Consider the following 54353-nt stretch of genomic DNA (forward strand, 5'->3'; position numbering starts at 1 on the left):
ACGCTCGGGGCGCCACCGGCGTCCGTCGAGGCGGTGATGGTAGCCGACTGACCGGTAGCGGCCAGCTGCTGGACGACGGCCGGAGCCGAAGCCACTTGCTGAGCCATTTCAGGCGCCACCGCGGCGGCGACTTGGATGGCCACACCGGCGCTGATCGAACCGGCCTGGACAGCTTGGACCAGAGCCGCGGCGATCACCGTCGGCGAAGCGCCGCTGGCGGCCAGGGCGTTCGACACGGCCGCCTGGATGGCGGCCAGCTTGGCCGAGGCCGACAGCTTGGCGAAGCCAGGCTGAGCGGCGGCCGATTGAGCGGCGGCCTGGATGGTGGCCTGCAGCGACACGGCGGTCGGAGCGGGCGGCGTTTGGGCCCAGACGTGGCCAGCGCCGATAGGCGCGAGCGCAACGGCCAAGCTAATGGCGATAGCGCGGAAGCGATTAGAAGCCATGACTGCTCCCTCCAATTGAACGGCGTCCCTTTAGGACAACGTAAACGAATGCTCTAGCCCGGAATGCGCCTTTTCGTCGATTTCTCGGCGACACCGTTCCCAGAAGATCACACATTCGTGCAACTCTTGCGGGAGGGAGAACGTAAACCGGTGTTTAGACTAGGAATGTGACGCGTTTGCCCCGCCATGGCAGATACACAGAGATTTATCGACGGTTTGGTTAGGCCTAAAAAACCATGTACGGCCACGTAAGGCAACGCCGCTCGCGCAGAATTCTTGGTAAATGCCGCGAATCTGGTCGATTTCGCCTTCTAGGCGACCAAATAGTTCGAATAATCCGCACTAGGCTTGGTTAAGACTAGGCCGCCGCGGAAGTCCTCGCCGGAACTTGCTGGCGCTGAACCAGACATCCATACCAGCCAAGGCCGGTGTAGGTCTCGTAGCCGGGGGTCAAGGCATAACCCACGGTGATCTCGCCGTCGGCGTAACTTCCCATCGGCCCAGCAGAGACATCCAGCGGAAAGACTTCACTAAGAACACCCTGATTGTCCGAAGAGGCCAGGACGCGCCCCTTCTGATCCAGGAGCATCACGCGCGAACGTTCGCGCTCCTCGTTGGTGAGGCGTACGCCGTCGACCACCGCCTGGGCCTGCGGTCGCCAGTCGAAATGCACACCCAAAACCCCCAGCGCCTCGCCCTTGGCCTGGCCGCCGGCGCGGATGGCCGTCGCGTAGGTGGCGACCGGAGCGTCGCCCAAGGCGTGGCACCGCTCGATATCGCAGGCCACGAAATCGTCGCCGGTGGCCGTGCGCAGCCCGTCCTGAAACCAGCGCGCCTGGCCGACCGACTGGCCGACGACATTCGGATAGCGGCCTGGCCGACCATTGGCGATCACCCGCCCCTTGGCGTCGCAGATCCAGAGATCGAGATAGACCGTATAGGCGTCGAGGATCACGCCCAGGCGCTCGCTGGCGTATCGCCGGGCGGCCGTATCGGCGTCGGCGAGACAGGCCACCACGGCGGAGTCGGTTGCCCACCAGCGAACGTCGCAGGTGCGTTCGTAGAGATTGCGGTCGACGATCTCGATGGCGTTCAGGGCCAGGTCGGCCAGGCGCTGCCCGCGCATATGGCCGAGGATCGCCCCGCCGATCGCGGACAGCTCGTCCAGATCGGCCCGCACCTGGCTGTCCAGGGCGGCGGCGACCGCGTCGATCTCGGTAGAGATCTTCTTGAATTCTTCGGCGACGATGGCGAAGCCCTTGCCGGCCTCGCCCGCCCGGGCCGCCACGATCAATGCGTTGATGGCCAGCATCTTGGCCGCGCGGTTGACCCTGGCGATTTCGCCTATCTTCTCCCCCGCGACGCTGGAGAGCCGTTCCGACAGGTCGAGAATTCGTTCCGGGCGAAGACTTGTGTCCTGCTCCATCGCTGACGCGCCCCCACGCAAGACATTCGAGCGAATCGGCTCTAACCCCACAAGATGACGCCCGTGTCATCACCGCGCGACGACACGCGATGTCACACCCCAAGGCGCGAGGGCCTTCCACGACGAAAAAGCGCCGGAACGCCCCCGAAAAGGGCGCCCGGCGCTTAAGAAACAGGCGTTTCGAACGTGTTGCTAGACGTCGACTTCGGCGTCGAGCGCGTTTTCCTGGATGAATTCGCGGCGCGGTTCGACCAGATCGCCCATCAGACGACTGAACATCTCGTCGGCGTCGTCGGCGTGATTCACCCGCACCTGCAGCAGGGTGCGAGCCTCGACGTCCAGCGTGGTCTCCCACAGCTGGTCGGGATTCATCTCGCCCAGGCCCTTGTAGCGCTGGATCGTCAGGCCCTTGCGCCCCGCGTCCATCACCGCGGCGACCAGATCCATCGGGCCCCGAACCGTGGTCGACTTGTCCTTGCGGCGGAACACGGCCCGGCCCGAGAAGATTTCGGCGAGCGCCCCGGCCCGCTCGGCCAGGCGACGGGCGTCTGCGGCGTGCAGCAGGCCATCGTCCAGCACCACGCTTTCGGTGACCCCGCGCCGGACGCGCTTGAACACATAGGCCGTGTCGCCGCGCTCGCCGGTCCACGGGCCGTCGCCTTCCTCGGCATAGAGGTCCAGTCGGGCGGCCGCGGCGGCGATGTCGGGCGCGTCGCCCAGCAGACCGGCCAGAGCCGATTGCTCGACGGCGAAGGACGGGGCGCGGGCGGCCAGGCGGTCGATATTGCCCTTGGCCTGGCGGCACAGCTGCACCAGGGCCAACAGATCGTGGCCGGTGCGACGCTCGCCCGAGGGCAGGTCCAGTTCGGCCCCCTCGACGCCCTCGTCGATCAGGAAGGCGTCCATCTCGCTGTCGTCCTTCAGGTAGCGCGAGGACTTGCCCTTGGCGGCTTTGTAGAGCGGCGGCTGGGCGATGTAGATGTAGCCGCGCTCGATCAGCTCGGGCATCTGCCGGTAGAAGAAGGTCAGCAGCAGGGTGCGGATGTGGGCGCCGTCGACGTCGGCGTCGGTCATCAGCACGATCTTGTGGTAGCGAACCTTGTCCGGGTTGAAGTCGTCGCGGCCGATGCCCGCCCCCAGGGCCGTGATCAGCGTGCCGATCTGGTCGGACGACAGCATCTTGTCGAACCTAGCCCGCTCGACGTTCAGGATTTTGCCGCGCAGCGGCAGAACGGCCTGGTTGTCACGGTTGCGGGCCTGTTTGGCCGAGCCGCCGGCGCTGTCGCCCTCGACGATGAAGATCTCGGACTTGGCCGGGTCGCGCTCGGAACAGTCGGCCAGCTTGCCGGGCAGGCTGGTGATGTCGAGCGCGCTCTTGCGGCGGGTCAGTTCACGCGCCTTGCGCGCGGCTTCGCGGGCCGCGGCGGCCTCGGCGATCTTGCTGACGATCTGCCGCGCCTCGTTCGGATGCTCCTCGAACCAGGTCGCCAACCCTTCCTGCACAAGGCCTTCGACGGCCGGGCGCACTTCCGACGAGACCAGCTTGTCCTTGGTCTGCGAGCTGAACTTGGGATCCGGAACCTTGACCGACAACACGCAGGTCAGGCCTTCGCGGGCGTCTTCGCCGCCGACGCTGACCTTTTCCTTTTTCGTGATGCCCGAGCTCTCGGCGTAGCCCGTGATGATGCGCGTCAGAGCGCCCCGGAACGCCGACAAGTGCGTGCCCCCATCCCGCTGCGGGATGTTGTTGGTGAAGCACAGCATCTGCTCGTGGTAGCTGTCGTTCCACCACATGGCGAGGTCGACCTCGACCTTGTCCTTGACGCCGCGCACCACGATTGGGGTCTTCAGAAGCGGGGTCTTGACCTTGTCCAGGTGGCGGACGAAGGCCTCGATGCCGCCGTCGTAATGCAGCTTTTCTTCCCACGGCTCGGCGTCGCGAAGATCCCTGAACCAGATCGTCACGCCCGAGTTCAGGAACGCCAGCTCGCGCAGGCGGTGCTCCAGGGTCTTCCGGTCGAATTCGATGAACGCGAAGGTGTCGCGCGACGGGAAGAAGGTCACTTCCGTGCCCGACAGCGTCTCGCCGGCCTTGGGGCCGTCCTCACGCACCGGCGAGTCGCCCGTGACCTTCAGCGAGGTCACCGCGTCGCCGCGCTCGAAGCGCATCTGGTGAGCCTTGCCGCCGCGGTGGATCTTGAGCTCCAGCCAGTCCGACAAGGCGTTGACGACCGAGACGCCCACACCGTGCAGGCCGCCCGAAACCTTGTAGCTGTTCTGGTCGAACTTACCGCCCGCGTGCAGCTGGGTCATGATGACCTCGGCCGCCGAGACGCCTTCGCCCTCGTGGATATCGGTCGGGATACCGCGGCCGTCGTCGGTGACCGTCACCGAGCCGTCGGCGTTCAAGATCACCTGGACCTTGGTGGCGTGGCCGGCCAGGGCCTCGTCGATGGCGTTGTCGACCACCTCGTAGACCATGTGGTGCAGGCCCGAACCGTCGTCGGTGTCGCCGATGTACATGCCGGGACGCTTGCGGACGGCGTCCAAGCCCTTCAGCACCTTGATCGAGTCCGCGCCGTACTGGGCGGCGGCTTCCTCGGTGGTCATTTCGGGCGACACTTCGGGAACTTGGTCTTCGGTGTTCTCGGTCATTCGTCTTCCAGGGCGGTCAGGCCAACGGGGCCAGGCCTATTGAGGGGTGAGGCCGGCGTCGCACACGCGAACGCCGAGCGCCCGACCCTTGAGATGGTCGAACAGCGACTCGTCCGTGCCGGTGAGGAAGGCCTGGAGCTTGAGCGCCGTGAGTTCGTCGGCCAATGCGGCTCGTCTCGTAAGATCGAGATGCGCGGCGACTTCGTCGAGCAATATTACAGGATTCGGCGCGGATTCCGCACGCGAAAGTCGCGCCGCCTGGGCCAGAACGAGGTTCAAAATCAGGGCTTTCTGCTCCCCGGTCGAGCATTCCGCCGCCGGACGGTCCTTCTCGACGTGAAAGATGGCCAGATCGCCGCGATGCGGACCGGTCAAGGCCCGCCCGGCGGCCCCGTCGCGGCCGCGCGCGGCGGCCAGGCCTTGGGCCAATTTCAGCTCGATTTCGGCGAACGGCGCGCCGTCCAGGGCCATTTTCTCCCACTCGCCGGTCAAGGTCAGGCGCGCCTGGGGAAAAGGCCGGTCGCCACGGCTGTTTATTTCGGCCTGGAGGGCCGAAAGGGTGCGGGCGCGGGCCTGGGCCAGCAGCGCTCCGAATTCGGCCAGGCGAGCCTCCAGCGCCGTCAGCCATACGGGATCGGCCGGCGCGCCGGTCTCGGCCGCGTCGGTCAGCAGGCGCATCCGCTCGCGTTGGGCCTTGTCATAGGCGTTGGCGTTGGCTGCGTGGGCCGGTTCACCGGCGAAAACCAGGCGATCGAAGAACCGCCGGCGCTCCGAGGCCGCTTCCAGGAACAGGCGGTCCTGAGCGGGAGTCAGCCAGATGGGGCGGACGTGGTCGGCCAGGCGCCCCGGCGGCACGGTCTCGCCGTCCAGCCGCACGGCGCGGCGGGCGGCCCCGCCCTGCTCGACGCCCGTGCCGATCCGCACCGGCGCGTCCGATCCGGATTCGACCTCGGCGGCCACCGCCCAGGCGCGGCCGGCCGCCTCGCCGGGCAGGCGGCGACCGACCTCGGCCAGGCTGGCCCCACGCAAGCCCTTTCCGGGGCTGAGCAGGCTTATGGCCTCGAGAAGATTGGTCTTTCCGGCGCCGTTGGCTCCGAACAGATAGACGCTGCGCCCCTCGGTCTCGAGGCGGGCGCGCTCGTAGGAGCGGAAGTCCGTCAGGGTCAGGGAAAGCAGTGCGGCCGACGCCATGGGGCGTTCATAAGGGGTGTCGCCGCCCAGGGCTACTAGGGCGAATCCAGGGGGCGCCGAGACGCCCGCTCCAAGAGGACGCTGGAGCGGGCCCCGCCTCGGAATGGCCCTCCGGAGACTTGCGCCGCATATAGGCTACGCCGGGCGTCATGCTGATGCGCGTTGTGTGGCAAGAGCATGGCGAAGCTTGGAAGCGGAGATCAGCCCAGCTTGTAGCCGCAGAGCTTGTTGCCATCGAGGTCGCGGAAATAGGCGAAATAGGCCTTGGGCATCCGGGCGCCGGGCTGACCCTCGTCCGTCCCACCCAGTTCGAGGGCCTTGGCGTGGAAGGCGTCGACCTCTTCGACGGTTTCGAAGGCGAAACCGCCCATCATGCCATTGCCGATGCAGGCCGGGTTGCCGTCATAGGGGCCCAGCACCCCGAACATACAGCCGTCGCCACGGTACAGCCGACCACCCGAGGGATGCTCGAACAGCGGCCTCATCCCGATCGAGCCCAGCAGCCCGTCGTAGAACACCTTGGCCTTCTCCAGATCGTTCGATCCGACCGTCACGTAGTTCACCCTGGCCATAGCCGCCTCCCGTCTTTTTATGAAACGGACCTTAGCGCGCTTATGAGCATCCGCAATATGACGCGACGTCAGGCCTCCCAGAGCCCCCGATAGCCGTAGAGCCAGGCCCCCACCTCGGCGAAGCGCTGCGTCTGGATCGCACACGTCCGCACCCGGCCCTGTTTGGAGGTCGTGATCCAGCCGCCGCGCTCCAGGATCTTCAAGTGCTTCATCAGCGAGGTCAGCGCCATGTCGAACGGCGCGGCCAGTTCGCCGACGCTCGCCGGCCCCGCGCCCAGTCGACTCAGGATCGCCCGCCGGGTCGGATCGGCCAGGGCCTGGAAGACGTCATCGAGGGGCGCGGATTGCTGATCCATGTGGCTAAGCATGGGTCACGGCCATGCTTAGCGCAACAGCTCAGCTAATATTCAACCTTTCCGCGCGTTTCACGGCCGGCAGGCGATGTTCCACGAGGTCGTCGATGCGACGCGGACGGTAAGCGCAAAGGCTAAGCTTGGCGCGAGGCGCTATTTCGCGCCGTCCAGGCCCAGCACCTTGCGCAGGAACTGGGTCTCGACCTCGCGGCGGCGATCGTTGTTGGCCTTCTTCAGGAAGCCGTGCCCCTCGTCCTTGAACTGCACGTACCAGGTCTCGACGCCTTGGCCGCGCAGCTTGGCGACGACCTGGTCGGACTCGGACTTGGGGACACGCGGATCGTTCCAGCCCTGCATGACCAGCATCGGCTTGGTGATCTTGCTCACATTGTTCATCGGCGAGATCGTTTCGAAGGCCTTCAGCATCTTCGGGTCCCGCTCGTCGCCATACTCGGCCCGGCGCAGGTCGCGGCGATAAGCTTCGGTGTTCTGCAGGAACGAGACGAAGTTGCTGATGCCGTACCGCTCGATCCCGCCAGCCAGCCGGTCGGAATAGCGGGTCATCACCGCCAGCGACATGTAGCCGCCGTACGACTGGCCGTAGACCACCACCCGGTTCGAATCGAGGTCGGGCTGAGTTTTGATCCAGTCCAGCAGCGCGCCGATGTCCTTGACCGAGTCTTCGCGCTTCTCGGCGTTGTCGAGGTTCAGGTAGGTCTTGCCGTAGCCGGTCGAGCCTCGGACATTGGTGACGATCACCGCGGCGCCCAGCTCGGCGACCGTATGCTGGTGGAAGGCGTTGAAGGTCGGCCGCGACTGACCTTCCGGCCCGCCGTGAATGTCGATGATCACCGGCGCTCTCGCGCCTGCCGCTCGCTTGGGCTTGTAGACGAAGGCCGGGATCGAGCGCTTGTCGAACGACGGGAAGCGGACCAGTTCGGGCGCCGTCAGCGCCTTGGCGTCGAGGCCGCCCAGCTCCGAGGCCGTCCAGCGCTCCAGCTTGGCGTCGGTCACGCCCCAGCTCCAGGCGTCGCTCGCGGCCGTCGGCGTCGCCAGGCTGAAGCCCAGCTTGGAGCCGTCAGGCGAAAAGGCGATGTCGGACACCACGCCCGCCGGCAGTTCCGGCTGCGGCAGGGCCCGGCGTGTCCGGAAGTCCTGGACCACCAGTTTCGAATAGCCGTCCTCGTTGACGACATAGGCCAGGATCCGGCCATCGTCGGACAAGGCGAAGTCCTCGACATCCCACGGACGCTCACCCGAAAGGCTAAGCTTAGCGCCAGTGGCCAGGTCGATCTGGACCAGGCGCGCGAAGTCCGAACCCTCGTCGGAAAGCGTCAGGATGCTCTTGCCGTCCGGTGTGAAGATCCCGCCCGAATAGGCGACCTTCTTGCCCGGACTGAGTTCGGTCAGCTTGCCGGTGGCGACGTCGAGCAGCCAGTATCGGGACTCGTTGATCGAGAGGTAGCGGCCCAGCAGCACCGCCTTGCCGTCGGGCGACACCGCGATCGGCGAGACCTGACCCTGACCTTTGTAGATCACCTTGGTCCCATCCGGCGCGGCCGGATCGCGCATCAGCACGTCGTAGTCGGCGGAGCCCTTCACCGCCCGCGACCAGACCAGGACCGAACCGTCCTTGGACCAGGCCGGCGACTGGTTGCGCGTACCGGGCTGCGTCAGCTGGACGACCTTGCCGTCGGCGTCGCGGACGAACAGCTGGAACCACTCGTCGCCGCCGGTGTCCTTGGAGAACAGGATCTTGCCGTCGGGCAGGGTGTGGGCGCTGGAGACGGGCTCGTCGTAGAAGGTGATCTGACTGCGGTCCGCGCCGGGCGCGGCGACCACATGCAGCTGGTTGGTGTTGCCGAACCGCGTGGCGATGATCATGCCGCCGCCAGCTGCCCAGTCGTCGAAGGCGGCCGAGCGGGCGTTCTGGTAGCGGGCCAGGCTCTCGCGGATCGCGGGCGGCGCGACCGGCACGTTCTCCAGGATCTGATTGCCGATCTCGCGACGCTCCACCGACTGGGCGAGCACGGGAACGGCGGCGGCCAGAACCAGGACAGCGGCCGAGGCAGCGAGCAGCTTCTTCATCGACGTGGCCCCCAAAGCAAAACGGGCGCGTAGAGCCTGTCTGGTTTAGATGCAGCCATCTAAACCAGATAAGCAGGCTCTATCTTCACGCACTTGGAGCGCGATCGCGCTCCAGGGCGCCCGTCTCTTTATACTTAGGCCGCGGATCAGACCCGCAGCGGCATCAGCACGTACTTCACGCCCGGATCGACCGGATCGACCACCAGGGTCGGGCTGGCCGGGTCGGCGAAGCGGAACTCGGCCTGCGGACCGGCGATCTGGCCGCAGACGTCCAGCAGGTAGCGGGCGTTGAAACCGATCTCGAAGGGCTCGCCGTCGTAATCGACCTCGACCTCTTCGACGGCCTGGCCGGCTTCCATGTTGCGGACGGTCAGGGTGACGCGGCCGGGCTCGATGGCCAGCTTCACCGAACGGCTCTTCTCGGCCGAGATGGTCGCCACCCGATCGACGGCCTTGGCGAACAGGTCGTTGTCCAGGGTCAGGATCTTGGCGTTGTCGCGCGGGATCACCCGCAGATAGTCGGGGAAGGCGCCGTCGATGACCTTGGAGGTCAGGGCGGCCGCGCCGAACTCGAAGCGGACCTTCTGCGGCGACAGCTGGACGTCGACGTGCTCGCCGGCCGATTCCATCAGGCGGCGGGCTTCTGCGATGGTCTTGCGCGGCACGATGACGCCCGGCAGGCCGGCCGCGCCCTCGGGGGCCGGCATCTCGGCCAGGGCCAGGCGGTGGCCGTCGGTGGCCACGGCGCGCAGCTTGGTATCGCCGCCCTCGTTGACCGTGTGCAGATAGAGGCCGTTCAGATAGTAGCGCGTCTCTTCGGTCGAGATCGCGAAGCGGGTCTTGTCGATCAGGCGGATCAGCTCGTTGGTGTCGACCGCGATGCGGTTCGACAGGCCATCGCTGCTCATCACCGGGAAGTCGCCCGCCGGCAGCACCGGCAGGTTGAAGCGCGAGCGACCGGCCTGGATCACCAGGCGCGGATCGTCGCCGCTGAAGCTCAGCGAGACGTCGGCGCCGTCGGGCAGCTTCCGGACGATTTCATAGAGCGTGTGGGCCGGGGCGGTGATCTGGCCGGGCACGTCGATCTGGGCCAGGCCCTCGTCGATGATCTCCATGTCCAGGTCGGTGGCCGAGAACGACAGCGTGCTGCCCTCCGCCGACAGCAGGATATTCGACAGGATCGGGATGGTGTTACGGCGCTCGACGACGCTCTGCACATGCCCCAGCGCCTTCAGGAGCGCCGCCCGTTCGATCGTAAGCTTCATAATTCGGTCCAGATCGCGCGGGCGGCCAGTGAGAATCGCCCGCTACCCCCGTTGAGAATGGACCGCCGACATTATCGCAAAGCGCGGAGGGGGAAAGGGGGCGCGCCCGTCATTTACGCCCCCTCGCAAAGCAAAAACGCCGGCTTCAGGCCTTCTGGTCGAACGCCCCGCCCGAGTTGTCGCCGTCGGCGGTCGCTCCGGCATAGGGATTCGCGGCGCCAGCCGGTTGCTCGCCGGTCGCCGAACCCGTGGACGGACCGGTCGAACCCTTGGCCGCCACGGCGACCATGGCCGGACGCACCAGGCGTCCCATCAGCTCGTAGCCGGCCTGCAGCACGGCGACTACGCCGCCGGCGGCGACCTCGGTCGAGGGCTGCTCGGTCACGGCCTGGTGCAGGTGCGGATCGAACTTGTCGCCCTTGGCCGGATCGATCTTCTTCAGGCCGTTGCGTTCGAAGGCGCCTTGCAGCTCCTTCTCGGTCATCTCGACGCCGATGATGAAGTTCTTCACCGCCGCGTCGGTCGAATCCTTCGGGCTGTGGGCCGTGGCGCGGGCCAGGTTGTCGGCCGCGCCCAGCAGGTCGCGGGCGAATTTCTGGATCGCGTAGGCGCGCGCGTCGTTCATCTCGCGCTCGGCGCGGCGCTTGGTGTTCTCGGCTTCGGCGGCGTAGCGCAGGGCCTGCTCTTTCAGAGCGGCCACTTCCAGCTTCAGCGCCTCGATCTCCTGCGACGCGTCGTCGACTTCGAACGGCATCTCTTCCGCCGGCGTTTGCTCGTCGGTCATCTCGTAAAGTCCTTATCCATCCATCATCCGACCGAGCACCCGGGCGGTGTAGTCCACCAACGGAATGACTCGGGCGTAGTTCAATCGCGCCGGACCGATCACGCCGATCGCGCCCAGCACCTTCTGACGCCCCGTCATATAGGGCGCCGCGATCACCGAGGAACCCGAAAGCGAAAACAGGCGCGTTTCGGCCCCGATATAGATGCGAACGCCCTCGGCGTCGCGCACATCGTCGAGCAAGCCGATCAGCTGGCCCTTCTGCTCAAGATCGTCGAACAGCTGGCGGACCCGGTCGATGTCCTCGTGGGCCCGGGCGTCGGCCAGCAGGTTGGCCTGTCCGCGCACGATCAGCGAGCGAGCGTCGCCCTCCCCGCCGCTCCAGGCGGCCAGACCGTCCTCCACGAGGCGCGCGGCGGTCTCGTCCAGCTGGCGGCGCGCGATGTCGAGCTCGGCGCCCATCTCGGTCCGCGCCTCGGACAGCGTGCGGCCGCGCAGGCGGGCGTTGAGGAAGTTGCTGGCCTCCTGCAGGGCAGAGGGCGTCACCCCGGGGGCCTGGCGCATCAGCCGATTCTCGACTTGGCCGTCCTCGAACACCATGACCGCCAGCACCTGGCCGCCGCCGAGCGGCACGAACTCCACGTGCTTGACGCCGCCCTCGCGGACGGGCGTGACCACGATGCCGGCCCCGCCGGCCAGGCCCGACAGCACGGACGAGGCCTCAGACAGGGCCTCTTCGAACGAGCGGCCCTTGACTGCCAGCCGCGCCTCGATGGCCCGCTTGTCCTGTTCGGCGATGTCGCCGACCTCCAGCAGGCCGTCGACGAACATGCGCAGGCCCGCGTGGGTCGGCATCCGTCCGGCGCTGGTGTGGGGGGCGTCCAGCAGCCCCAGATGCGCCAGGTCCTGCATGGTGTTGCGGATCGAGGCCGGCGACAGCGCCAACCCGCCGCGCGAGATGGTGCGCGAACCGACCGGCTCGCCGGTCTCGAGATACGACTCGACGACGCGGCGGAAGATGTCGCGTGCGCGGGCGTCCAGCTCGCCGAGCGCCGGCGCGGGAACGATCGGCCCTGGAAACGGTGGCGTCATTTCAAAACCACTTGGTCAGGACCATGCGCGGCGTGCTGTCTCGAGGCGTGTCGTTTGGGACCCGGTGGTCGAACAAAAGGAGTCGGCCTCTTTCAACTGCGGCTCGCAATAGGATAAGCGGCCCGTCACGCACATTCAAATATCCCCCTTCTTCCTGAGACCCCCTTCTCCCTGAAACCAGGAGTTTCCCATGCGTCCGTCCGAACGCGCCCCCGACCAACTGCGCGCCGTCACGCTGGAAACCGGCGTCAACCGCTACGCCGAGGGATCCTGCCTTATCAGCTTCGGCCACACCAAGGTGCTGGTCACCGCCACGGTCGAGGAGAATGTCCCGGGCTGGATGCGCAACAAGGGCGCCGGCTGGGTCACCGCCGAGTATGGCATGCTGCCCCGCGCCACCCACACCCGCGGCCGCCGCGAGGCCGCCGCCGGCAAGCAGACCGGCCGCACCCAGGAGATCCAGCGCCTGATCGGCCGCAGCCTGCGGGCCGTCGTCGATCTGAAGGCCCTGGGCGAGCGCCAGATCACCTTGGACTGCGACGTCGTCCAGGCGGACGGCGGCACCCGCACCGCCGCCATCACCGGCGCTTGGGTCGCCCTGCGCCTGGCCACCAAGTACCTGCTGGACGAAGGCGTGCTGAAGACCGACCCGATCGTCGGCCAGGTCGCCGCCGTCTCGTGCGGCGTCTTCAACGACGTTCCGGTCCTCGACCTGGACTATGAAGAAGACTCCACCGCCGAGGCCGACAGCAACTTCGTGCTGACCGGCGTGGGCGACATCGTCGAGATCCAGGCCACCGGCGAAAAGCGCGGCTTCACCCGCGCAGAGTTCGAAGCGCTGTTCGGCCTTGCTGAAAAAGGCATCAACGAACTGTTCGCCCTGCAGCGCGCGGCGATCGGCGGGTAGGCGCCCACTTGTCCGAACGGGGTATCGGTCCCAGATTCCAATCCTGAAGATTAGGAGTCTCGCGTGACCACCCCGTTCGAAGGCCATGAAGTCGAAGCCCGCCTGCGCCCGTCGGCCGAGGCCTATCGCTTCGACCTCGACCATGTGCTCGCCTCGATGGTCGCCCTGGAAGCCACCGTGCCGGGCGACGCCTATACGGCCGCGATCCTGGGGACCGAGCGCATCGGCAACGGCGTCGTCGTCGGTCCCGGCGGCCTCGTCCTGACCATGGCCTATTTGATCACCGAGGCCGAAGAGGTCGTGCTGACCCGCAACGACGGCCGCCGCCTGCCGGCCCATGTGCTGGGCCTGGACGTCCGCTCGGGCCTGGGCCTGGTGCAGGCGCTGGAGCCGCTGGACCTGCCGGTGATCACCATCGGCAGCGCCAAGGACCTCGAAACCGGCTCGCCGATCATCGCCGCCGGGGCCGGCGGCCGGGCGCACGCCGTGGCCGGACAGGTTCTGGCCCGCATGCCGTTCGCCGGCTACTGGGAATACCTGCTGGACGACGCCATCATCACCGGCCCGGCTCATCCGCACTGGAGTGGCGCGGCTCTGATCGGCCCTAAGGGCGACCTGGTCGGCCTGGGCTCCCTGACCCTGGAAGGGCGCGACAAGGAGGGCCAAGCCAAGCCGATCAACATGTTCGTGCCGGCCGAGCTGCTGCCGCCGATCCTGGACGAGCTGGCCCGCGGCCAGGCCCCGCACCCGCCGCGTCCGTGGCTGGGGATCTTCGCCCAGGAGATGGAGAACCATGTCGTGATCGTCGGCATCTCGCCCAAGGGCCCGGCCGCCCGCGCCGAGCTGAGGGCGGGCGACCTGATCCTGGCGGTCGACGACCAGCCGGTCTCCGACCTCGCCGAGTTCTACGAGACGCTGTGGAATCTGGGCGACGCCGGCGTCACCGTGCCGTTGAAGATCTTGCGCGAGGGCGACGCCTTCGAGGTCGAGATCCGCTCGATGGATCGCGCCACCCTGCTGAAGAAGCGGCGGTTCAACTAGGCGGCGGCCCAACACCATCTGTGGTAGGCCATGGTCGACGAAAGCTCTAAGAAGTTGACCCGACCGCAGCCGAGAGCCTGAACCATGACGACGCCCCGCGGCCCCTGGGACCAGCCGGAACGGTCCGCGCCATCGCCCGGCCCCGTCATCAATCACCGCCTTTGGCTGTGGCTGGGTTTGTTGGCGGCCGTGGCGGTGCTGGCCTTGGCCCTGGCCCGCGCCTTTCCCGAGGCTGTCCGAACCAGCGATGATAAGGCCGAGATCTTCTACCAGCTGGGCCTGGTGGTCCTGATCTCGTCGGCCTTGCTACGGGGCCTGCGCGGCTCCATTGGCCAGCACCTGAAATACGCCGTCCTATGGGCCGCGATCATCGCTGTCCTGGCCCTCGGCTATGCCTATCGCGCGGAGATCGCCGGCGTGCCGGAGCGGCTGAAGCTGGCCTTCAACGTCGGAACCCCGGTCCAGGTCGGCGAGCGCACCCTGGTCGTGCCGCAGGGCGAGGACGGCGCCTATGTCGTCGACGGCCTGGTCAATGGCCAGCGCGTCCGGTTCATGGTCGATACGGGCGCGACCCAGACGGTGCTCAGCCCCGACGACGCCCGCCGCCTGGGCATCCCGGTCGACACGCTGGACTATGGCTATGAGGCCGAGACCGCCAACGGCAAGGGCTACAGCGCCGCCTACGACGCCAGCAGCCTGGCGGTCGGGCCGATCAAGCTCGAGGGCTTCCGGGTGATGGTCAACAAGGCCCCGATGAGCGGCTCGCTGCTGGGGATGAGCTTCCTCCAGCGCCTGGACGCGTTCGAGTTCCGCGACCGCCGGCTGATCCTGAAATGGCGTGAGGACGAGAAGGGGCGGGCGTACTAGCCTTCGACGTCGTCTTCCTCGTGGGCGTCGGCCGGACCGTATTCGAAGGTCAGCAGGTCGCCCGGCTGGCATTGCAGCTCGCGGCACAGGGCGTCGAGGGTCGAGAAGCGCACCGCCCTGGCCTTGCCGGTCTTGAGGATCGAGAGGTTGGCGATCGTCACCCCCACCCGGTCAGAGAGCTCGGTCAGCGACATGCGGCGTTCCAGCAGCACGCGGTCGAGGTTCACGCGGACGGACATGCGGGGATCGCTCCGGATCAGATCGTGAGTTCGGCTTCGCGGCGAAGGCGGGCGCCCTCGCGGAAGACCTCGGCCAGGACGAAGACGACCAGCACCGAGAACCAGGCGGTCAGCGTGAAGCTGTCGTCGATGACCTTGGCCTTGGGGGCGAGCCAGCGAGCCATGCCCGAGAAGACGTAGCGGCCGACCTCCAGCCCCGCCAGCACAAGGCCGATCAGGCGCAGGCGCACGACGTTGTCGGGATGGAAGGGGTCGCCGGCGGTCAGGGTGGCGAAGATCTTGCGCAGCCGCTCGACGATGACCATCCAGCCGCCCAGCAGCAGCGCCCAGGCGGCCAGGGCGCCGGCGAACAGCGGCCCGTTGCGGCTGACAGCCTCGACGGCGTCGCTGATCGGCAACATCGAGGCCAGAAGTTCGGGATTGAAGCTGAACAGCAGGGCGACCAGCGTGAACAGCGACAGAAGGCTCACGAAGATCCACAGCCCGACGTAGATCACGTCGAGGATGATCTTCAGGAAACTCGATACGGAGCCGGGCCCCAAGGCGCGCATGGCTGCTCCCCAACAGCGACGCTCGAACATGCCCCGCGTCGCGAGGAGACGTCAAAGCCCTTGGGTTTCGAGTATCTCGAAAACCCCTTGTATCTCTCGGCTGGCCCTAGAGCGTCTGCACCACGAACGCCACGGCCGACACCGGCACGGCCACGATCAGGGCGGCGGTGATGACGGTCATGACGACCTTGTCGGCGATGCTGAACAGGCGGGCGGAGGACATCGGGTTTCCAGTTTGAGAGACGTGGTCGGAGCCGAGTCATTCGGCCCCTCACCACAGTCAACAGATAGGAGACGATTTCCGTTCCGCCAATGCCGTTTATCGAGAAACGATATTAAACTTTCGCAATGATGCCTGTGGACAAATGATAGTTGCCGTTAGGTCACAGTGGCGTGAGTGGCGACCATCGAGGTCCGCTTGGCGACCCGCTCAAACCAGTCCGAAAGCGCCGGACGGCCCGCCCGCCAGTCGCTGACCCGGCGCACGTCCTGATAGGCCAGTTGCACCGCCACCGCGATCTCGGCGATCTCGAACCGGTCGTGCGAGAGGCCGCCGTCCGCGAGGGCGGTCGTGAACAGGTCCAGGGCGGCGTCGACCGCGCGCTGCTGGCGCTCGAAGAGGTCGGGGCGATGCTCGCCCTCGGGGCGCATCCGCTCGCGGACGATCAACACCGAGGCGTCACCCATGCCGTCGGCGGCGGCCTCGAGGGTCAGGGCCCGTCGGCGGGCCGGCTGCTCGGTCGGGATCAGGCGCGGCTCGGAAAGGCCATCGACGAAATCGGCGATCACGCCGGAGTCGAACACCGTCTCGCCGTCCTCAAGGACCAGGGCCGGCACCTTGCACAGCGGGTTCTGGGCGCGAAGGCTCTCGTCCTGGAACGGCGCGACGATCTCCAGGGCGAACAGGTCCGAAAGCCCTTTTTCGAGGGCCATGACGCGGACCTTGCGCGCAAAGGGCGAAATTGGAGAGTAAAGGAGCCGCATCGCGGTGATTGCTTTCAGGAGACGAGGAATGGCGCTGAAGCTTGAAATGGGATCGAAGCTTGTGGCCGCCACCCACAATCCTGGCAAGGTCCCGGAAATCGCCGCCCTGCTGGATGGCCGCTTCGAGATCGTCACCGCCGGCCAGCTGGGCTTGCCCGAGCCGGACGAGACCGAGAGCACGTTCGTCGGCAACGCCTTGCTGAAAGCCCGCCACGCCGCCGACCTGTCCGGCCTGCCCGCCCTGGCCGACGACTCCGGCCTGTCGGTCAAGGCTCTGGACGGCGCGCCAGGCATCTATTCCGCCCGCTGGGCTGGTCCCACCAAGGACTTCGCCATGGCCATGAAGAAAGTCGAGGAACGGATCGAGGAGACGGGGTCGGAAGACGTCTCGGCGTGGTTCACCTCGGCCTTGGCCGTGGCCTGGCCGAACGGTCCAGCCGTGGTGGTCGAGGGCCGGATCGACGGAACCCTGGTGTTCCCGGGCCGGGGAACGCGCGGCTTCGGCTACGATCCGATCTTCGTCCCCGAGGGCCATGAGACGACCTTCGGCGAGATGGAGTCGGCCGCCAAGGACGCCATGAGCCATCGCGCCCGCGCCTTCGCCAAGCTGAAGGCGGCGCTGTTTGAGTGACCCCGCCGGCGCGGGCACGGGCCTGGGCGTCTACGTCCATTGGCCCTACTGCGCGCGCATCTGTCCCTATTGCGACTTCAACGTCGTCCGCGACCGGGGCAAGACCGCCGAACAGGCGGCGCTGGCCGACGCCATTGTCGCCGACCTCGAAGCCCAGCGGGCGCTGACCGGCGACCAGGCCCTGCTGTCGATCTTCTTCGGCGGCGGCACGCCCTCGCTGATGGATCCCGCGCAAGTGGCGCGGGTGATCGAGACCGCCAAGCGCCTGTGGTCGCCGACCGCGGGCCTCGAGATCAGCCTCGAGGCCAACCCCACCGACGCCGAGGCCGGGCGCTTCGAGGCCCTGGCGGATGCGGGGGTCCAGCGGCTGTCGCTGGGCGTCCAGGCGCTGGACGACGAGTCGCTGAAAGCCCTGGGCCGCAATCACGACGCCGGCGCCGCGCGGCGAGCGATCGTTGCGGCGGCGAAGGCCTTTCCGCGCCTGTCGATCGACTTGATCTACGCCCGCCCCGGCCAGACCGATGCGGCGTGGCGCGCCGAGCTGTCCGAGGCCATCGCCATGGGTCCCGAGCACGTCTCGCCCTACCAGCTGACCATCGAGACCGGCACCGCCTTCGACCGCGCGGTCGGACGCGGAACCCTGAAGGTCCCCGACGAGGATCTGGCCGCCACTCTGTTCGAGACCACGCAAGAGGTGCTGGAGGCGGCCGGCTTCGACGCGTACGAGGTCTCAAACCACGCCAAGGGTCCGGCCGCCCGCTCGCGCCACAACCTCGTCTACTGGCGCGGCCGCGACTATGTCGGCGCCGGCCCCGGCGCGCACGGACGCTTGTCCCTGCCTGAAGGCCGCGCGGCGACGGTGGCCCGGCGCGGAATCAAGGACTACGTCACCGCCGTCGCGGAAACCGGCGTCGGCTTCGACCGCGAGATCCTGACGCCCGAGGAAGCGGCCGAAGAGCGCCTCGTCCTGGGCCTGCGCATCGACGACGGCGTCGGCTTCGACGAAATGACCCCGCTGGGCCTCGCGCCCGACCTGCCAAAAGTCCGCGATCTGGTCGAGGCGGGTCTGCTGGCCGACGACGCCAAACGATTGCGCGCGACCCGCGCCGGGCGTCTGGTGCTGGACCGGCTGACAGGGACGCTCGCGACCTGATATGCATTTGCTTCGCAAGCGAAAGGACGCGTGATTTTGAGCCGCCAGCTTCCCCCGCCAGCCTTGTCCGACGCGCCCCTGGCGCCCGGCCTCTATCTGGTGGCGACGCCGATCGGCAATCTGCGCGACATCACCCTGCGAGCGCTGGACGTGCTGGCCGCCTGTGACGTGCTGCTGGCCGAGGACACCCGCGTCACCGGCAAGCTGCTGGCCGCCTACGGCATCCGCACCAAGCTTGAGCGCCACGACGAGCACGTGGCCGAGCGGGCCATTCCCGGCGTCCTCGCGCGGCTGGAAGCCGGCGAGCGCGTGGCCCTGGTCTCGGACGCCGGCACCCCGATGGTCTCCGACCCCGGCTACCGCCTGGCCCGCGAGGCGATCGCCGCCGGCCATCCCGTGATCCCGATCCCCGGCGCCTCGGCGGTCCTGGCGGCCCTGACCTTGGCCGGCCTGCCCACCGACCGCTTCCTGTTCGCCGGCTTCCCGCCGCCCAAGAGCGCCGCGCGGCGGACCTTCCTGGAAGAATTCGCCAACACCCGCGCCACCCTGATCTTCTACGAGGGCGGCTCGCGGGTCGATGACTGCCTCGCCGACATGGCCGCCGTGTTCGGCGGCGCGCGGCAGGCCGCGGTCTGCCGTGAACTGACCAAGCTCTATGAGACCTGCATACGCGGGACGCTGGACGACCTGGCCGCCGATCCGCGCTTCGAAGCCCCCAAGGGCGAGATCGTCATCCTGGTCGGGCCGGGCAGCGAGAAGCTCGCGACCGCCGACGACGCCGAGGCCGCGTTGCGCGAGGCCATGGCCCGGCTGCCGCTGGGCGAGGCCGCCTCCGAGGTGGCCAAGGCCCTGGGCCTCTCGCGCAAGGATCTCTATCGCCAAGCGCTCTCCATGAAGGAACTGGCCATGAAGGAGCAGGCCTGATGACGGCCGGCGTCCGTCAGGCGCGGGGCGCCGCGGCCCGCAAGCTCGGTCGTCGGGCCGAGGTGCTGGCGGCGCTGTGGCTGATGGCCAAGGGCTACCGGATCCTGGGTTTCCGCCTCGCGACCCCGCTCGGCGAAATCGATCTGCTGGCGCAACGCGGACGGGTCCTGGCCGTTGTCGAGGTCAAGCAACGGGCCACGATCGAGGACGCCCTGGACGCCGTGACGCCGACCCAACGCGACCGCCTGCGCCGCGCCGCCGCCCATCTCAGCGCGCACCGCGCCGGCCTGCGCGACCTCCTCGTGCGGCTCGACCTGATCGCCCTGGCGCCAGGCCGGCCGCCGCGCCATCTGCCCGATGCCTGGCCAGACGGCTTCCGGATGGGGGCGTGAGATGACGCGCGACGAGGCCGAAGAGATCCTGACCAAGGCCGGCGAGGCCCCGGACGAGACCTTCCCGCTATTCCACGCCGCCTTGGCCTGCGCCGTCCACGACGATCCCAGCCGCGACACCACCCCGGCCGTCGCCCTGGCGCATGACGCCGTCGACCGCCTGCGCCGTCGCGTGGAGGCCGAGTCGCCTGAAGAGGCCGTGGCCGAGACTCTGGCGGGCGACCTGCGCCTGACCGGCGACGTCCTGACCTACGACCATCCCGACAACGCCGACATCATCGCCATCGCCGAGCGCCGCAAGGGCTTGCCGGTGGCTCTGGGCGTCTTCTACCTGCACGCCGCCCGCGAGGTGGGGCTGGAGCTGTACGGCGTCGACTTCCCCGGCCACTTCCTGCTGCGCATCGAGACCGAGGAGGGTCCGCTGGCGCTCGATCCGTTCAGCGAGGGCCGGGTGGTGCTGCCGTCGGAGCTGTCGCGGCGCGCCCTGCGCACCGGCCTGATGCCCGACGTCGCTTCGCGGCTGGAGCTGCTGATGGCCCCGATCTCGGACCGCGCCGTGCTGATCCGCCTGCAGAACAACATCTTCGCCCGCGCCCAGCAGGCCAAGGACTGGCCCCGCGCCGAGCGCTCGGCCCTGCGCCGCGCCCTGCTCAATCCCAACGACCACCGCCCCTGGCTGGACGTCGCCGCCGCCCGCGAGGGCCAAGGCGCCCTGGCCGGCGCCCTGCAGGCTCTCTCCCGCGCCCAGACCCTGGACGGCGGCCAGGCCATCGCGGCTCGAGCCGCACGCGAACGCATGCGGCTCAGACTCAACTAAGGAATGGGCGGCGCGAGAACGGATGCGGTTGAGGCTGAACTAGGCGCTCTACGGTTGGACGAAGGCGGAAGAACGCCTAACTAAGCCGTCGCGTCCAGAACCCCAGGAGTCCCCATGTCGCTGCGAGTCGCCGTCCAGATGGATCCCGTCCTGGGGATCAACATCGATACCGACACGACCTTCCTGATGATGATGGAGGCCCAGAACCGCGGGCACAAACTGTGGTTCTACACCCCCGACAAGCTGTCGCTGGAGGACGGCCGGGTGTTCGCCCGCGCCCAACCGCTGGAGGTGTTCGCCGAGAAGGGCGCCCACGCCAAGCTGGGCGAGACCGTGCTGCTGGACATGAAGGACGACGTCGACGTCGTCTTGATGCGCCAGGATCCGCCGTTCGACATGGCCTACATCACCGCCACCCACTTCCTGGAGAAGGTGCATCCCCACACCCTGGTGGTGAACAACCCGGCCGAGGTCCGCAACGCGCCCGAGAAGCTGTTCGTCACCGATTTTCCGGGCGTGCAGCCGCCGACCCTGATCACCAGTGACCACGAGGCGATCTACGATTTCCGCGCCCGCCATGGCGACATCGTGCTGAAGCCCCTCTACGGCGGCGGCGGCTCGGGCGTGGCGCGGCTGCTGGCCGACGACCCCAATCTCGACGCCCTGCTGGAACTGCACGCCATGATCGGTCGCGAGCAGGTCATCGCCCAGAAATTCGTCCCGGCCGTCAGCAAGGGCGACAAGCGCGTCCTGCTGGTCGACGGCGAGCCGGTGGGGGCCATCAACCGCGTGCCGGCCACCGGCCAGGTGCGGTCCAACCTGCGGGTCGGCGGCCGCGCCGAGGCGGTCGAGCTGACCGCCCGCGACCTCGAACTCTGCAAGATCATCGGGCCCGAACTAAAACGCCGTGGACTGATCTTTGTCGGCATCGACATCATCGGCGAGTACCTGACCGAGATCAACGTCACCTCGCCGACCGGCGCGCAACAGCTGAAGCGATTTACCGGCATCGACGCGGCGGCTGTACTTTGGGGTCGGATAGACGACATTCGCCGCAACGGTGGGTAACTCTGCGTAAAGACGGCGACTTCCCGAAACGTTCGTTTTTCGTTCTTGCTCCATTTCCAAAGCTATGCTGCTTCTTGTGGATAAAGTCGATTGTCCATGAGGGGTTTGGATGGCCGCCAGGGTTGTCACCGTCGCGTTCGAAGGCGTCGAGGCCCGACGCGTCGACGTCGAGGTGCAGCTGACCACGGGTCAGCACGCCTTCGTGGTCGTCGGCCTCGCCGACAAGGCGGTCGCCGAGAGCCGTGAGCGGGTGCGCGGCGCCTTCGCGGGCCTGGGCCTCTCCCTGCCCGGCAAGCGCATCGTCGCCAACCTGGCCCCGGCCGACATGCCCAAGGAGGGCACGCACTTCGACTTGCCGATCGCCCTGGCGGTGATGGCGGCCCTGGGCGTCATCCCGCTGGACGCGCTCGACGGCTGGGCGGCCATGGGCGAGCTCTCGCTGGACGGCCGCATCGTGCCTGCCGCTGGGGCCTTGCCGGCGGCGATGGCGGCCGGCGCCATGGACCTCGGCCTGATCTGCCCGGAGGCGTCCGGTCCGGAAGCGGCCTGGGCGGGCGGCACGCGGATCCTGGCCCCGCGCTCGCTGGTCTCGCTGATCAACCATTTCCGGGGCAGCCAGATCCTGTCGGCCCCGACACCAGGCCCGATCGTCGAGGGCGAGCGACCCAAGGACCTGCGCGACGTCAAGGGCCAGGAGCACGCCAAGCGCGCGCTCGAGATCGCCGCGGCCGGCGGCCACAACCTGCTGTTCGTCGGCCCGCCGGGCTCGGGCAAGTCGATGCTGGCCCAGCGCCTGCCAGGCCTCTTGCCGCCACTGACCTCGACAGAGCTGCTGGAGACCTCGATGGTCCATTCGGTGGCCGGGCTGATCGCTCGGGGGACCTTGACCCGCGCCCGGCCCTTCCGATCGCCGCATCACAGCGCCAGCATGGCCGCCCTGACCGGCGGCGGCCACCGCGCCAAGCCGGGCGAGGTCTCGCTGGCCCACAATGGCGTGCTGTTCCTGGACGAGCTTCCCGAGTTCGGTGTCCAGGCCCTGGACAGCCTGCGCGGGCCGCTGGAGACGGGCGAGGTGATGGTCGCGCGGGCCAACGCCCACGTGCGCTATCCGGCCCGCGTGCAGTTGGTCGCGGCGATGAACCCCTGCCGCTGCGGCCATGGCGGCGCCGGCCGAGGCTATTGCGGCAAGGCTCCGCGTTGCCAGAAGGACTATCAGGGCCGCGTCTCGGGCCCGCTGATGGACCGCATCGACCTGGCCGTCGATATGCCCGCCGTCACCGCCGCCGACCTGTCCCTGCCGCCACCCGCCGAGGGCTCGGCCGAGGTCGCCGCGCGAGTGGCCCGGGCTCGGGCTCTGCAACTCAATCGCGCCGAGGACCTGGAAGAGGCTGACGGCCTGAACGGCCGCGCCGAGGGCGCCTTCCTGGAGAAGATCGCCGGCCTGGACGAGCCGGGCCGCGCCCTGCTGGCCCGCGCCGCCGAGGCCGGCCGGATCAGCGCCCGGGGCTGGACTCGCGTGCTGCGCCTGGCCCGCACCATCGCCGACCTGGAGGGCGCCGACAGCGTCAAACGCGTCCACGTCGCCGAGGCCTTGGCCCACCGGCGTACGACAACCGCGCCCGGGGAGGAAACGCTTCCGGCTTGACCGGCCGTTAAGTCGCGCCGGCTAGGATCCCCGGTCATGAGCGACCCCAAAACCAAAGATGGGCGACCCGGCGTCACGCCCGAGCAGCTGGCCACCTTGAGCCACGAGTTCCGCACCCCGTTGAACGGCGTGCTGGGCATGGCGCGCCTGCTGGAAAACACCAAGCTGACGGCCGAGCAGCGGTCGTACGTCACCGCCCTGCGCGAGAGCGGCGACCACCTGCTGTCGCTGGTCAACGACGTGCTGCACTTCGCCCGCCTCGGCGCGGCCTCGATCGAGCTCAGCCTCGCACCCGTGGACATCGAGGGCCTGTTGCGCCAGGTCGCCGAACTGATGAGCCCGCGCGCCCACGAGAAGGGCGTTGAGATCGCCTGGGCCCTGCCCTCGCCCCTGCCGACCATCCGCGCCGACGAAGGCCGCCTGCGCCAGATCCTGCTGAACTTCGCCGGCAACGCCGTGAAGTTCACCGAAGCCGGCGGCGTGCTGCTGTCGGCGACGGCCATGGAAGGCGGCCGCATCCGCTTTTCGGTGGCCGACACCGGGCCAGGTGTCGCGCCCGAGGCGCGAACCCGCATCTTCGAAGCCTTCGTGCAGACCGACATCACCCACGCCACCCAGCTCGGCGGCGCCGGCCTGGGCTTGGCCATCGTCGCGCGGCTGGCCAGCGCCATGGACGGCGAGATCGGGGTCGGCGGCGAGCTGGGCCAGGGCGCCGAGTTCTGGTTCGAGGCGCCATTTGAAATAGCCGCCCCCGCCCTCCGGGCGGCGCCGCTGGAAGGCCGGTGCGTGGCCATCGCCTCGCCCAACGCCATCGTCCGCGCCGCCACAGCGCGCCAGATCGAGGCCGCGGGCGGCCGCGCCTTCGCCGCCGTCGACATCGCCTCGGCCCTGTCCGGAGCGCCTGCCGACGCCGTCCTGCTGATCGACGCCGCCCTGGCGGGTCCGCGCGGCGCGCTCAAGCCGCCGGCCGGCCGCAAGGCCGTGGTGCTGCTGACGCCCGAGCAGCGCGATCGCATCGACCGTCTGAAGGCCGCTGGCTTCAGCGGCTACCTGATCAAGCCATTGCGCGCCGCCTCCCTGGTCGCCCAGGTGCTGCGGGCCAGCGTCGCTCATGGCCACGAGGACGCCGCCTCGGCCGAAGAGCCCGCCCATGACGATCGCATCGCCGGCGCCGTCGCCCACGGGGTGCGCGTGCTGCTGGCCGAGGACAATCCGATCAACGCCCTGCTGGCCCGCACCCTGCTGGAGCGCGAAGGCTGCAAGGTCGACCGCGTCGCCGACGGCGAACAGGCGGTGGCCGCCGCCGTGGCCGGGGCCTACGACCTGATCCTGATGGACCTGCGCATGCCGGGCCTGTCCGGCGTCGAGGCCGCCAGGGCCCTGCGCGCCAAGGGCGTCGCCGCGCCGATCGCGGCCCTGACCGCCGACGCCTTCGACGAGGACAAGCGCGCCTGCCTGGCCGCCGGCATGGACGACTTCCTGGTCAAGCCTCTCACGCAGGAAGCCCTGCGCGATGCTCTCAAGCGCTGGACGACCGGCGGCGCGTCCTCCGGCTGGACGAAAACCTCGGCGCGGGCCAAGGTCGCCTCCTGATTTCGGAGGGGGCCCGCGCTCGCGCGGGGACGACGCATGGCGGGAATCGCGGCGACGAAGAAGCGCGGCATGATGGAAGTCCTGCGCGCATTGGGTAGGCCGCGCGTCGGCGTGATGCTGGCCCTGGGCTTCTCGTCGGGCCTGCCGTTCATGCTGATCGGTAACACCCTGGGCTTCTGGCTCAGCGAAAACGATATCAAGCTGAAGGCGATCGGCTATCTCTCATGGGCGGGGCTGGCCTATCTCTGGAAGTTCATCTGGGGCGCGATCGTCGATCACCTGCCGGCCCCGTTCATGGCCGCCATCCTGGGACGCCGGCGCGGCTGGATGATCGTCACCCAGGTCGGCATCGGCGTCGGTCTGGTCGGCATGGCCGTGGCCGGTCCGCATAACCTGCCCTTGCTAGGCGGTTTCGCGGTGCTGACCGGGATCATGGCCGCCATGCAGGACACGGTGATCGACGCCTGGCGCATCGAGATCGCCGAGGATCCCGACGAGCTGGGCCTGCTGACAGCCGCCTACAGCCTGGGCTTCCGCATCGCCATGTTCGCCACCGAGGCCCTGATCCTGCTGGTGGCCACCGCCATCGGATGGGCGCTCAGCTACGGCATCTTCGGCGCGCTGGTCGTGGTCGGCCTCGGGGCCTCGATCCTGGCCAAGGAGCCGACCCGGGCCGACAAGGCCATGGAGGCCCTGGCCAAGGACAAGCCGCCTTTCTCGCTGACCGGCGCCTGGGACGCGGTGGCCGGGCCGTTCGTCGCCTTCTTCAAGGCGCACGGGGTCAGCACCGCCATCCTGATGCTGCTGATGATCACGACCTACCACCTGTGCGACTACATGCGCGGGCCGATGAGCAATCCGTATTACCTGGCCCTGGGCCTGGACAAGCCGACCATAGCCGTGGTGCGCGGCGCGATCGGCGTGCCGGTGACCATCGCCGGCATCGCCATCGGCGGCCTGCTGTCGGTGCGTCTGGGCGTGATCCGCACCCTGCTGCTCGGCGCGATCCTGCAGCCGATCGGCGTCGGCGCGTTCGCTCTGCTCGGCATGCATGGCGGAGACTACCCGCTGATCAGCCTGGGCGGTCTGCACTTGACGGCGTTCGAGACCATCATGGCCTTCGACGCCTTCGCCATCGCCATCTCGGGCATCGCCTTGATCGGCTACATGTCCAGCCTGACCAGCCTCGGCTACACCGCCACCCAGTATGCTCTGATGACCTCGGCCATGGCCTGGAGCGGCAAGATCCTCAAGGGTTTCTCCGGCGAGATCGTCGAGAACCTGCAGGCCGGCGGCCGCACCCTGCTGCAGGCCTATTCGACCTTCTATCTGGGCTCGGCGGCGATCGGCATTCCGGCGGTGCTGCTGTGCCTGGTGCTGGCCAACCAGCAGGCCAAGGCGATCGCGGCCGCCAAGGCCCAGGGCGTGGCGACGACGGCCGAGGCCTAGACCGCCAGACAGACCACCTGGGCCACGCGCAGGTCGCGGCGCAGGCCGTCGGCCACCCGGCCGTAGTTCTCGGTGGTGATCGGCTCGCTGGGCGCGAACTCGGACGGCGAGGGCCGGCGATGCGGGCCCAGCAGGGTCTTCAGGGTCTCTGGCGCGGTCGTATAGATGCGGCCGCGACGCGGAGCCTCGGCCACGGTCACCCCGATCACCCGCCCGGCGCTGTCCAGCGCCGGCGAGCCCGACAGGCCGGCCAGGGTGCCCTTCAGCGTGTCGGTGCGTCCGACCTCGGCCCAGACCAAGACAGGCTCGGTGCGCGCGCCCCGGCCGTGGACAACCAGGTTCTCGCGACCCAGCAGGCGCGAAGCCGCCTCGCCCGGATGACCTTGGGGGAAGCCCGGATGATAGGCGCGCGCGCCGCGGCGCAGGGTCAGGTCCAGGCCCAGCGGCACGGCCGGCGCCCCGCCTTCGGTGGTCAGGATGGCCGCGTCGGCCTTGGGATCGACGTGGATCGTGGCGGCCACGCCGCGTCCGTCGGCCACGACAATGGCGGCGCGCTTGCAGCCTTCGACCACGTGGCGGGCGGTCAGCCAGGTGCCGTCGTCGCCGACGGAGAAGGCCGTGCCCGAGCCCGGTTCCGGTCGGTCGGGCACCTGGACCACGATCGACGGGTCGAACGGCGAGGACGGCCCCAGCGGCAGCCCCTCCTCGCCCGGCACCGGCGGCGGCGGCGGCGGCGCGTCCGAACGCTCCTGCCGGCCGACCGCGACGATCACCAGGGCGCTGACCGCCGCGGCGTAGACCAGCCAGTCGGGAAGCTTGGGAAAATGCACCTCAGGACGCCCCCGGGCCCGGCGCGATCAGCCGGCCACGGCGGCGGCGAGGATCAGGGCGGTCGCCAGCTTGGCGCCGACCAGCAGGGCGGCGGCGGCGACTTCGCCCTCGTGGATGCGCTCGGGCAAACCCTTCAGCACCATGTCGGTGACGCGGAAGACCAGCAACTGCACGGCGATGGTCGCCGCCCCCCAGATCATGATCTCGATCACCGAGGTCGAGGCGGTCAGCGAAATGGCCAGCGGAATGGCCAGGCCCACCATCACCCCGCCCAGCGACAAGGCCGCCGCGGAGTTGCCTTCGCGGATCAGGGTGATTTCCTTGTGCGGGGTCAGCAGGGCGTAGAGCGCCGTCCCCAGAATCAGCATGACCAGGGTCACGCTGGCGTGCAGCAGGGTGACCGGAAAGCCGGTGGCGAAGGCCTGGACCTCGGGCGACTGAAGCTGGGACGGCATGGACGCGGACTACCCCCGAAAATCTACAGCGCCCTGACTAACACGGGTCGACGAGGCTTCGTAGGGGGCGCCCGCATCCGGCGACCGGCGGGCTACTTGTAGAAGCCCTGGCGCAGGTTCAGGCCGTGCTCGACGAACACCTTCATCGCGCACAGCATGCCGGTCCAGCCCTCGCAATTGCCGAACGCGGCCTTCTCGCCCGCCGGCGTGTCGCTCCAGCCGGCCTCGTGGATCTTGACTAGGGTGCGGCCGTCGCCGAGGTCCTCGAAGGTCATGGTCACGGTGGTCTGGTAGTCGGCGCCTTTCTCGGACGTCCCCCAGCGCAGGACGATCTTCGCGTTCGGCGTGACCTCGACCACCTCGACCGGGAAGGCGCCCGGGAAGTCGTGGAAATCCCAGGTGACGGTCACGCCGGTCTCCAACCGCCCCTGGGCGCCGCCGGTGGTGAAGTAGCCGGAGAGCTTCTTGGGATCGGCCACGGCCTCGAAGACCTCGGCCACGGGCTTAGCGACGCGGCCGCTGACAGTGAATTCGTGCGACATGGATACCTCCATCCTTGCTGCCCCAACTCTTGCTAGGAGGGACCATATGTTATAACTTTATAACATGTCAAACGAGGACGAAGCGGACCTGATCTTCAAGGCGCTGGGACACCGCGTCCGGCGCCAGATCCTGGACCTGTTGAAGGCCGAGCCGCGCACGACCGGCATGCTGTGCGCCCTGATCCCCGACCTGGACCGCTGCACGGTGATGCAGCACCTCTCCGTGCTTGAGGAGGCCGGCCTGGTCGTCGCCGAGCGGCGTGGGCGCGAGCGCTGGAACCACCTGGACGCCCTGCCCGTCCATGCCATCCACGAACGCTGGATCGGTCCCTACGCGGCCTATGCGGCGGGGATGCTCAGCCGGCTGAAGAAGGCGGTCGAAGAGGAGGCGTAAGCGCGTTCAGGGGGCCTTCAGCAGATAGTCCCGGGTCAGCGGCGCCGCGTCACGCTTCTTGGCCAGCTGGATCTGGAAGACCATGTGGCCGCCGTGCCGGAAGCCCAGCTCCGCGCCGGCCAGATAAAACTCCCACATCCGCCGGAAGCGGCCGTCGAACATCTGCGGGATGTCCGGATCGGCCATGAACCGTTCGCGCCAGATGCGGCAGGTCTCGGCGTAGTGCACGCGCAGGATCTCGATGTCGGTGATCCACAGGCCCGCCTGCTCGATGGCGGTGACCACCTCCGACAGGCCGGGGATGTAGCCGCCCGGGAAGATGTATTTCTGGGTGAAGGCGTTTGTCGCCCCCGGGCCGTGCATCTTGCCGATCGCGTGGACCAGGGCGACGCCGTCGTCGGTCAGCAGGCGATTGATGGTCTCGAAATAGGTCCGGAAGTTCGGCGCGCCGACATGCTCCAGCATGCCGACCGAGACGATGCGGTCGAACGGCTCGTCCAGGTCGCGGTAGTCGGTCAGGCGGAATTGGACCTTGTCCGACAGCCCGGCCTTCTCGACGCGCTCGGTCGCCAGGGCCAGCTGCTCGGTCGACAGGGTCACGCCCGTCATCCGGGCCCCGAAGTCCTTGGCCAGGGTCATGGAGAGGCCGCCCCAGCCCGAGCCGATGTCCAGGGTCTTCATGCCCGGCTCGATCAGCAGCTTGCGGCCGATCAGGGCCTTCTTGGCGGCCTGAGCCTCCTCCAGCGTCATGTCCGGACGCTCGAAATAGGCGCAGCTGTACTGCATGTCGGTGTCGAGGAAGCGCCGGTAGAGGTCGTTCGACAGGTCGTAGTGATGGGCGACGTTGCGGCGCGAGGCGACCCGGCCGTTGACCTGCTGGACGCGCCGCTTCACGGCTTTGCGGAAACGGGTGAAGGCCGAGCCGCGCTTGGGTTTGCGGCCACCGCTCTCGCCGACGATCTCCAGCAGCTGGGGCAGGGTCCCCTGCTCGAAGACGACGTCCTCTTCCATATAGGCTTCGCCGAGGCCCAGACTCGGATTGGCCAGCCGGCGCAGACCGCGGCTGTTGATCCGAATCACCACGGGCGGTCCCGTGCCGTCCCCGGTCTTGACGACGCGCCCTCCGGGCAGATGCGCCGTGAGGTCGCCGGTCTTGATCATTTTACGGAGCAGGGCTTCGATCATGGCGCCAACTTAAGGCGTAGTTTGTCCGCGACAACCTGTCGCACACGGAGAAAATCACATGACGATCGCCATGACCCCGATCGGACGCGTCGAGGGCGGCCGCGCCGTCCCCGAGGACGACGACTGGGGCGGCAGCCGCGCTCGGATCGTGCTCGACGCCGAGCGGTTCGACGATGAGGCGCTGATGGGCCTGGAAACCTTCAGCCACGCCGAGGTGGTCTATGTGTTCGACAAGGTCACCGACGATCAGGTCGTCACCGGCGCCCGCCATCCGCGCGGCAACCCGGCATGGCCGCGCGTCGGCATCTTCGCTCAGCGCGGCAAGAATCGGCCCAATCGAATCGGCGTGACGGTCTGCGAGATCCTTGCCGTGAACGGCCGCGTGCTGGAGGTCCTGGGCCTGGACGCCATCGACGGCACGCCGGTTCTCGACATCAAGCCGGTGATGAGCGGCTTCGCGCCGCGCGGCCCGCATCGCGAGCCCGACTGGGCCCGAGCGATCATGGAACGCTACTGGTGAGCGCCGACCTCGTCGTCAGCCGGGCTCGCGCCGACGAGGCGCCGATCATCGCCAACCTTATGCAGTTCTATATCCACGACTTCTCGGAGCTGTGGTTCGACCGCGAGGTCGAGGGCGAGCTGGGTCCCGACGGGCGGTTCTCGGACTATCCGCTGCTGGAGACCTACTGGTCGGATCCGTCGCGCGAGCCGTGGCTGTTCCGGTTGGGCGGCCTGCCGGTCGGCTTCGCCTTGGTCAACGATGTCGCCCATTCCGAGACGCCGGTCGATCGGGCGGTGGCCGAGTTCTTCGTCGTCCGCAAACACCGGCGACGCGGCGTCGGCCAGGCCGCGGCCCACGCCCTGTTCGGAACCGCGTGGGGCGTCTGGGAGGCGGCCGTGGTCCGCCGCAACATCGGGGCCTTGGCGTTCTGGCGCACGGCCGCGGCCAGCTATCCGGGCGTGCGGGACATTGTCGAGGAAGACCATCGCGACGGCCTGTGGGACGGCGCGGTGCTGCGCTTCCGAGTGGGGTAGCCGGCTAGAGCTTCCGCAGCTCCGGGCAGGCGCCAGGTTCGGCCGTCCAGCTGATGCTGGCGATCTTCCAGGCCCCGTCGTTCTTCGCCCCGTCCGCCTTCACCAGCGTGAAGACGTCGACCCCGCAATGCAGGGTCTTGCCGTCCTTGGAGACCTCGTAGGGCGCGCTGATCGTGGCCAGGGCGCCGCGGCGAATGATCACCGGCGACCAGATCCACTCCTTGATCCCCGGATCCATGTGCTTGCCGAAGCTGTCCTCGAAAGCCACGCGGCTGACCTTGATGGTCCCGTCGGCCTGAGTGCGCACGCCCATGAACTGGGCGTTGGGCAGGACGGTAGCGCGCATGGCCTCGGGGCTGGCGGCGGCCATGCCGTCGAAGAAGGCCTGAGCCACGGCGAGGACCGCCTTGTCCTCCGGATCGGCCGGCGGGGTCGCGGCGAGCCCAAGGCTGGCGCCCCCAAGGCTGGCGATGGCGGCGGCGAGCAGCAGGGCGGGCATGGCGGTCTCCAGGTTGAGGTCAGCTCAGCATGCCATGGCAGATGCTGGCCTGGGCGCCCCAGTAGAGGGCCCAGACGGCCCAGGCGGTCAGACGCGGCGAGCCAAGCAGCTTGGCGTTCTTGAACAGGTCGAACGAGAGGATGGCGTCGGAGGCCATGAAAGCCAGCGCCCCGACGGTGGTCGGCCAGGCGCGCGTGGGCAGCAGCAGGCTGGAAACCACCATGCCGACAATGGCCAGAACGTAGACGACGACCGGGATGCGCAGCTTGCCCAGCGATCCCCACAGGGCGCGCAGTATCAGGCCGGCGGCCGCGCCGACCGCGCCGGCGGCGGGCCAGAACCAGGTCGGCGGCGCGCCGGCGCGCTCCAGGAACAGCGGGATGTAGACCAGATGGCCGACCAGGAAGGCGGCCAGACCCAGCGGCAGCCAGCGCTTGGGATCGCCGGCCAGGAAGGCGTCGCCCAGGGCGCAGAAAGCCAGGGCGACGGCCAGCAGCACCGAACCGCCGTCCAGATAGGCCAGCACGGCCAGGGCCGCGACAGAGGCCGTCTTGACGATCGTTCGCGAGATCGAGGGCGATTGCTCGACAAACACCAGGCCGTAGGCGAGGGCGCTGCCCGCCGCGACCGCCCACAATCCAAGTTCGATCGAGAACGCCTCAGGCGTCATCGGAAAGGCGCTGCAGGAAGGCTTGCGCAGCCTCCTTGTGGCGGGGCTTCAAGGTCTTGCCGAGGATGGCGACCAAGGCCGCGAACACCGCCGCGTCGTCGGTGAAGCCGATGGCCGGCAGGATGTCCGGGATCGCGTCGGTGGGCAGGACGAAATAGGCCAACGCCGCCAGCATCATGCCCTTGGCCGCCGTCGGGGTTTCGGGATCGCGGGCGCACCACCAGACCGACAGGGCGTCCGAGGCGAACGGCACCCTGGCGGCCACCCGGCGGATCTTGGGCAGGAAGCCGCGCTTCACCCGTTCCTCGTTGACCCGCACCGTGGCCGGGACCAGCGCCTTGGCCGGATCCAGCACCTTGTTGACGTTGACGTCGGGGGACGGTTTGGCGTCACGGCTCATGGGTCTAAACCTTCCTGCTAAAGCCGATCCTAAACGCAAACTTTGGGGAAACGTCCATGAAACTCGACAACTCCGTCGCCGCCGTCGTCACGGGGGGCGCCTCGGGCCTCGGCGAGGCCACCGCCCGCGCCCTGGCCGCCCAGGGTGTCAAGGTCGCCATCTTCGACATGAACGAGGCGGCCGGCCAGACGGTCGCCGACGAGATCGGCGGCGTGTTCTGCAAGGTCAATGTGACCAGCGACGCCGACGTCGACGCCGGCTTCGAGAAGGCCCGCGCGGCCCATGGCCAGGAGCGGGTGCTGGTCAACTGCGCCGGCACGGGCAACGCGATCAAGACCGCCAGCCGCGACAAGGCCACCGGCGAGACCAAGCACTTCCCGCTCGACGCCTTCGACAAGATCATCCAGATCAACCTGGTCGGCACGTTCCGCTGCATCGCCAAGTCGGCCAAGGGCATGCTGGACCTCGCGCCGCTGGAAGACGGCGAGCGGGGGGCGATCGTCAACACCGCCAGCGTCGCCGGCGAGGACGGCCAGATCGGCCAGGCCGCCTATTCGGCCTCGAAGGGCGGCGTCATCGGTATGACCCTGCCGATCGCCCGCGACCTGATGAATGACGGCATCCGCGTCAACACCATCCTGCCGGGCATTTTCAACACGCCGCTGATGAACGGCGCGCCCGACAACGTGAAGGCTGCGCTGGCCGCCAGCGTGCCATTCCCCAAGCGCTTCGGCCGTCCCGAGGAATACGCCCAGCTGGCGCTGACCATGATCACCTGCGGCTATTTCAACGGCGAGGACGTGCGCCTGGACGGCGGCATCCGCATGCCGCCGCGCTAGCCCCCAGATCCTCCCCCGCATTGCGGGGGAGGTGGCCCAGAGGGCCGGAGGGGGCTAATGCGGCTTGCGTCCAGCTCGCCCCTCAGTCGCTCCGCGACAGCTCCCCCGCCTCGCGGGGGAGCATCTTTCCCTACTTCACTTCCGGCCGCACGATCGTGCTGGCCAGGTTGGCCATGATCTCGCGGGCGTCGTAGGCGCGCGGGTCGCCTTCCGGCTTCTTGCCCTTGTGCATCACGATCTCGGCCCCCGCCTCGAACTTCTCGACGGTGCGGATCTGGGCGCGGTCGGCGAAGAAGGGGTCACCCCAGAAGGGGTCCCAGGTGCGCCAGCCATAGCCGCCGCCGTAGTAGCGCCACGACGGGCGCCAGTAGCCGTACGGATATCCGAAGCCGAAGCCAGGACGCATGAACGGGTCGGGCTCGACATAGCTGCGGGCCGTGCGGTCGGTGCGGTGGTCGGCGGTCTCGAACCAGTCATAGCCCTGCTGCACGGTCAGCTCGGCCGATCGATAAAGCAGATAGCGCTCGACGGTCTCGCGCGAGGTCAGGCTGTTGCCGGCGAAGCTGACGCGATAGCGGTCGGCTTCCAGGCGCTGCTCGGAGAACCCGCCGGTGACCGAGCCGGACGTGACGCGCGGCTGGTAAGGTGTCGGGGTGGCGCAGGCGGACACCAGCCCGACGGCGACCGCGAGCGCGGCGGCGATGGCGGCCTTTTTCATGAACATGACTTGCTCCTTCAAGCGGAGTCCTCGGTGTTAGAATCAACTCTGACGGGGCTTTGTGGTTTCGCCAAGGCGCAGTTTGATACAGGCCTGAAATCACTCAGCCTCTGGATACGATCAGTACGGCCGCCGTGATCAAAAGAACGCCGACCAGGATCGCGAATCCTCGGCGAAAACCTGGCTCGTTCATGCGCGTGGACAGCGCCGCCCCGCCCAGGCCGTAGCTGGACATGCTGATCAGGTCCATGCCGATGGTGGCGCAGGCGAACATGATCAGCTGCGGGGCCAGCGGTCGCTCGACGTCCAGGAACGGCGGCAGCACGGCCGAGAAGAACAGCAGGATCTTCGGGTTGGCGATCTGGACCGTGAAGCCGTCGAAAAAGGCCGAGCGTCCGGCCCGGACGGTGGCCGAGGCATGGCTTTCGACGTTCTTGATCCCCGCCCACAGCGACTTCAGCCCCAGCCAGACCAGATAGGCCGCGCCGGCCAGGGCCAGGACGTGGAACGCCTTCGGAAAGGCGATGATCAGCGCGCCCAGGCCCAAGGCCGAGCCGGTGAACCAGACCAGGGTGGCGGTGTTCATGCCAAGCACGCTGATCAATGCCGCGCCCTTGCCGCGCTCCATGCCGGTGGCGATGGCGAACAGGTTGGCCGGGCCGGGCGTGATGGCCATGACGAACATGGCGACCAGGAAGGCGCCGTAGCGGGCGGGATCGACGGGCAGGTGGTCCATGGCGCGGATATAGGCTCCGCGCCACGGCCGAGCTAGTTGCCGATCACGATCAGGATGTAGATCGCTCGGCCCAGGGCGCCGAACAGCAACACGGCGGTCGCCAGGGCCTGGATGATGAAGCCGACCTCGCGCTTCTTGGGATCGGCCGCGTAGCCCAGGGCGTAGAGAATTCGGCCGATCATCCAGACGACCCCCAGGCCGGCGGCGACCAGGTCGTTCCAGTAGACGGCGAACAGCCACAGTGAGGGCAGGTAGATAACCAGCCACTCGACGGTATTGGCCTGAATGCGCAGGTGCCGCTCAAGCTCCGGGTGGCCGGTCATGGCGGGGGCGTCGATCCCGGTCCTGCGCCGCGCGCCACCGATCCGGAAGATCATCCAGAAATAGACCAGCAGCGACACCAGCGTGACGATGGCCACGAGCGCGTGGGACTGATGCATGGGCGTTTTGTTCTCCCTGGCCGGGCGCTCGAAGCGGCGCCGTTGAGCCGAACGCACCGTAGAGGCGTTCGGCTCCGCGTCTATCCCTGACGGCGCAAGGACCGCGACATGGGAACCGGCGAGCGGCGAGATCGCTCTCTAGGGAGATTGATCCCTGTCCCGCGGAGGCGTCAGGCCATGCAGGTGGAATCCACGGCGATCCGAGAGATCGACTACAGCCCCGAACACGGCAAGCTGTTCGTCACGTTTCAGGACGGCGACGAATACGTCTATGTCGGCGTGCCCGAACGGGTCGGCAAGGCGTTCTTCCGCGCGCCGTCGAAAGGGCGGTTCTTCCAGCGGATGATTCGCGACCGTTATCCCTACAACAGGGTCTGAAACGAAAAACGCCCCGACCATCGGCCGGGGCGTCCTCGTCGGGCGATGCGGAAGGCCTAGCCCCGCTTGTCGCGCTTGGCCAGCACGCGCAGGCGCAGGGCGTTCAGCTTGATGAAGCCGCCGGCGTCGCGGTGGTCGTAGGCGACCTTGCCTTCCTCGAAGGTGACCAGATCTTGGTCGTACAGGCTGTAGGGGCTCTCACGGCCGATGACCGAGACGTTGCCCTTGTACAGCTTCACGCGAACGCGGCCGGTGACCTTGTCCTGGCTGTAGTCGATGGCGGCCTGCAGCATCTCGCGCTCCGGCGAGAACCAGAAGCCGTTGTAGACCAGCGATGCGTACTTCGGCATCAGCTCGTCCTTCAGGTGCATGGCGCCGCGGTCCAGCGTGATGCTCTCGATGCCGCGGTGGGCGGCCAGCAGGATGGTGCCGCCCGGGGTCTCGTAGACGCCGCGCGACTTCATGCCGACGAAGCGGTTCTCGACCAGGTCCAGGCGACCGACGCCATTGTCGCGGCCCAGCTCGTTCAGCTTGGTCAGCAGGGCGGCCGGCGACAGGGCCACGCCGTCGATGGCGACCGGATCGCCCTTCTCGAAGTCGATGGTGAAGATGTGCGGGGTGTCCGGCGCGTCTTCCGGCGCGATGGTGCGCATGTGGACGAACTCGGGAGCCTCGACCGCCGGATCCTCCAGGACCTTACCTTCCGACGAGGAGTGCAGCAGGTTGGCGTCGACGCTGAACGGGGCCTCGCCGCGCTTGTCCTTGGTGATCTGGATCTGGTGCTGCTCGGCGAACTCCAGCAGGGCCTCGCGCGACTTGAAGTCCCACTCGCGCCACGGGGCGATCACGGTGATGTCGGGCTCGAGGCCGTAGTAGCCGAGCTCGAAGCGGACCTGATCGTTGCCCTTGCCGGTCGCGCCGTGGCTGACGGCGTCGGCGCCGGTCTTGCGGGCGATCTCGATCTGCTTCTTGGCGATCAGCGGCCGGGCGATCGAGGTGCCCAGCAGATACTGGCCCTCATAGACTGTGTTGGCCCGGAACATCGGGAACACGTAGTCGCGCACGAACTCCTCGCGCACGTCCTCGATGAAGATATTCTCGGGCTTGACGCCGGCGGCCAGCGCCTTGGCGCGCGCCGGCTCGATTTCCTCGCCTTGGCCCAGGTCGGCCGTGAAGGTCACGACCTCGGCGCCGTACTCGGTCTGCAACCACTTGAGGATGATCGAGGTGTCGAGGCCGCCCGAATAGGCGAGCACGACCTTTTTCACGGACTTGTCAGCCACGAGCGGGTCCTTTCGGAGAGAAACACAAAGTCGCGCGCCTTCAACGGGATCAGGGCGCGCGGGTCAAGCGCTAATGAGCTCGGCTAGAGCTGACCTTCGTCCTGCAACGTCCTGATGACGAAGCGCAGGTGGAACAGCTGGCTCAAGGCCAGGCTGGCGGCGAGGGTGGCGCGGACCAGGAAGATGATGATCGCCCGGGTCGGATCGTCGGTGAAGGTCGCCTGGGTCAGGGTGAACGACAGCAGGACGGCGATCGCCACGACCGGGATGGCCAGCAGGCCCACGGCCTTGGGCGCGCGGGCGCTGGGTTCGCCGGTGTGGTCCCACAGCATGGGGACGGCGATGCCCTTGGGGATGCGCTTCCACGCCCCCTGGGCGGTGGCGGCGATGATGGCCAGGGCGGCGATGGAGAGGCCGTCGCCGAGGATGCGGAGGAGGTCGTTCATCCGTGGTCGCTCCGGCGCGAGCGCTTCAAGGCTCGCGCGTATTGCACGCTGATGGCGACGGCCACGACGAGCCAGAAGAGCAGGAAGGCCGCGATCGTCGGTCTCGTCGAAGCATTGGAAGTCAGGGCTATGCCGAAGAGGGCCAGCATGACCGTCGGAAGCCAGACCATCCAGCGTGAATGAACCTGCTCGAAGCCGAACCGACGATTCACGCGGATCACGTCGAACGGGCGACTGCCGCGCCAGGCCGAGCCCGCGAGCGCAATCGCGATGGCCGTCGCAACGACCCAGGCCACGCAGAGAGCGACGTGCACGCTACACCGTGACCTGGGCGCCCAGCTCGACCACGCGGCCGGGCGGGATCTTGAAGAAGTCGGTCGGGTTGGCGGCGTTCTTCATCAGGTAGATGAACAGCCTGTCCTGCCACAGCGGCATGCCGCTGTTGGCCGACGGCACGATCGAGCGCCGGCCCAGGAAGAAGCTGGTGGCCATGATGTCGAACTTCAGCCCCTGCTTGCGGCACACGGCCAGGGCCTTGGGAATGTTCGGACTTTCCATGAAGCCGTAGTTGACGATGACCTTCTTGAAGTCGTCGTTGACCTTCTCGATCAGCACCCGGTCCTCTTCGCGGACGCGCGGCGTCTCGGTGGTGCGGACGGTCAGGATGACGTTGCGCTCGTGCAGCACCTTGTTGTGCTTGAGGTTGTGCATCAGGGCGACCGGAGTCATCTCGGGATCCGAGGTCAGGAAGATCGCCGTGCCGGGCGCGCGGTGCGGGGCGCGGGCGCGCAGGATCTCCATCAGGTCAACCAGGGGCACGCTGTCGCGCCGGGTCTTGGCGGTGAGAATGTTGGCCCCTCGGGTCCAGGTCCACATGATCAGCACCAGCACCGCGCCGAACACCAGCGGCAGCCAGGCGCCGTCGGGGATCTTCAGCATGTTCGAGGCGATGAACACCATGTCCAGCGCCGCCAGCGGAACCAGCAGCAGACCGGTCTGCCACAGGGGCCACTTCCACACGCGGCGGATGACGACATAGGCCAGCAGGGTGTCGACGAACATCGCGCCGGTGACGGCGATGCCATAGGCGCTGGCCAGCTTGTGCGAGCTGCGGAACGCGAACAGCAGCACCAGCACGCCGATCAGCAGGAACTGGTTCACGGCCGGCACGAAGATCTGGCCGGCCTGGGTCTCGGACGTGCGCTTGATCTCGATGCGCGGCAGCAGGCCCAGCTGCACCGCCTGCTGGGTCATCGAGAAGGCCCCGGTGATCACCGCCTGGCTGGCGATGACGGTGGCGACGGTGGCCATGATCAGCACCGGCCAGTAGGCGAAGCCGGGCACCATCTCCCAGAACGGATTGTGGCGGGCGGCCGGGTGGTCCAGCACCAGCGAGCCCTGGCCCAGATAGTTCAGGGCCAGGCAGGGGAAAACGAGGCACAGCCACGAGGCCTGGATCGGGCGCTTTCCGAAGTGGCCCATATCGGCGTAGAGCGCCTCGGCCCCGGTCACCACCAGGAAGACGCTGCCCAGGATCACGAAGCCCAGGAACCCGTTCTCGAACAGGAAGCGCAGGCCGTACCAGGGATTGAAGGCGCGCAGGATCGACAGGTCGTCGGCCAGGTGCCAGGCGCCCAGGGCGCCCAGGATCAGGAACCACACCGCCGTGAACGGGCCGAACAGCGAGGCCATCCGATGGGTGCCCTTGGCCTGGACGGCGAACAGCAGGATCAGGATCCCGGCCGAGATCGGCAGGATGTAGGGCGCGAAGACGTGGCCGACGCCCGGCGCGTCCTTCAGGCCCTCGACCGCCGACAGCACCGAAATGGCGGGGGTGATGATCCCGTCGCCATAGAACAGCGCCGCGCCGACCACGCCCAGGAAGAAGATCGCCATCGACCGTTTGCGGCCGGTCTTGCCCAGCGCCTTCTGGGCCAGGGCCATCAGGGCCAGGGTGCCGCCCTCGCCCTTGTTGTCGGCCCGCATGAAGAAGATGACGTACTTGATCGTCACGAACAGGGTCATGGTCCACAGGACCAGCGAGACCACGCCCAGCACCGCGTGCTCGGTCGCCGTGGTGCTGCGCGAATGGGCCAGGGCTTCACGCAGGGCGTAGAGCGGACTGGTGCCGATATCGCCGAACACCACGCCGATCGAGCCTAGCGCCAGGGCGATAAAACCATGTCCCTTCGCGTCGCCATGGCCGTGGCCATTGCCGCCGCCATGCCCATTTGGCGGGGCTCCGTCCTGTTGCGGAATGTCGGTCGTCGCGGGTGCGCAGTCGTTGGCGGACGCGCTGGAGGCTTCGGAAGCCATTCAATCCCTCCGGGCCGCCCTCGCAAAACGCTGTGGGCCGACCCATATCGGTCAAGCGCGGCGCGATACACCCAATCCGCGACGGGTTCAATCGTCCCCCAACGTCGCCTTCCCGCTTCGTTACGGAGATGAAACAGTTTTCAGTTGAACGCGCGAGCGACAACCTTACGTTCCCAGGCGACATGTCGGACAGTCAGAAATTCCCCGTTGCGGCCCACGCCCTAGCCTATTTGGCGCACAAGGAGGCGTTTTCGGCTGACCGCGCCGTGGCCAGCGCCGAGCTCGCGGCCTCGGTCCCGACCAATCCGGTCGTGGTTCGCCGCGTCACCGCCATGCTGGGCAAGGCGGGGCTGATCGGCGCCCGCGCCGGCGCCAACGGCGGGGCCTGGCTGCTGAAGCCGGCCGATTCGATCACCCTCGACGTCGTGCTGAAGGCCGTGAACGGCTGCGCCCACCTCGGCGTCGCGCCCAAGGGCGTCAAGGGCTGCCCGGTCGGCGAGAAGATCCCCGACGCGGTTCGCGCCGCCATCGACGCCGCCGGCCACGCGGCGCACCAGCGCCTGGCCCAGATCACCGTCGCCGATCTGCTGAACGGCGCGCACAAGAGCGCGGCGGTCGCCTAGCGCTACGAGGCTTGGCGTTCAGCCGCGCTGAAACCGGCCCCTAGAAAAATTGCACCACATCTTGTTGCCGATCCCCTGGCGGCCGCGTTCCGGCGCATTACGTAATCGCTACAGGTTCAGTTCCTGATCCAGAGGGATTTCCAATGACCACCGTCGCCATCGTCTATCATTCCGGCTACGGCCACACCGCCGTCCTCGCCGACAAGGTCGCCGAAGGCGTTCGTGACGCCGGCCAGACCCCGGTGCTGCTGAAGATCGAGAACGCCGCCCAGGACTTCGCGCCGCTGATCGAGCAGATCACCCTGGCCGACGCCGTGGTGTTCGGCGCGCCGACCTACATGGGCGACGTCTCGGGCGTGTTCAAAGTGTTCGCCGACGCCACCGCCAGCGCCTTCTTCACGGGCGCCTGGAAGGACAAGCTGGCCGCCGGCTTCACCAATTCGCACAGCTTCGCCGGCGACAAGGGCCACGCCCTTGAGAGCCTGACAATCCTGGCCGCCCAGCATGGCATGAACTGGATCAATCTCGGCCTCGCCCCTCCCGGGGTGACCGCCGCCGAGCGCGGCCCGGACACCCTGAACCGCGTCGGCTCGTTCCTCGGCGTCGCCGCCCAGTCGGACAACGCCTCGCCCGAGATCACCCCGCCGGCCGGCGACCGCGAAACCGCCCGCCTGCTGGGCGAGCGCGTGGCCAAGGCCGCCGTCCGCTGGACCGTCGGGGCCCACGCCGCCGCCGAGCTCGGCAAGGCGGCCTAACCCTTAAGTCCCCAAGGTCGCGGTGGTCTCCCCTCCCCTGCCGCGGCCCGGAAGGGGCGCGCACCCAGCCCAAGCGGCGCGCCCCTTCCACCCCTGCCTATCCCAGAGGCCTTTTGGGAGGCTCCTTGAACCAAATCGCGGGCCGTGCTCGTCTCCGGCGAAGTTTCGTCATCGACCGGATCACCCCAGCATGGCCCGCCGTCTCGCCCTGATCACCGGCGCCTCCGCCGGCATCGGGGCCGCCTCCGCCCGCATCTACGCCAGCCACGGCTACGACGTGGCCCTGACCGCGCGCCGGGCCGACCGTCTCGAGGGCCTGGCCGCCGAGATCAGGCTGCGTTCCGGCGTCGAGGCCTACGCCATCCCCGCCGACCTGGCCGATCCCACTGGCGTCGACACGGTGCTGGCCGCCATCGCCGAGCAGGGCCGCGTCGTCGACGCCCTGGTCAACAACGCCGGCTACGGCCTGCCCGGGACCTATGCGACGACCGCCTGGGCCGATCAGGCGACCTTCCTGCAGGTGATGCTGACCTCGGTCTGCGAGATGACCCACAAGGTGCTGCCGGGCATGGTCGAGCGCCGGTTCGGCCGCATCGTCAACGTCGCCTCTCTGGCGGGCCTGGTCCCCGGCGCGGCCGGCCACACCCTGTACGCGGCGACCAAGGGCTTCCTCGTCAAGTTCTCGCAGAGCCTGCACCTGGAGAACCTGTCGACCGGCGTCCATGTCAGCGCCCTTTGCCCTGGCTTCACCTATTCGGAATTCCACGACGCCAACGGCACCCGCGCCCAGGTCAGCCAGGGCGTGCCCGAATGGCTGTGGCTGGGGGCCGACGAGGTGGCCGCCGCCGGCTACGAGGCCGCCGAGGCCAATCGCTCGATCTGCGTGCCCGGCGCACCGAACAAGACCATCGCCGCCATCGCCAAGGTCCTGCCGGACGACTGGGCCCTGGCCCTGATGGCCAACCAGGGCGGGCGGTTCCGGAAGGTTTAATTCCTTCCCGAAAAGCCCCTTTCGCGTGTCATCCCGGCCGTAGCGAAGCGAAGAGCCGGGACCGCGGAAAACGCCGTGCTTATGGCGGTCCCGGATAGCGCTTCGCGCTTCCGGGATGACACGAGTGGTGGTGCGACCCGCCGTCCTTTTGGAAAACCGCCCCGGACCTGCTATATGTCCGCCTCGGCCCCCGAACATCCGGACACCCCCTTGAGCGTCACCCTCGACCTGTCGCGCGTCTCCACCGACGCAGCGCCCGCGACCCCCGTCACCAAACCCATGGTCAACCTGTCGGGCCTCACGCGCCCACAGCTGGTCGCGGCCCTGGTCGAGAGCGGCGTGGTCGAACACGGCAAGGCCAAGATGCGGGCCACCCAGATCTTCCGCTGGATGCACCATCGCGGCGTCACCGACTTCGCCCAGATGAGCGACGTCGCCAAGGAGACCCGCGCCCGCCTGGCCGAGGCCTTCACGATCAACCGCCCGGAGATCGTCGAGCGCCAGGTCAGCAAGGACGGCACCCGCAAGTGGCTGATCCGCATGGCGCCCGGCATCGAGGTCGAGAGCGTCTACATCCCCGGCGTCGGCCGCGCCGGCGCCCTGTGCGTCTCCAGCCAGGTCGGCTGCACGCTGAACTGCAGCTTCTGCCACACCGGCACCCAGCCGCTGGTCCGCAACCTGACCGCGGCCGAGATCGTCGCCCAGGTGCAGGTGGCCAAGGACGACCTGGCCGAATGGCCGTCGGACAAGGAGGACCGCCAGCTCTCGAACATCGTGTTCATGGGCATGGGCGAGCCGCTGTACAATCTGGGCCAGGTGGCCGACGCCATCGAGATCATCAGCGACAACGAGGGCATCGGCATCTCGCGTCGCCGGATCACGGTCTCGACCTCGGGCGTCGTGCCGATGCTGGGCAAGCTGGGCGAGACCACCCAGGCCATGCTGGCCATCAGCCTGCACGCGACCAACGACCCGCTCCGCGACGAGCTGGTGCCGCTGAACAAGAAATACCCGATCGCCGAGCTGATCGCCGGGATCCGGGCTTATCCGGGCCTGAGCAACGCCCGCCGCGTGACCTTCGAATACGTGATGCTGAAAGGCGTCAACGACAGCCCCGACGAGGCCCGCGCGCTCGTGAAGCTGATCAAGGGCATCCCGGCCAAGATCAACCTGATCCCGTTCAACCCGTGGCCCGGCAGCGACTACCAGTGCTCGGACTGGGCGACGATCGAGGCCTTCGCCGCGATCCTCAACAAGGCCGGCTATTCCTCGCCGATCCGCACCCCGCGCGGCCGCGACATCCTCGCCGCCTGCGGCCAGCTGAAGAGCGAGAGCGAGAAGGTCCGCGCCAGCGCCCTGCGCAAGCTGTCGATGGCGGCCATGGCGGGCATGCTGGGCGACGACGAAGACGAAGCGGCCTGACGTCGCGGGTCATCCGCTCCGCCCGGCCCCAGCTTCCTTAGGCGAACGTCACTCCACCGTCACCGACTTGGCCAGGTTGCGCGGCTGATCGACGTCCGCGCCCTTCACCACCGCCACGTGGTAGGCCAGCAGCTGGATCGGGGCCGACATCACCAGGGTCGAGACCAGCGGGTCCGACGCCGGCGCGGTCACCACGACCTTGGCCCCGGCCGGCGCGTGCTTCACGCCTTCGGTGTCGGTGATGAAGATCACCTGGCCGCCGCGCGCCATCACCTCGCTCATGTTCGAGGCCGACTTCTCGAAATAGCTGTCGTGCGGCGCGAGGATGACGATCGGCGTCTGGTCGTCCACGAGCGCGATCGGTCCATGCTTCAGCTCGCCGGCGGCGTAGCCCTCGGCGTGGATGTAGCTGATTTCCTTCAGCTTCAGGGCGCCTTCCAGGGCCAGGGCCGACATCGGGCCACGGCCGAGATAGAGCACGTCGCGCGCCTTGGCGACGTCGGCGGCAATCTCCTTGATGGCGTCTTCCAGGCCGATGGCCTCGGCGATCAGGCGCGGGGCCTCCAGCAGCACCTTCACGAGGCGCTGCTCCTCGGTCGCGTCGATCGTCCCGCGCGCCTTGGCGGCGGCGATGGCCAGGGCGATCATCACGCTGACCTGGGCGGTGAAGGCCTTGGTCGAGGCGACGCCGATCTCGGGGCCGCAGTGGATCGGCCACACGACGTCGACCTCACGGGCCATGGTCGACTCGGTGGCGTTGACGACCACCGCGCTCTTCATGCCCTTGGCCTTGCAGTACCGCAGGGCCGCCAGGGTGTCGGCGGTCTCGCCCGACTGCGACATGGCGATGACCAGCGAGCCCGGCCGCAGGGCCGGCTGGCGGTAGCGGAACTCCGAGGCGATCTCGACGTCGACCGGCAGGTCAGCCAACTGCTCGATCAGGTACTTGCCGATCATGCCGGCGATGTAGGACGTGCCGCAGGCGACGATCTGGATCCGGTCCAGCTTGGCGAAATCGACGTCGCCGGGCACCGAGGCCTTTGAGGCCAGCGTGTCGACATAGGCCGCGATCGTGCGCTGGCAGCCCTCCGGCTGGTCATGGATCTCCTTTTCCATGAAGTGCCGGTAGTTGCCCTTCTCCAGCATCACCGCCGAGGTCGGGACCACCCGCACGGGCCGTTGGACCGACGCGCCCGAGGCGTCGTAGATCCGGTGGCTGGTGTGATCGAGCGCCACGTAGTCGCCCTCGTCCAGATAGATCACCCGGTTGGTGAACGGGCCGACGGCCAGGGCGTCCGAGCCCAGGAACATCTCGCCTTGGCCTTCGCCCACCACCAGCGGGCTGCCGCGGCGGGCCCCCAGGACCAGGTTGTCCTCGCCCTCGATCAGCACGGCCAGGGCGTAGGCGCCGGTCAGGCGGTCCAGGGCAGCCTTGAAGGCGTCCAGGGGCGGGAGGCCCGTCGCCAGTTCGGCGTCGATCAGGTGGGCGATCACCTCGGTGTCGGTGTCGCTGGAGAACACCCGGCCGGCGGCGGCCAGCTCGGCCTTCAGCTCGGCGAAGTTCTCGATGATGCCGTTGTGGACCAGGGTGACGCGGCCGGCGGTATGCGGGTGGGCGTTCTGGACGTTCGGCGCGCCGTGGGTGGCCCAGCGGGTGTGGCCAATGCCGGTCGTGGCCGTCAGCGGCTGCTCGGCGAGGACGGCCTCCAGCGCCTTGATCTTGCCCTGGGCCCGGCGGCGTTCGACCTTGTCCCCGACCACCCCCGCCACGCCGGCCGAGTCGTAGCCCCGATATTCAAGACGCTTGAGGCTCTCGATCAGACGGTCGGCGACGGGTTCCTTGCCGACGATGCCGATAATGCCGCACATGGGCCATGATCCCTTGTAGAACGCGGCGACAGGATTATCCCTGACCGCGCGAGACTTTCGAGGTCGGCCTTTAGCACTCGCTCAAGACCGCTTCGCATAAATCTGCATTTCGGATCGTTTCGCGGTCCTGAAGAGACGAGAAGACCATGAGCAAGCGCGCCTATTTCGGCACCGACGGCATCCGGGGCCAGGCCAACAAGCATCCGATGACGGCCGAGGTCGCGCTGCGGGTCGGCCTCGCGGCCGGCAAGCTGTTCCGCTCGCAGGACGACCGCCGCCACCTGGTGGTGATCGGCAAGGACACCCGCCTGTCGGGCTACATGATCGAGCCGGCCCTGGTCGCCGGCTTCACCAGCGTCGGCATGGACGTGCGGCTCTTTGGCCCGCTGCCCACGCCGGCCGTGGCGATGATGACCCGCTCGATGCGCGCCGACCTGGGCGTGATGATCTCGGCCTCGCACAACAATTTCGCCGACAACGGCATCAAGCTGTTCGGCCCCGACGGCTACAAGCTCTCCGACGAGCAGGAGCTGAAGATCGAGGCCCTGATGGACGAGGGCCTGCAGGAGGGCCTGGCCGCCCCGCGCGAGCTGGGCCGCGTCAAGCGGATCGACGACGCCCAGGCCCGCTACATCGAGATCGTCAAGGCGACCTTCCCGCGCCACCTGAACCTGTCGGGCCTGCGCATCGTGATCGATTGCGCCCACGGCGCCGCCTACAAGGTCGCCCCCGAGGCGCTGTACGAGCTGGGCGCCGAGGTGTTCCCGATCGGGGTGGCCCCGAACGGCACCAACATCAACGAGGAGTGCGGCTCGACCCACCCCGAGGCCATGGCCAAGATGGTCCGCGAATACCGCGCCGACATCGGCATCGCCCTGGACGGCGACGCCGACCGCCTGGTGATCTGCGACGAGAAGGGCGTGGTCGTCGACGGCGACCAGATCATGGCCATCATCGCCCACGCCCTGGCCAAGGCCGGCAAGCTGCGGGCCGGCGGCGTCGTGGCCACGGTGATGTCGAACCTCGGGCTGGAGCGCCGGCTCAAGGACCTGGGCCTGACGCTCGAGCGCACCGGCGTCGGTGACCGCTATGTCATGCAGCGGATGCGCGAGGGCGGCTTCAATGTCGGCGGCGAGCAGTCCGGCCACCTGATCCTGTCGGACTTCTCCACCACCGGCGACGGCCTGATCGCCGCCCTGCAGGTGCTGGCGGTGATGATCGAGAGCGGCCAGCCGATGAGCGCCCTGGGCCGCCAGTTCGAGCCCGTGCCGCAGCTGCTGGAGAACGTCCGCTTCGCCGGCGGCAAGCCGCTGGAGGCCAAGGCCGTCAAGGAGGCCATCGCCGACGGCGAGAGCCAGCTGAACGGCGCCGGCCGCATCGTCGTGCGCGCCTCCGGCACCGAGCCCCTGATCCGCATCATGGCCGAGGGCGACGACCCGGCGCTGGTCAAGAAGGTGGTCAAGTCGATCGTCTCGGCGGTGAAGGCGGCGTAGGACCGGCGCGGCTCACGCCTCCCCGACGCCCTCCACCAGTTCGCGCAGATAGTCGACGTGGCGTCGGAAGGCCTGCCGGCCGGCGGACGTCAGCGCCGCGCGGGTGCGGGGACGCTTGCCGACATGGTCCTTGAGGATCTCGACGAAGCCGGCCTTCTCCAGCGTGGCCAGGTGGCTGCCCAGATTGCCGTCGGTGGCCTGGGCGATCGCCTTCAGCTGGCTGAATTCCAGCGGTCCGATCTCGCGCTCGGCGTAGAGCGCGGCCATGATCTTCAGGCGCAGCGGCTGATGGATGATGTCGTTCGGCTCGGCCATGCTCAGCGCTTCCACAACCAGACGCCGCTGACGAACAGGGCGAGGCTGGCGGCGGCCATCCAATAGGCCAGCCAGGACTTGAAGGCGAAGAATCCGACCAGGGTGATGACGAACATCGCCGCGCCGATAATCGCGAAGCGCGGGGCCTGCCAGAAGCCGACCACCAGATAGACCACGCCGATCAACAGTCCCGGAAAGGCCAGGAAAGCGGCCGGATCCGTGGGCTGCAGCACCGCGAAGGCGGCCAGGACGAACGCCATCACCGACAGCATGCCGCCCAGCATGCGCCAACTCGCGCCCGGGACACTAGCGCCTTGACCGGCCGTGGCCCGGCTCAGCCACAGACTGCCGGCGACGCCGACCACGTCCAGGCCCATCCAGACCGGCGCCCAGACCTTGGCCGGGGCAAACGCCATGGCCAGATAGCCGACGGCCCAGATCACCGACCACATCATCAAGATCCGCCCGCCGACCTGATAGCCGCGCAACATGCCGCTGCGCCGGGCGGTGTTTTCGATATCGGACAGCGCGACCGCCGCCTCGTTCCGCGTGATGGCCATCAAGGCCTCCTCATTCAGGCGCACCAGAGCGCTCTGTGATGCAGAGTTATGAAAGAGGAAAGCTCTGTCAAGCAGAGTCCTCTGGAATCGCCGGAAACACGGGCGGGGCTGGCCTTCCGCGCCGAATTGTCCATTATGTAATAAAATGTCTCATCATGTGAGAAGTTAGGGGGAGCGATGATCGCCAATCCGCTGCTGGGCGTCCTGTTTCATTGGCTGGGCGGTCTGTCCTCCGCCAGCTTCTACGTGCCCTATCGCGGCGTGCGGCGCTGGTCGTGGGAGATCTACTGGCTGACCGGCGGGATCTTCTCCTGGCTGCTGGCCCCCTGGCTGTTCGCCTCGATCCGCACCAACGACCTGCTGGGCGTCATGGCCCAGGTCCCTCCGAACGTCGTCGGGCTTTGCGTGCTGTTCGGGATCCTGTGGGGCTTCGGCGGCCTGACCTATGGCCTGACCATGCGCTATCTGGGCCTGTCCCTAGGCATGGCCGTGGTTCTGGGCCTGTGCACGGTGTTCGGCACCCTGATCCCGCCGCTGGTGCGCGGCACCTTCGTCCATGACCTGCTGGGCTCGACCTCGGGCCGGATCATCCTGCTGGGCTTGGTGATGACCCTGGCCGGCATCGTCGTGGTCGCCCTGGCCGGGGCCCGCAAGGACGACGACCTCTCCGAGCTGCAGAAGATCGAGGCGGTCGCCGAGTTCAATTTCAAGAAGGGGGTCGCGGTGGCGATCTTCTCCGGCATCATGTCGGCCTGCTTCGCCTTCGGCCTGGCCGCCGGCGAGCCGATCAAGGCCCTGTCGGCGGCGGCCGGCACCGGCCCGCTGTGGACCGGTCTGCCGACCCTTTGCCTGGTGATGTTCGGCGGCCTGATCACCAACCTCGTCTGGTGCGGCTACCTGATCGTCAAGAACCGCAGCGCTAGCCAATGGGCCGGCCGCATGGCCGAGGACGGGACCAAGCCGCCGCTGCTGGCCAACTGGCTGCTGTGCGGCCTGGCCGGCACCGCCTGGTACTTCCAGTTCTTCTTCTACACGATGGGCGAGAGCCAGATGGGCAAGTTCGGCTTCTCCAGCTGGACCCTGCACATGGCCAGCATCATCATCTTCGGCACCCTGTGGGGCTTCGCCTTCAAGGAATGGAAGGACGCCCGTCCGGCCGTTCGCGCCATGGTCTGGAGCGGCGTGGCCCTGCTGGTCGGGGCCACGGTGGTGATCGGCTACGGCAACATGCTGGCCCGGTAGGGGCGCAAAAATCCTCCGCCTCAAAGACCGTGTCATCCCGGAAGCCTGGCAGAGGCTATCCGGGACCGCCGGAAGCGCTGAGCTTGTGGCGGTCCCGGCTCTCCGCTTCGCTGCGGCCGGGATGACAGATTGGGAACTCTATCCCCCCACCTTCGGCGACTTCATCCGCCGCTTGTTGACGTGGTGGCTGGGAGCTTCGGCCGCGATCTCCTCGGGGTACTCGCCCTTGAAGTAGAAGCGCTGCCAGGCCTCCTTGGTGGCCTCGGGGTCGCGCTTGAAGATCAGGGCGTTGAACTCCGACCGCTTCTCGGCCCAGACGTCGTACTGGCGGCGCAGCTCGGGGTTCGAGTTCATCGAGCGGATCACCGGCTGGAACGCCTCCATCGGCTTGTCCTGGATCAGCATGATGAAGCAGAAGGTCTCGCCCTTCTCGAACCGCACCGTGCCGGGGCGGGTGAAGATCCAGTTCATCGTGAACGGGAACGGCAGCCAGTCGGTCTCGATGACGCCGGCCAGCGGCTGGATGCCGTCCTTGACGTGATTGGGCGGGCCCATGGCCATCAGCGACCAGCCCGGCGGCGTCCGGAACAGGTAGCCGGTGTGGAAGGTCACCACCCCCCGCGTGAAGTGCGACTTCACGAAGTCGGTGAAGCCCGGATACGGGTGGTCGGGCTGGAACTTGATGCATTCCTGATGCGCCCCGCCGTCCCAGGTCATCGAGAAGCCGACCGGGCAGAGGATGTCCCATCCCGTGGTGTTGGCCATGGTCAGCGGCAGGCAGCGATAGGGATGACGTTCGGCGAACCGGTCCATCCAGGCGCGCTGCGGCCGGCCCGGAACGATGTCGGGCGGACGGTTCTCGGTGGGATAGCACTCCAGTTCCATGCCGGTCCTTTGCTTGGTTTTCCTACCCTGATCGAATGGTCTAGCGCTCGCGGCCTCCGGCCGTCTAGAGAGACCGCATGAAGACCCGCGCCGACCTGTTCGCCTTCTTCGACGCCCACGGCATCGCCCACACCACCCTCGACCACCCGCCGGTGTTCCGCGTCGAGGAAGGGTTGGAGATCAAGAAGGCCCTGCCCGGCGGCCATACCAAGAACCTGTTCCTCAAGGACGCCAAGGGCCAGCTGTGGCTGATCTCGGCCCTGGGCGAGACAACGATCGACCTCAAGCGCCTGCATACGGTGATCGGCTCGGGACGGCTGTCGTTCGGCCCCGAGGCGATGATGGTCGAGACCCTGGGCGTGACGCCAGGCTCGGTCACCGCCTTCGGCCTGATCAACGACACGGATCGCCGCATCCGCTTCGTGCTCGACAAGGCGCTGGCGCAAAGCGACCCGGTCAACTTCCACCCGCTGGGCAACGACGCCACCACGGCGGTCTCCCAGGCCGGCTTCCGTAAGTTCCTGACCGCGTTGGGCATTACGCCGATGATCGTCGATTTCGAGACCCTGACGCTCGCCTGACGCACGAACGGATTATTGCGCCGAGGCGCGCCAGGGACCATCTTGGCGACTGACGCGTCCCCACCTTGAGTACACGAGAGACCCGATGTCCCTGATCGGCGAAAAGCCAGCCGCCCCCGGTCCCGCGACCTCGGGCAAGAGCGAGCACATCAAGGACGGCACGGACGCCAGCTTCATGGCCGACGTCATCGAGGCCTCCAAGACCCAGCCCGTCATCGTCGACTTCTGGGCCACCTGGTGCGGCCCGTGCCGCCAGCTGACCCCGACGCTCGAAAAGGTCGTCGGCGCCGCCAAGGGCGCGGTCAAGCTGGTCAAGATCGACGTCGACGCCAATCCGGGCTTCTCCGGCCAACTGCGGGTGCAGTCGATCCCGACCGTCTACGCCTTCGTCGATGGCCGTCCGGTCGACGCATTCCAGGGCGCCCTGCCCGAGAGCCAGGTGAAGGCCTTCGTCGAGAAGCTGACCGGCCCGGCCGGTCCCAGCGCCATCGACGAGCTGGTCGCCCTGGGCAAGGAGTCGCTGGAGATCGGCGACATCGGCGGCGCGGCCCAGGCCTTCGCCCAGGCCCTGCAGACCGATCCGACCAATGTGAAGGCCCTGGGGGGCATGGCCCGCGCCTATCTGATGGGCGGTGACCTGGAGGGCGCGGCCGAGGTGGTGGCCATGGCCCCGGCCGACGCCAAGGATCCCGACCTCGACGCCGCCAAGGCCGCCCTGGCCCTGGCCGAGGCCGCCCCGTCCGAGACCGCCGCCTTCGAAAACCGTCTGGCCGCCGATCCCGACGACCATGAGGCCCGCCTGGAGCTGGCCAAGGCCCTGGCCGGGACCGGACGCCTGCAAGAGGCGTCCGACCATCTTCTGACCATCATCGCCCGCGACCGTGCCTGGAACGACGACGCGGCGCGTAAGCAGCTGCTGACGGTGTTCGAGGCGGCCGGCCCGACCTCGGAAGTGGCCAAGCAGGGCCGGCGGCGCCTGTCGTCGATCCTGTTCAGCTAGGGAGCAACGGATGCAGGGGAACTATCGCAAGCTTGGCGACCTGCCTCTGGTGATCCCGGTGTTCCCGCTGGACGGGGTGCTGCTGCTGCCCGGCGGCCAGCTGCCGCTGAACATTTTCGAGCCGCGCTATCTGAACATGCTGGACGACGCCATGTCGGGCGAGCGGATCATCGGCATGATCCAGACCCGCCCTCACGCCAAGGACGCCGATCCGAACCGCCCGCCCCTGGCGCCGGTCGGCTGCGCCGGCCGGGTGACCAGCTTCGCCGAGACCAGCGACGGCCGCTACCTGATCACCCTGACCGGAGTCTGCCGCTTCCGGGCCGGTGAGGAGCTGCCCGTGCGTACGCCCTACCGCCAGGTCCGCGCCGACTTCGCGCCCTATGAGCCGGACCTGCGCGAGGACGGGGCTGGCGTCCGCACCGCCGCCGACATCGACCGGCTGCTGTCGGCGCTGCGCCGCTATCTCGACCATCGCGGCCTGGCCATCGACTGGGGCGACGCCGAAAGCGCCCCGTCCGACGCCCTGATCAACAGCCTGGCCATGGCCCTGCCGTTCGACCCGATGGAAAAGCAGGCCCTGCTCGAGGCCGAGACCATCTTCGAGCGCAAGGCGACCCTGACCACCCTGCTCGAGATCGACGCGGCCGCCGGGGACGATGACGAACCGACTTCCATCCAGTAGAGAGTGCGCATGACCGAAGCCGCGCCGCCCCCCGTCGATGTCGATCCGCGCCTGCTGGAAGTGCTGGTGTGCCCCGTGACCCGAGGCCCGCTGGAATACGACCGCGCCAAGGGTGAGCTGATCAGCCGCGCGGCCAAGCTGGCCTATCCGATCCGCGACGGCGTGCCGATCATGCTGCCGGAAGAGGCGCGGGAGCTGGAAGCTTAGCGGTCCAGCCTCTCCTCCCCATTAGGGAGGTGGATCGATGCGAATACGCATCGAGACGGAGGGGGTCCGAAGCGGTGGTGAACTCGCCACCTCACAGGGCCCCTCCACCGCCGTTCGGCGGTCCCCCTCCCCCAGAGGGGGAGGAAAGAAGGCGCCTTACAGCGCCACACCCCGCAGCAGCTTCGGCAAGTCACCCACCCCGCCGCCGGCCTCGTGCATGAAGAACCGCCGAGCCGGGGCGATGCGGTTGACCACCGCCAGGCCCGCGCCCCGCGCGACCCGCAGCAACGGGTTGTCGTTCGAGAAGATCCGCACGAAGGCGTCGAAGGCCAGGGCGTTGGTCACCGTGTCGAACCGCCGCCAGCGGGCGTAGCGCTCCAGCACGACCTCGGACCCGATGTCCTCGCCGCAACGCAGCGCCTCGACCAGCACCTCGGCCAGGGCGGCGGCGTCCTTGAGGCCCAGGTTCAGGCCTTGCCCCGCGATCGGATGCACCCCGTGGGCGGCGTCGCCGATCAGAGCCAGGCGCGGGGCGACCATGCGCTCGGCCAGGGACAGCGACAGCGGATAGACGAAGGTCGGTCCCTCGATCGTCACCCCGCCCAGGAAGTCGCCGAACCGGCGCATCAGGTGAGCGTGAAACGCTTCGGGAGAGGCCTTGCGCAGAGCCTCGCCGCGCGCGGTGCTCTCGGTCCAGACCAGGCTGGCGCGGTTGTCGGTCAGCGGCAGGATGGCGAACGGACCGCTGGGCAGGAAATATTCGTGGGCCACGCCCTCGTGCGGCTTTTCCATCCGCACCGTGGCGACGACGCCGGACTGGCCGTAGCCCCAGCCGATCTCACCGATGCCGGCGGCCCGGCGCAGGACCGAGCCCCGCCCCTCGGCGCTGACCGCCAGCGGGGCCGACAGCACCCGGCCATCGGCCAGGGTCAGGCGCGCGCCGTCCGGAGCGACCTCGAGGTTTTTGGCCGCCATCGGTGCGATGACCGGGATCCGTTGCTCGGTGACCGCCTGGGCCAGGGCCTGGCGGATCCGGCGGTTCTCGATCAGGTAGCCCAGCGGCTCACCCTCGATGCGGCCCGAGATCTCGCTGGAGTCGAAGCGCAGGAAGGCCGGCGAGGGTCGGCGGGCCGCCGCGCCGGGCGTGCGGCCGTCGGTGACCAGGATCTGCTCGATGCGCTGGGCGTGCGGGGCCAGGGCCTCGCCCGCCCCGATCGCCCGCCACTGGCGGAACGACGAATAGGCGATCGCCGAGCTGCGGCCGTCGAAGGTCGGGGCCAGCTGGGCCTCGAACGGCTGGGGGTCGACCAGGAGTGGCCGGAGGCCACCCGACGCCAAAGCAAGCGCCAGGGTCGAGCCGGCCATGCCGGCGCCGGCGATGATCACATCGGCGTCATTGGTGGGAGCGCGCATGACCGGGATATGGGCTCCTGTGGCCAAGGCTGTCCAGCGGTGGCGGCTACCTATCGACCGCGTAGGGCGCCTTGGCGTCCTGGCGCACCAGGCCGCGTGTGGCGTCGCCCACGCCGATCAGCACGAACTGCACCGCCAGGGCGCAGAGGATCAAGCCCAGCACGCGGACCACGATGCTCATGCCGATCCGGCCCAGGGCCTTGCTGATCAAGGGCGCCGCCCAGAACACCGCCACCAGCACCAGCGACACCGCCGAGATCACCGCGACGCCCAGACCCAGACCCGCCCAGCCGAACGGCTTGGCCTCGGCGGCGTAGATGATCACGGTCGAGATCGCGCCCGGCCCGATCAGCAGCGGCATGGCGAACGGCACGATCAGGCGCTCGAAGCGCTGCTTGGCGTAGACCCGCGCCGACTGGCCCTCGATGCCCTCGGCCGCGTCGGCGAACATGGTGGTGAAGTCGTCGCGGACCATGTCCAGGCCGAGAATGAACAGGATGATGCCGCCGGCGATGCGGAAGGCCGGCATCGAAATGCCGAAGAAGGCCAGCAAGCCCACGCCCGTGAAGAAGAAGAACACCAGGAAGGCCGCGACGAACAGGCCGATATAGACGGCCACCATCCGTCGCCCCGCCGCGGCCGCGCCCAAGGTGGCGGCGGCGAACAGCGGCACGTTGCCGATCGGGTCGATCAGGGCGAACAGCGCGACGAAGAAGTTGACGGCGAGTTTGGCCTCGGTCATTCGACGTCCTTACCTTTCAAAGCGCCCAAGCTGCGCCCTTCCTAGGGCGGACGACCGCGCGCGCCAACCCCTGGGGCCAAGACATGACCGCCGATCCGCGCCTGATCGTTCCGCTGGACCTGCCCACCGTCGACGAAGCGCGCGACATGGTCCAGCGCCTGGGCGACGCGGTGTCGTTCTACAAGATCGGGCTGGAGCTGCTGGCCAGCGACGGCATGGCCCTGGCCCATGAGCTGAAGGCCTCGGGCAAGTCGATCTTCCTCGATTGGAAGC

61 protein-coding genes and 1 pseudogene (2 of these 62 only partly in view) are annotated in these 54353 nt (G+C 68.2%); 28 read left to right on the forward strand and 34 right to left on the reverse strand.

What is annotated here, in order from left to right:
* The 10 genes and pseudogenes from ASC70_RS19645 to hrcA all read right to left on the reverse strand — a co-directional run.
* Positions 1-446: the 5' portion of a hypothetical protein gene (locus tag ASC70_RS19645; RefSeq protein WP_082009455.1), read on the reverse strand. It extends 139 nt beyond the left edge of the window; the window shows 446 of its 585 coding nt (coding positions 1-446); its start codon is at positions 444-446; its stop codon lies off the left edge, out of view.
* A gap of 358 nt (positions 447-804) precedes the next feature.
* Positions 805-1942, reverse strand: a pseudogene (locus tag ASC70_RS19650) (methyl-accepting chemotaxis protein).
* A 122-nt stretch (positions 1943-2064) separates the two neighbouring features.
* Entirely contained in the window at positions 2065-4527 is a 2463-nt protein-coding gene (gyrB, locus tag ASC70_RS19655; protein ID WP_162247245.1) for a DNA topoisomerase (ATP-hydrolyzing) subunit B, read from the reverse strand.
* A gap of 36 nt (positions 4528-4563) precedes the next feature.
* Complete coding sequence (recF, locus tag ASC70_RS19660) at positions 4564-5718, reverse strand: DNA replication/repair protein RecF (protein WP_056053534.1); 1155 nt, start codon at positions 5716-5718, stop codon at positions 4564-4566.
* Positions 5719-5918: 200 nt separating this feature from the next.
* The gene (locus ASC70_RS19665) at positions 5919-6290 is read right to left on the reverse strand and encodes a VOC family protein (RefSeq protein WP_056053537.1); all 372 of its coding nucleotides are present in this window, start codon (positions 6288-6290) and stop codon (positions 5919-5921) included.
* 68 nt (positions 6291-6358) lie between these two features.
* Positions 6359-6646, reverse strand: a complete 288-nt coding sequence (locus tag ASC70_RS19670) for a helix-turn-helix transcriptional regulator (RefSeq protein ID WP_056053541.1) — start codon at positions 6644-6646, stop codon at positions 6359-6361.
* 150 nt (positions 6647-6796) lie between these two features.
* Positions 6797-8731 carry a S9 family peptidase gene (locus ASC70_RS19675; protein ID WP_056053544.1) on the reverse strand — a complete coding sequence of 645 codons (1935 nt, stop codon included), beginning with the start codon at positions 8729-8731 and terminating at the stop codon, positions 6797-6799.
* 146 nt (positions 8732-8877) lie between these two features.
* Positions 8878-9996 (reverse strand): DNA polymerase III subunit beta, encoded by a 1119-nt coding sequence (dnaN, locus tag ASC70_RS19680; protein ID WP_056053546.1) that lies wholly within the window; start codon positions 9994-9996, stop codon positions 8878-8880.
* A 145-nt stretch (positions 9997-10141) separates the two neighbouring features.
* Entirely contained in the window at positions 10142-10780 is a 639-nt protein-coding gene (gene grpE, locus ASC70_RS19685; protein WP_056053549.1) for a nucleotide exchange factor GrpE, read from the reverse strand.
* A gap of 12 nt (positions 10781-10792) precedes the next feature.
* Positions 10793-11869, reverse strand: coding sequence for a heat-inducible transcriptional repressor HrcA (hrcA, locus tag ASC70_RS19690; RefSeq protein WP_056053551.1), 1077 nt, complete (start codon positions 11867-11869; stop codon positions 10793-10795).
* A 190-nt stretch (positions 11870-12059) separates the two neighbouring features.
* Here hrcA and rph point away from each other — a divergent pair, with 190 nt between their 5' ends.
* From rph to ASC70_RS19705, 3 genes are all read left to right on the forward strand, one after another.
* Positions 12060-12776 carry a ribonuclease PH gene (gene rph / locus ASC70_RS19695; protein WP_056053554.1) on the forward strand — a complete coding sequence of 239 codons (717 nt, stop codon included), beginning with the start codon at positions 12060-12062 and terminating at the stop codon, positions 12774-12776.
* A gap of 63 nt (positions 12777-12839) precedes the next feature.
* Positions 12840-13817, forward strand: coding sequence for a S1C family serine protease (locus ASC70_RS19700; protein WP_056053557.1), 978 nt, complete (start codon positions 12840-12842; stop codon positions 13815-13817).
* Between the two features lie 84 nt (positions 13818-13901).
* On the forward strand, positions 13902-14684 hold the full coding sequence (locus ASC70_RS19705) for a TIGR02281 family clan AA aspartic protease (RefSeq protein WP_056053560.1): 783 nt from the start codon (positions 13902-13904) through the stop codon (positions 14682-14684).
* Here the strand turns inward: ASC70_RS19705 and ASC70_RS19710 are convergent.
* From ASC70_RS19710 to ASC70_RS19720, 4 genes are all read right to left on the reverse strand, one after another.
* A complete protein-coding gene (locus ASC70_RS19710; RefSeq protein WP_056053562.1) occupies positions 14681-14923 on the reverse strand; it encodes a helix-turn-helix transcriptional regulator in 243 nt (80 codons plus the stop codon). The two genes, ASC70_RS19705 and ASC70_RS19710, sit on opposite strands and share 4 nt — an antisense overlap.
* Positions 14924-14940: 17 nt before the next feature.
* Positions 14941-15474 carry a DUF2975 domain-containing protein gene (locus ASC70_RS19715; protein WP_047413646.1) on the reverse strand — a complete coding sequence of 178 codons (534 nt, stop codon included), beginning with the start codon at positions 15472-15474 and terminating at the stop codon, positions 14941-14943.
* 106 nt (positions 15475-15580) lie between these two features.
* On the reverse strand, positions 15581-15697 hold the full coding sequence (locus tag ASC70_RS24615) for a hypothetical protein (RefSeq protein WP_082009456.1): 117 nt from the start codon (positions 15695-15697) through the stop codon (positions 15581-15583).
* A 155-nt stretch (positions 15698-15852) separates the two neighbouring features.
* Positions 15853-16458, reverse strand: a complete 606-nt coding sequence (locus tag ASC70_RS19720) for a glutathione S-transferase N-terminal domain-containing protein (protein ID WP_056053565.1) — start codon at positions 16456-16458, stop codon at positions 15853-15855.
* A 28-nt stretch (positions 16459-16486) separates the two neighbouring features.
* Here ASC70_RS19720 and rdgB point away from each other — a divergent pair, with 28 nt between their 5' ends.
* The 9 genes from rdgB to ASC70_RS19765 all read left to right on the forward strand — a co-directional run bounded on the left by rdgB (position 16487) and on the right by ASC70_RS19765 (position 26130).
* The gene (gene rdgB / locus ASC70_RS19725; RefSeq protein WP_056053568.1) at positions 16487-17089 is read left to right on the forward strand and encodes an RdgB/HAM1 family non-canonical purine NTP pyrophosphatase; all 603 of its coding nucleotides are present in this window, start codon (positions 16487-16489) and stop codon (positions 17087-17089) included.
* A 22-nt stretch (positions 17090-17111) separates the two neighbouring features.
* Entirely contained in the window at positions 17112-18242 is a 1131-nt protein-coding gene (hemW, locus tag ASC70_RS19730; protein WP_156396270.1) for a radical SAM family heme chaperone HemW, read from the forward strand.
* 36 nt (positions 18243-18278) lie between these two features.
* Positions 18279-19166: a 16S rRNA (cytidine(1402)-2'-O)-methyltransferase gene (gene rsmI / locus ASC70_RS19735; protein ID WP_056053727.1), complete on the forward strand. Its 888-nt coding sequence runs from the start codon at positions 18279-18281 to the stop codon at positions 19164-19166.
* The gene (locus ASC70_RS19740) at positions 19166-19558 is read left to right on the forward strand and encodes a YraN family protein (RefSeq protein ID WP_056053575.1); all 393 of its coding nucleotides are present in this window, start codon (positions 19166-19168) and stop codon (positions 19556-19558) included. Before rsmI ends, ASC70_RS19740 begins: the two co-directional genes overlap by 1 nt.
* A gap of 1 nt (position 19559) precedes the next feature.
* Positions 19560-20375, forward strand: a complete 816-nt coding sequence (locus ASC70_RS19745) for a SirB1 family protein (RefSeq protein WP_056053577.1) — start codon at positions 19560-19562, stop codon at positions 20373-20375.
* Positions 20376-20489: 114 nt separating this feature from the next.
* Positions 20490-21443 carry a glutathione synthase gene (gshB, locus tag ASC70_RS19750; protein ID WP_056053579.1) on the forward strand — a complete coding sequence of 318 codons (954 nt, stop codon included), beginning with the start codon at positions 20490-20492 and terminating at the stop codon, positions 21441-21443.
* Positions 21444-21552: 109 nt separating this feature from the next.
* Positions 21553-23088: a YifB family Mg chelatase-like AAA ATPase gene (locus ASC70_RS19755; RefSeq protein ID WP_056053580.1), complete on the forward strand. Its 1536-nt coding sequence runs from the start codon at positions 21553-21555 to the stop codon at positions 23086-23088.
* A 36-nt stretch (positions 23089-23124) separates the two neighbouring features.
* On the forward strand, positions 23125-24681 hold the full coding sequence (locus ASC70_RS19760; protein ID WP_056053581.1) for a response regulator: 1557 nt from the start codon (positions 23125-23127) through the stop codon (positions 24679-24681).
* 36 nt (positions 24682-24717) lie between these two features.
* On the forward strand, positions 24718-26130 hold the full coding sequence (locus ASC70_RS19765) for a muropeptide MFS transporter (RefSeq protein WP_047413655.1): 1413 nt from the start codon (positions 24718-24720) through the stop codon (positions 26128-26130).
* Here the strand turns inward: ASC70_RS19765 and ASC70_RS19770 are convergent.
* The 3 genes from ASC70_RS19770 to ASC70_RS19780 form a co-directional block, all read right to left on the reverse strand.
* Positions 26127-26960, reverse strand: coding sequence for a serine protease (locus tag ASC70_RS19770; RefSeq protein WP_047413656.1), 834 nt, complete (start codon positions 26958-26960; stop codon positions 26127-26129). The genes ASC70_RS19765 and ASC70_RS19770 overlap by 4 nt on opposite strands.
* Before the next feature lie 27 nt (positions 26961-26987).
* Positions 26988-27416, reverse strand: coding sequence for a DUF350 domain-containing protein (locus tag ASC70_RS19775; RefSeq protein WP_047413657.1), 429 nt, complete (start codon positions 27414-27416; stop codon positions 26988-26990).
* A 92-nt stretch (positions 27417-27508) separates the two neighbouring features.
* Complete coding sequence (locus ASC70_RS19780) at positions 27509-27958, reverse strand: SRPBCC family protein (RefSeq protein WP_056053582.1); 450 nt, start codon at positions 27956-27958, stop codon at positions 27509-27511.
* A 64-nt stretch (positions 27959-28022) separates the two neighbouring features.
* Here ASC70_RS19780 and ASC70_RS19785 point away from each other — a divergent pair, with 64 nt between their 5' ends.
* Complete coding sequence (locus tag ASC70_RS19785) at positions 28023-28352, forward strand: helix-turn-helix transcriptional regulator (protein ID WP_056053583.1); 330 nt, start codon at positions 28023-28025, stop codon at positions 28350-28352.
* A 6-nt stretch (positions 28353-28358) separates the two neighbouring features.
* Here ASC70_RS19785 and ASC70_RS19790 read toward each other — a convergent pair whose 3' ends face one another.
* Complete coding sequence (locus ASC70_RS19790; protein WP_056053592.1) at positions 28359-29537, reverse strand: cyclopropane-fatty-acyl-phospholipid synthase family protein; 1179 nt, start codon at positions 29535-29537, stop codon at positions 28359-28361.
* 58 nt (positions 29538-29595) lie between these two features.
* On the opposite strand from ASC70_RS19790, the gene ASC70_RS19795 reads away from it, so the two are divergent.
* A complete protein-coding gene (locus tag ASC70_RS19795) occupies positions 29596-30057 on the forward strand; it encodes an SAM-dependent methyltransferase (RefSeq protein WP_056053594.1) in 462 nt (153 codons plus the stop codon).
* Positions 30054-30572: a GNAT family N-acetyltransferase gene (locus tag ASC70_RS19800; protein WP_056053597.1), complete on the forward strand. Its 519-nt coding sequence runs from the start codon at positions 30054-30056 to the stop codon at positions 30570-30572. Before ASC70_RS19795 ends, ASC70_RS19800 begins: the two co-directional genes overlap by 4 nt.
* 4 nt (positions 30573-30576) lie before the next feature.
* Here the strand turns inward: ASC70_RS19800 and ASC70_RS19805 are convergent, their stop codons facing one another.
* The 3 genes from ASC70_RS19805 to ASC70_RS19815 are packed head-to-tail and all read right to left on the reverse strand — an operon-like array spanning position 30577 to position 32141.
* A complete protein-coding gene (locus ASC70_RS19805) occupies positions 30577-31071 on the reverse strand; it encodes a hypothetical protein (RefSeq protein WP_056053599.1) in 495 nt (164 codons plus the stop codon).
* 19 nt (positions 31072-31090) lie between these two features.
* Positions 31091-31741: a lysoplasmalogenase gene (locus tag ASC70_RS19810; protein ID WP_056053602.1), complete on the reverse strand. Its 651-nt coding sequence runs from the start codon at positions 31739-31741 to the stop codon at positions 31091-31093.
* The gene (locus ASC70_RS19815; protein WP_056053605.1) at positions 31731-32141 is read right to left on the reverse strand and encodes a YkvA family protein; all 411 of its coding nucleotides are present in this window, start codon (positions 32139-32141) and stop codon (positions 31731-31733) included. The genes ASC70_RS19810 and ASC70_RS19815 overlap by 11 nt, the downstream gene beginning before the upstream one ends.
* Positions 32142-32197: 56 nt before the next feature.
* On the opposite strand from ASC70_RS19815, the gene ASC70_RS19820 reads away from it, so the two are divergent.
* Positions 32198-32980 carry an SDR family NAD(P)-dependent oxidoreductase gene (locus ASC70_RS19820; protein WP_056053609.1) on the forward strand — a complete coding sequence of 261 codons (783 nt, stop codon included), beginning with the start codon at positions 32198-32200 and terminating at the stop codon, positions 32978-32980.
* Positions 32981-33110: 130 nt separating this feature from the next.
* Here ASC70_RS19820 and ASC70_RS19825 read toward each other — a convergent pair whose 3' ends face one another.
* The 3 genes from ASC70_RS19825 to ASC70_RS19835 form a co-directional block, all read right to left on the reverse strand.
* Positions 33111-33704 carry a hypothetical protein gene (locus ASC70_RS19825; protein ID WP_047413667.1) on the reverse strand — a complete coding sequence of 198 codons (594 nt, stop codon included), beginning with the start codon at positions 33702-33704 and terminating at the stop codon, positions 33111-33113.
* A gap of 97 nt (positions 33705-33801) precedes the next feature.
* Positions 33802-34434, reverse strand: coding sequence for a LysE family translocator (locus ASC70_RS19830; protein ID WP_056053612.1), 633 nt, complete (start codon positions 34432-34434; stop codon positions 33802-33804).
* A gap of 32 nt (positions 34435-34466) precedes the next feature.
* The gene (locus ASC70_RS19835) at positions 34467-34874 is read right to left on the reverse strand and encodes an MAPEG family protein (protein ID WP_056053613.1); all 408 of its coding nucleotides are present in this window, start codon (positions 34872-34874) and stop codon (positions 34467-34469) included.
* Between the two features lie 177 nt (positions 34875-35051).
* On the opposite strand from ASC70_RS19835, the gene ASC70_RS19840 reads away from it, so the two are divergent.
* Entirely contained in the window at positions 35052-35252 is a 201-nt protein-coding gene (locus ASC70_RS19840; protein ID WP_047413670.1) for a KTSC domain-containing protein, read from the forward strand.
* A gap of 56 nt (positions 35253-35308) precedes the next feature.
* Here the strand turns inward: ASC70_RS19840 and ASC70_RS19845 are convergent, their stop codons facing one another.
* The 4 genes from ASC70_RS19845 to ASC70_RS19860 form a co-directional block, all read right to left on the reverse strand.
* Positions 35309-36535: an argininosuccinate synthase gene (locus ASC70_RS19845; protein ID WP_056053616.1), complete on the reverse strand. Its 1227-nt coding sequence runs from the start codon at positions 36533-36535 to the stop codon at positions 35309-35311.
* Between the two features lie 83 nt (positions 36536-36618).
* On the reverse strand, positions 36619-36981 hold the full coding sequence (locus ASC70_RS19850; RefSeq protein ID WP_056053618.1) for a hypothetical protein: 363 nt from the start codon (positions 36979-36981) through the stop codon (positions 36619-36621).
* On the reverse strand, positions 36978-37295 hold the full coding sequence (locus tag ASC70_RS19855; protein WP_056053620.1) for a hypothetical protein: 318 nt from the start codon (positions 37293-37295) through the stop codon (positions 36978-36980). Before ASC70_RS19855 ends, ASC70_RS19850 begins: the two co-directional genes overlap by 4 nt.
* Position 37296: 1 nt before the next feature.
* The gene (locus ASC70_RS19860; protein WP_056053621.1) at positions 37297-39297 is read right to left on the reverse strand and encodes a potassium transporter Kup; all 2001 of its coding nucleotides are present in this window, start codon (positions 39295-39297) and stop codon (positions 37297-37299) included.
* 182 nt (positions 39298-39479) lie between these two features.
* Between ASC70_RS19860 and ASC70_RS19865 the strand changes: the two genes are divergently transcribed.
* The 4 genes from ASC70_RS19865 (at position 39480) to rlmN (ending at position 43088) form a co-directional block, all read left to right on the forward strand.
* Positions 39480-39920, forward strand: a complete 441-nt coding sequence (locus tag ASC70_RS19865) for an Rrf2 family transcriptional regulator (protein WP_047413674.1) — start codon at positions 39480-39482, stop codon at positions 39918-39920.
* A gap of 143 nt (positions 39921-40063) precedes the next feature.
* Complete coding sequence (locus tag ASC70_RS19870; RefSeq protein ID WP_056053622.1) at positions 40064-40675, forward strand: flavodoxin family protein; 612 nt, start codon at positions 40064-40066, stop codon at positions 40673-40675.
* A 190-nt stretch (positions 40676-40865) separates the two neighbouring features.
* On the forward strand, positions 40866-41666 hold the full coding sequence (locus ASC70_RS19875) for an SDR family oxidoreductase (protein WP_056053624.1): 801 nt from the start codon (positions 40866-40868) through the stop codon (positions 41664-41666).
* Positions 41667-41876: 210 nt separating this feature from the next.
* Positions 41877-43088, forward strand: a complete 1212-nt coding sequence (rlmN, locus tag ASC70_RS19880; RefSeq protein WP_056053730.1) for a 23S rRNA (adenine(2503)-C(2))-methyltransferase RlmN — start codon at positions 41877-41879, stop codon at positions 43086-43088.
* A 48-nt stretch (positions 43089-43136) separates the two neighbouring features.
* Here the strand turns inward: rlmN and glmS are convergent, their stop codons facing one another.
* Complete coding sequence (gene glmS / locus ASC70_RS19885) at positions 43137-44957, reverse strand: glutamine--fructose-6-phosphate transaminase (isomerizing) (protein WP_056053627.1); 1821 nt, start codon at positions 44955-44957, stop codon at positions 43137-43139.
* 146 nt (positions 44958-45103) lie between these two features.
* Between glmS and glmM the strand changes: the two genes are divergently transcribed.
* On the forward strand, positions 45104-46450 hold the full coding sequence (gene glmM / locus ASC70_RS19890) for a phosphoglucosamine mutase (protein WP_047413678.1): 1347 nt from the start codon (positions 45104-45106) through the stop codon (positions 46448-46450).
* 12 nt (positions 46451-46462) lie between these two features.
* Here the strand turns inward: glmM and ASC70_RS19895 are convergent, their stop codons facing one another.
* Both ASC70_RS19895 and ASC70_RS19900 read right to left on the reverse strand, forming a co-directional pair.
* On the reverse strand, positions 46463-46765 hold the full coding sequence (locus tag ASC70_RS19895; protein ID WP_056053631.1) for a transcriptional regulator: 303 nt from the start codon (positions 46763-46765) through the stop codon (positions 46463-46465).
* 2 nt (positions 46766-46767) lie between these two features.
* Positions 46768-47325: a hypothetical protein gene (locus tag ASC70_RS19900; RefSeq protein WP_056053634.1), complete on the reverse strand. Its 558-nt coding sequence runs from the start codon at positions 47323-47325 to the stop codon at positions 46768-46770.
* 177 nt (positions 47326-47502) lie between these two features.
* Between ASC70_RS19900 and rhaT the strand changes: the two genes are divergently transcribed.
* Positions 47503-48567, forward strand: coding sequence for an L-rhamnose/proton symporter RhaT (gene rhaT, locus ASC70_RS19905; RefSeq protein ID WP_056053637.1), 1065 nt, complete (start codon positions 47503-47505; stop codon positions 48565-48567).
* 138 nt (positions 48568-48705) lie between these two features.
* Here the strand turns inward: rhaT and ASC70_RS19910 are convergent, their stop codons facing one another.
* Complete coding sequence (locus ASC70_RS19910) at positions 48706-49452, reverse strand: DUF6065 family protein (RefSeq protein WP_056053639.1); 747 nt, start codon at positions 49450-49452, stop codon at positions 48706-48708.
* A 77-nt stretch (positions 49453-49529) separates the two neighbouring features.
* On the opposite strand from ASC70_RS19910, the gene ASC70_RS19915 reads away from it, so the two are divergent.
* The 4 genes from ASC70_RS19915 (at position 49530) to ASC70_RS19930 (ending at position 51925) form a co-directional block, all read left to right on the forward strand.
* Positions 49530-50033, forward strand: coding sequence for a prolyl-tRNA synthetase associated domain-containing protein (locus ASC70_RS19915; RefSeq protein WP_047413683.1), 504 nt, complete (start codon positions 49530-49532; stop codon positions 50031-50033).
* An 85-nt stretch (positions 50034-50118) separates the two neighbouring features.
* Positions 50119-51033 carry a co-chaperone YbbN gene (locus ASC70_RS19920; RefSeq protein WP_056053643.1) on the forward strand — a complete coding sequence of 305 codons (915 nt, stop codon included), beginning with the start codon at positions 50119-50121 and terminating at the stop codon, positions 51031-51033.
* A 10-nt stretch (positions 51034-51043) separates the two neighbouring features.
* On the forward strand, positions 51044-51718 hold the full coding sequence (locus tag ASC70_RS19925) for an LON peptidase substrate-binding domain-containing protein (protein WP_056053646.1): 675 nt from the start codon (positions 51044-51046) through the stop codon (positions 51716-51718).
* Between the two features lie 9 nt (positions 51719-51727).
* Positions 51728-51925: a Trm112 family protein gene (locus ASC70_RS19930; protein ID WP_047413686.1), complete on the forward strand. Its 198-nt coding sequence runs from the start codon at positions 51728-51730 to the stop codon at positions 51923-51925.
* Positions 51926-52081: 156 nt separating this feature from the next.
* Here the strand turns inward: ASC70_RS19930 and ASC70_RS19935 are convergent, their stop codons facing one another.
* Both ASC70_RS19935 and ASC70_RS19940 read right to left on the reverse strand, forming a co-directional pair.
* A complete protein-coding gene (locus ASC70_RS19935; protein ID WP_056053649.1) occupies positions 52082-53338 on the reverse strand; it encodes a UbiH/UbiF/VisC/COQ6 family ubiquinone biosynthesis hydroxylase in 1257 nt (418 codons plus the stop codon).
* 46 nt (positions 53339-53384) lie between these two features.
* On the reverse strand, positions 53385-54080 hold the full coding sequence (locus ASC70_RS19940) for a MarC family protein (protein ID WP_056053653.1): 696 nt from the start codon (positions 54078-54080) through the stop codon (positions 53385-53387).
* 83 nt (positions 54081-54163) lie between these two features.
* Between ASC70_RS19940 and pyrF the strand changes: the two genes are divergently transcribed.
* Positions 54164-54353, forward strand: the beginning of a protein-coding gene (pyrF, locus tag ASC70_RS19945; RefSeq protein ID WP_056053656.1) for an orotidine-5'-phosphate decarboxylase. The gene runs 512 nt beyond the window's last position; only the first 190 of its 702 coding nucleotides appear in the window; it begins with the start codon at positions 54164-54166; its stop codon lies off the right edge, out of view.

It is taken from the genome of Caulobacter sp. Root343, from assembly GCF_001425745.1.
Classification (GTDB): domain Bacteria; phylum Pseudomonadota; class Alphaproteobacteria; order Caulobacterales; family Caulobacteraceae; genus Caulobacter.

Coding starts and splice junctions, on each gene's coding strand:
- gyrB (WP_162247245.1), bottom strand. CDS start 4,527: ATGACCGAGAACACCGAAGACCAAGTTCCCGAAGTGTCGCCCGAAATG.
- recF (WP_056053534.1), bottom strand. CDS start 5,718: ATGGCGTCGGCCGCACTGCTTTCCCTGACCCTGACGGACTTCCGCTCC.
- ASC70_RS19665 (WP_056053537.1), bottom strand. CDS start 6,290: ATGGCCAGGGTGAACTACGTGACGGTCGGATCGAACGATCTGGAGAAG.
- ASC70_RS19670 (WP_056053541.1), bottom strand. CDS start 6,646: ATGGATCAGCAATCCGCGCCCCTCGATGACGTCTTCCAGGCCCTGGCC.
- ASC70_RS19675 (WP_056053544.1), bottom strand. CDS start 8,731: ATGAAGAAGCTGCTCGCTGCCTCGGCCGCTGTCCTGGTTCTGGCCGCC.
- dnaN (WP_056053546.1), bottom strand. CDS start 9,996: ATGAAGCTTACGATCGAACGGGCGGCGCTCCTGAAGGCGCTGGGGCAT.
- grpE (WP_056053549.1), bottom strand. CDS start 10,780: ATGACCGACGAGCAAACGCCGGCGGAAGAGATGCCGTTCGAAGTCGAC.
- hrcA (WP_056053551.1), bottom strand. CDS start 11,869: ATGACGCCACCGTTTCCAGGGCCGATCGTTCCCGCGCCGGCGCTCGGC.
- rph (WP_056053554.1), top strand. CDS start 12,060: ATGCGTCCGTCCGAACGCGCCCCCGACCAACTGCGCGCCGTCACGCTG.
- ASC70_RS19705 (WP_056053560.1), top strand. CDS start 13,902: ATGACGACGCCCCGCGGCCCCTGGGACCAGCCGGAACGGTCCGCGCCA.
- ASC70_RS19710 (WP_056053562.1), bottom strand. CDS start 14,923: ATGTCCGTCCGCGTGAACCTCGACCGCGTGCTGCTGGAACGCCGCATG.
- ASC70_RS19715 (WP_047413646.1), bottom strand. CDS start 15,474: ATGCGCGCCTTGGGGCCCGGCTCCGTATCGAGTTTCCTGAAGATCATC.
- ASC70_RS24615 (WP_082009456.1), bottom strand. CDS start 15,697: ATGTCCTCCGCCCGCCTGTTCAGCATCGCCGACAAGGTCGTCATGACC.
- ASC70_RS19720 (WP_056053565.1), bottom strand. CDS start 16,458: ATGCGGCTCCTTTACTCTCCAATTTCGCCCTTTGCGCGCAAGGTCCGC.
- rdgB (WP_056053568.1), top strand. CDS start 16,487: ATGGCGCTGAAGCTTGAAATGGGATCGAAGCTTGTGGCCGCCACCCAC.
- ASC70_RS19740 (WP_056053575.1), top strand. CDS start 19,166: ATGACGGCCGGCGTCCGTCAGGCGCGGGGCGCCGCGGCCCGCAAGCTC.
- ASC70_RS19745 (WP_056053577.1), top strand. CDS start 19,560: ATGACGCGCGACGAGGCCGAAGAGATCCTGACCAAGGCCGGCGAGGCC.
- gshB (WP_056053579.1), top strand. CDS start 20,490: ATGTCGCTGCGAGTCGCCGTCCAGATGGATCCCGTCCTGGGGATCAAC.
- ASC70_RS19755 (WP_056053580.1), top strand. CDS start 21,553: ATGGCCGCCAGGGTTGTCACCGTCGCGTTCGAAGGCGTCGAGGCCCGA.
- ASC70_RS19760 (WP_056053581.1), top strand. CDS start 23,125: ATGAGCGACCCCAAAACCAAAGATGGGCGACCCGGCGTCACGCCCGAG.
- ASC70_RS19765 (WP_047413655.1), top strand. CDS start 24,718: ATGGCGGGAATCGCGGCGACGAAGAAGCGCGGCATGATGGAAGTCCTG.
- ASC70_RS19775 (WP_047413657.1), bottom strand. CDS start 27,416: ATGCCGTCCCAGCTTCAGTCGCCCGAGGTCCAGGCCTTCGCCACCGGC.
- ASC70_RS19780 (WP_056053582.1), bottom strand. CDS start 27,958: ATGTCGCACGAATTCACTGTCAGCGGCCGCGTCGCTAAGCCCGTGGCC.
- ASC70_RS19785 (WP_056053583.1), top strand. CDS start 28,023: ATGTCAAACGAGGACGAAGCGGACCTGATCTTCAAGGCGCTGGGACAC.
- ASC70_RS19790 (WP_056053592.1), bottom strand. CDS start 29,537: ATGATCGAAGCCCTGCTCCGTAAAATGATCAAGACCGGCGACCTCACG.
- ASC70_RS19795 (WP_056053594.1), top strand. CDS start 29,596: ATGACGATCGCCATGACCCCGATCGGACGCGTCGAGGGCGGCCGCGCC.
- ASC70_RS19805 (WP_056053599.1), bottom strand. CDS start 31,071: ATGCCCGCCCTGCTGCTCGCCGCCGCCATCGCCAGCCTTGGGGGCGCC.
- ASC70_RS19810 (WP_056053602.1), bottom strand. CDS start 31,741: ATGACGCCTGAGGCGTTCTCGATCGAACTTGGATTGTGGGCGGTCGCG.
- ASC70_RS19815 (WP_056053605.1), bottom strand. CDS start 32,141: ATGAGCCGTGACGCCAAACCGTCCCCCGACGTCAACGTCAACAAGGTG.
- ASC70_RS19820 (WP_056053609.1), top strand. CDS start 32,198: ATGAAACTCGACAACTCCGTCGCCGCCGTCGTCACGGGGGGCGCCTCG.
- ASC70_RS19825 (WP_047413667.1), bottom strand. CDS start 33,704: ATGTTCATGAAAAAGGCCGCCATCGCCGCCGCGCTCGCGGTCGCCGTC.
- ASC70_RS19830 (WP_056053612.1), bottom strand. CDS start 34,434: ATGGACCACCTGCCCGTCGATCCCGCCCGCTACGGCGCCTTCCTGGTC.
- ASC70_RS19835 (WP_056053613.1), bottom strand. CDS start 34,874: ATGCATCAGTCCCACGCGCTCGTGGCCATCGTCACGCTGGTGTCGCTG.
- ASC70_RS19840 (WP_047413670.1), top strand. CDS start 35,052: ATGCAGGTGGAATCCACGGCGATCCGAGAGATCGACTACAGCCCCGAA.
- ASC70_RS19850 (WP_056053618.1), bottom strand. CDS start 36,981: ATGAACGACCTCCTCCGCATCCTCGGCGACGGCCTCTCCATCGCCGCC.
- ASC70_RS19860 (WP_056053621.1), bottom strand. CDS start 39,297: ATGGCTTCCGAAGCCTCCAGCGCGTCCGCCAACGACTGCGCACCCGCG.
- ASC70_RS19865 (WP_047413674.1), top strand. CDS start 39,480: ATGTCGGACAGTCAGAAATTCCCCGTTGCGGCCCACGCCCTAGCCTAT.
- ASC70_RS19870 (WP_056053622.1), top strand. CDS start 40,064: ATGACCACCGTCGCCATCGTCTATCATTCCGGCTACGGCCACACCGCC.
- ASC70_RS19875 (WP_056053624.1), top strand. CDS start 40,866: ATGGCCCGCCGTCTCGCCCTGATCACCGGCGCCTCCGCCGGCATCGGG.
- glmS (WP_056053627.1), bottom strand. CDS start 44,957: ATGTGCGGCATTATCGGCATCGTCGGCAAGGAACCCGTCGCCGACCGT.
- glmM (WP_047413678.1), top strand. CDS start 45,104: ATGAGCAAGCGCGCCTATTTCGGCACCGACGGCATCCGGGGCCAGGCC.
- ASC70_RS19895 (WP_056053631.1), bottom strand. CDS start 46,765: ATGGCCGAGCCGAACGACATCATCCATCAGCCGCTGCGCCTGAAGATC.
- ASC70_RS19900 (WP_056053634.1), bottom strand. CDS start 47,325: ATGGCCATCACGCGGAACGAGGCGGCGGTCGCGCTGTCCGATATCGAA.
- rhaT (WP_056053637.1), top strand. CDS start 47,503: ATGATCGCCAATCCGCTGCTGGGCGTCCTGTTTCATTGGCTGGGCGGT.
- ASC70_RS19910 (WP_056053639.1), bottom strand. CDS start 49,452: ATGGAACTGGAGTGCTATCCCACCGAGAACCGTCCGCCCGACATCGTT.
- ASC70_RS19915 (WP_047413683.1), top strand. CDS start 49,530: ATGAAGACCCGCGCCGACCTGTTCGCCTTCTTCGACGCCCACGGCATC.
- ASC70_RS19920 (WP_056053643.1), top strand. CDS start 50,119: ATGTCCCTGATCGGCGAAAAGCCAGCCGCCCCCGGTCCCGCGACCTCG.
- ASC70_RS19925 (WP_056053646.1), top strand. CDS start 51,044: ATGCAGGGGAACTATCGCAAGCTTGGCGACCTGCCTCTGGTGATCCCG.
- ASC70_RS19930 (WP_047413686.1), top strand. CDS start 51,728: ATGACCGAAGCCGCGCCGCCCCCCGTCGATGTCGATCCGCGCCTGCTG.
- ASC70_RS19935 (WP_056053649.1), bottom strand. CDS start 53,338: ATGCGCGCTCCCACCAATGACGCCGATGTGATCATCGCCGGCGCCGGC.
- ASC70_RS19940 (WP_056053653.1), bottom strand. CDS start 54,080: ATGACCGAGGCCAAACTCGCCGTCAACTTCTTCGTCGCGCTGTTCGCC.